The sequence below is a fragment of the Streptomyces sp. NPDC111744 genome, from assembly GCF_055634995.1.
This window is the reverse complement of record NZ_JBVKCG010000002.1, coordinates 628,038-679,642: the sequence shown is the minus strand read 5'-3', so window position 1 is coordinate 679,642 and position 51,605 is coordinate 628,038. Positions and strand designations below refer to the sequence as shown.

Sequence of the window (51,605 nt, the reverse complement as noted above, 5' to 3'; positions counted from 1 at the left end):
GACGCCCGGGGCGAGATCCTGGAACTGAAGAACACCATCAACACGATGGTCGACCAGCTCTCCGCCTTCGCCGACGAGGTCACCCGCGTCGCCCGCGAGGTCGGCACCGAAGGCCGGCTCGGCGGACAGGCGGACGTCAAGGGAGTCAAGGGCACCTGGCGCGACCTGACCGACTCCGTGAACTTCATGGGGGGCAACCTCACCGCGCAGGTCCGCAATGTCGCCCAGGTGGCCACCGCGGTGGCGCAGGGCGATCTCTCCCAGAAGATCACCGTGGACGCCCGGGGCGAGATCCTGGAACTGAAGAACACCATCAACACGATGGTCGACCAGCTCTCCGCCTTCGCCGACGAGGTCACCCGCGTCGCCCGTGAGGTCGGCACCGAGGGCAACCTCGGCGGCCAGGCGATCGTGCGGGGCGTGTCGGGGACCTGGAAGGACCTCACGGACAACGTCAACGTGATGGCGTCCAATCTGACCGGGCAGGTCCGGTCGATCGCCCAGGTCGCCACGGCTGTCGCGCGCGGTGATCTCTCGCAGAAGATCACCGTGGAGGCCAAGGGCGAGGTCGCCGCCCTGGCGGACGTCATCAACACCATGGTCGACACGCTGTCGGCGTTCGCCGACGAGGTCACCCGGGTGGCGCGCGAGGTGGGCACCGAGGGCCGTCTGGGCGGCCAGGCCCATGTGCCGAACGTGGCGGGGACCTGGAAGGACCTGACGGACAACGTCAACTCCATGGCAAACAACCTCACCGGGCAGGTGCGCAACATCGCCCTGGTGACGACCGCGGTGGCCAACGGCGACCTCTCGAAGAAGATCGACGTCGACGCCCGGGGCGAGATCCTGGAGCTGAAGACCACCATCAACACGATGGTCGACCAGCTGTCCTCGTTCGCCGCCGAGGTCACCCGCGTCGCCCGCGAGGTAGGCAGCGAGGGACGGCTCGGCGGTCAGGCAGAGGTTGAGGGTGTCGAGGGCACCTGGAAGCGGCTGACGGAGAACGTCAACGAGCTGGCCGGAAACCTCACCCGGCAGGTGCGGGCGATCGCCGAGGTCACAAGCGCCGTCGCCGAGGGCGATCTCACCCGCTCCATCACCGTGGTGGCGTCGGGCGAGGTCGCCGAACTCAAGGACAACATCAACTCCATGGTGGAGTCCCTGCGCGAGACCACCCGGGCCAACCAGGAACAGGACTGGCTCAAGACCAACCTCGCCCGCATCTCCAGCCTGATGCAGGGCCACCGCGACCTGCCCGTGGTCGCCGAGCTGATCATGGACGAGCTCACTCCACTGGTGTCGGCCCAGTACAGCGCCTTCTACCTGGCGGAGGACACCGAGCGCGGCCATGAACTGCGCCTGGTCGGCTCGTACGGCTATCCGGACGACGCGGAGCGGCCCACCCGTATTCCGGTCGGGCGTTCCCTGGTCGGGCAGGCCGCACGCAACCGGCGTGTCATCACCGTCGAGGAACTGCCGGAAGGCTACGTCAGCATCTCCTCCGGACTCGGGCAGGCCGTGCCCCGCGCCCTGGTCGTGCTGCCCATCGTGGTCGAGGAGCAGGTCCTCGGCGTCATCGAACTGGCCTCGCTGACCCGCTTCACCCAGATCCACCAGGACTTCCTCGCACAGCTGATGCCGACCATCGGCGTCAACCTCAACACCATCGTGGCCAACGCCCGCACCGACGAGCTGCTGGAGGAGTCCCAGCGGCTGACCTCCGAACTGCAGGCCAGGTCGGAGGAGTTGCAGGTACAGCAGGACGAGCTGCAGCGCTCCAACGCCGAACTGGAGGAGAAGGCTTCCCTGCTGGCCTCGCAGAACCGCGACATCGAGGCGAAGAACCTGCAGATCGAGCAGGCGCGTCAGGAGCTGGAGACCCGGGCGCAGCAGCTGGCACTGGCATCCAAGTACAAGTCGGAGTTCCTGGCCAACATGAGCCACGAGCTGCGCACCCCCCTCAACAGCCTGCTGATCCTGGCCCAGCTGCTGGCGCAGAACCCGTCGCGCAACCTCACCCCCAAGCAGGTCGAGTACGCGGGCATCATCCACTCGGCGGGCTCGGACCTGCTGCAGCTGATCAACGACATCCTCGACCTGTCCAAGGTGGAGGCCGGCAAGATGGACGTGGCTCCCGAGCGGGTCCCGCTGCGCAAGCTCCTGGAGTACGTCGAGGCGACCTTCCGGCCGATGACGACCCAGAAGAGTCTCGAGTTCACGGTGGCCACCGCGCCCGGCACGCCCGCCGACCTGCTCACCGACGACTCCCGGCTGCGGCAGATCCTGCGCAACCTGTTGTCCAACGCGGTGAAGTTCACCGAGCAGGGCGGCGTACAGCTGCGGATCGAACCGGCCGCCGACCGGGAGGTGCCGCCGGGCGTCCTCCGCGGTGGTGCCGTGGTGGCCTTCCGGGTCGTCGACACCGGCATCGGTATCCCGCACCAGCAGTTGGAGACGATCTTCGGCGCGTTCCAGCAGGCCGACGGGACCACCAGCCGCAAGTACGGCGGCACCGGTCTCGGCCTGTCCATCACCCGGGAGATCGCCCATCTGCTGGGCGGCGCCGTCACCGTCGACAGCACCCCCGGCCAGGGCAGTACGTTCACGCTGTATCTGCCCGTCGCGCGCGCCGACTTCGAGGAACTGCTGGAAACCGGCGGCCGGCCGGTGGAGCAGCCCAGCGACCTCGCCACCTCGGAGGCGGCACCGGCGCCCCGTCTGCTCTCCGGTTCCGTGCCCGTCCCCGAGCACCGCAGGCGCCGTCTCCTGGTGATCGAGGAGCGCCCGCGCGGTCTGCTCAGCCTGGTCGCCGAGCGGGCCGTGGCGGACATCGCGCACGACCCCGACGATCCGCACGGGGCGATCGACCTCATCACCGCCGTCGGGGCGCAGGAGGCGGCGAGTACGCTCGCGGCCGAACCGTGCCACTGCGTCGTCCTGGAACTGGGCATGCCCGGCAAGGAGGGCGCGGACTTCCTGGAGGCCATGCGGGGCGACTCCGCGCTGGCCAGCGTGCCCGTCCTGGTGCACACCGGGCATCGGGTGGATCTGGCGCAGGAGCAGGCGCTGCGTGCCCTCGCGGGCGGCCGGCCGCTGGACTTCCTGTCCAGTCTGGACGAGCTGCGCGAGCGCATCACCCTGCACCTGTCCGCCGAACAGCCCGGTGACGTGCTGTCGCTGGTGCGCGCCGAGGAGCCGCACCGCCCGGCCGCGCAGGTGGTGGACGACTCCTTCCTCGGCCGGACGGTCCTGGTGGTCGACGACGACGCACGCAACCTCTTCGCCCTCAGCGGAGTGCTGGAACTGCACGGCTTCCAGGTCCTGCACGCCGACAACGGCCGCAAGGGCATCGAGATGCTGCTCGCCCACCCTGACATCTGCCTGGTGCTGATGGACGTGATGATGCCGGAGATGGACGGCTACTCCGCCACCGCGGAGATCCGCGCCATGCCCCAGTACGCGGAGCTGCCCATCATCGCCGTCACCGCGAAGGCCATGCCGGGCGATCAGGAGAAGAGCCTCGCCTCGGGAGCCAACGACTACATCACCAAGCCCGTCGACACGAACGACCTCATCGCCCGCGTCCGTCGCTGGCTGGCCGTGTGACAACGCGCCACAGCCGCGGCGTCCACCCGCCGGCCGCATAACGCCCCGGGGCGTCCCAGCCGAGAAACAGGCCCACCGTGAGTGATCTCCGTCCATCGCCCGAACCTCCCGAACCGCCCGATGCCGTCGACAGCACACGGGAAGCCGCCATCGGTGAACCGGACGAGCCCGTCCGGTCGTCCCCCCTCGGCAGGCTGGCGGCGACCGTGGAGCGGCTGCGCCGCGAAGTGCGGGCGGCGCATGCCGAGGCCGACGGGCGTGCCCTGATCGAGCTGGCCAAGGGCATCCTGGTCGAACGGCTGGGCTGCGGCCCGGCGCAGGCGGCCCGGCAGCTGGCCGAGCTGGCCGAGCAGGCGGGGGTGACACCGCTCGAGTTCGCGGTCGACGTCATCAACCAGGCCGCACGGGACCGGCTGTCGGAGGTGACCGCCGCCTTCTTCGCGGCCACCGCGGCCCATACGGAGGCCGCCGACTCGGCGGACAGCCACTCCTCCGCCGTACGGCTGCGGGCCGCCGAGAGCGGTGCGCTGGCCGCCCCTGACACCCAGGCCGTGGCCGAATCCCTGCTGGAGCACGCGCTGGCCCCCCTGGGTGCGGAGGCGGTCGCCATCTGGGCACTGGGCGCCGACGGCTCGCTCACCCTGGCAGGCCACGCCGGATTCTCCTCCGCCGAGGCCGGGCGCTGGCGGCATGTGCCGCCCAGGGTGGCGACGGTGGCCCGCCGCGGCCTCGCCGAGCGCTCGGGGCACTGGATCCGCAGCCTGGCCGAGAGCGGGCTGCCCTCCATCGGTCAGCACCACCATCCCGAGGGCGGCCGGGTCGCCGCGGCGGCCGGCACCGGCGGGCGCATCCACGGCGTACTGGAGATCGTCTGGCCCGCGCCGCTGGACACGCCTCCCGCGCCGATCGTCCGGCAGGTCGAGGCTCTGGCCGAGCTGTGCGCGTACACCCTGGACACCGGAGCCCTGGACCGGGGTGACGGCGACACCGGCCGGCCCGTCATGCCCGGTGTCACCGAGCTGATGGACCTGGCCGACGGACTCCACGACCCCGCCCTGGTGCTCATGCCGCACCTGAACGCCGACGGCGATCTCGTCGACTTCCGCATCCACCACGTCAACGGCCGCTTCCTGGACCCCGGCGGCAGGCCTCGGGCCGTCATCAACGGCGCCCTGCTGCTGGAGACCTACCCGATGGCCGCCGGCCACAGCGAGCTCTTCGAGCGGATCGAGCGCGTCTACGCCACCGGCGAGCCCTACCGCGCCCACCGGATGCGGCTCACCGCCCTGGTCGACGACGTCCCCCTGGCGGCGGTCGCCGACATCAACATCAGCCGGCACGGCGGCTGCGTCCTGCTGATCTGGCGCATCGAGGACGAGACGGCCCGCCTGGCCAGCCTGCTCCAGCACGCGCAGCGCCTGGGCCGTATCGGCGGCTTCGAGGAGAACCTCCTCACCGGCGAGATCACCTGGAACGGCCAGCTGTACGACCTCTACGGCAAGCCCGTCTCCGGCGCCCCGGTGCCGCTGGAGGACCTGCCCGCCCATGCCCATTCCGACGACGCCGTCACCATCGGCCGCTTCCTGCGCACCCTGCTGCACCACCGCCGGCCCGCGTCCACGGCCTTCCGCCTCCAGCGCCCCGACGGGGTCACCCGCCATATCCGGGTGGTGGCCGAACCGGTCCTCGACTCCGGCGGGCAGCTGTACGTCGTTCGCGGCGCCTACCAGGACATCTCCGCACACCACTGGACCGAGGTCGCTCTCGCCGCGACCCGCGACCAGCTCGCCCACACCGAGCAGCAGGCCAGCGAACGCAACCGTCTCACCCTCCAGCTCCAGCACGCCATCATGCCGCCCACGCGGGCCCCGCTGGAGGTCCCCGGCCTTGACCTGGCCGTGCGCTACCGGCCCGCGGAGACCCAGCATCTGGTCGGCGGCGACTGGTACGACGCGGTCGTGCTGCCGTCCCGGCTGGTGCTGGTGTGCGTGGGCGATGTCGCCGGACACGGCATCGAGGCGGCCACCAGCATGGTCGTCCTGCGCAACGCGCTGCGCGGACTCGCCGTGACCGGCGCCGGACCGGGTCAGTTGCTGTCCTGGCTGAACATGGTGACCCACCATCTGACCGGTGCCGTCACCGCCACCGCGGTGTGCGGTCTCTACGACCCCGACCGCCACACCCTGCGCTGGGCGCGGGCCGGTCATCTGCCGCCCGTGCTGGTCCGGGGCGGTGAGGCGGAGCCGCTGCCCCTGGTCAAGGGGCTGCTGCTGGGCGCCGTGCCGGAGGCCGTGTACCAGGAGCACGAGGTGCAACTCGCCGTCGACGACACACTGCTGATGTACACGGACGGCCTGATCGAACGCCGTGACCGGTCCGTGGAAGAGTCCCTGGCGCAGATGCTGACGACCGCCCGTACGGTTCCGTCGACCCTGGAGCAGCAGCTGGACCGCCTGCTGACCCACAGCAGATCCGACACCGACGACGACACCTGCCTCGTGGGCATCCGCGTGGCGCCGTGCTGACGCCCTGCGCCCGTCCGGTGGTGGCCCGAAGGCGCGCTCGCACGGATGGTCTGTTTCATCGCCGCCACGCGGCCCGGTCGGTCGGCGGCGTCAACCGTGCGATCAGGGGTACCCGTTCCTACGGAGGTATCTGATGTTCGAAGCAGGTGACATCCGAGAGTGGCGCGGTCACGATGTGGTCGACGCCTCCGGGCACAAGGTCGGCGTCCTGGAGTCGGTCTACGTCGACACCGCGACCGACCAGCCCTTCTACGCCACCGTGACGGTCGGCCTGCCCACCCGTCGGCGCCTGGTGTTCGTTCCGCTCGCGAAGGCGACCGTCGGCCCGGGCTACTTGAAGGTCGCCTACGACAAGGACACGGTCAAGAAGGCCCCCGCGATCGACACGGACGGCGAGCTGCCGGCCGCGGAGGAGCCTGCGGTCTTCGCGCACTACGAAATCGACTACACCCCGGGCGCCGGTGGCGAGCGCCGCCTCGCCCGCCGCTGACGCCTCGAAGCCGACATCCGATAGGAGAGCCCATGACCCTGTTTCTGCTGCTGATCCTCGTGGCCCTCGTCCTGGGCATCATCGGATTCACCGCACACGGACTGTTGTACTTGCTGATCATCGGTGGGGTAGTGCTGCTCGCGGACCTCGTCTACGCCGGTTTCCGACTGCGACACGGGGGACGGCACCACCGCGTGGCCCGCTGACCGTCACCTGATGGTGAACAGTTCGATGGCGCCGGTGAGCGTCAGGAGTCGGCTGACGGCCGGACGCAGAGGGCCGATCAGCACCAGTTCGCGTCCGGTGGCCCGATGGCGGAGACGCGCCTCGATGAGGGCGTTGAGGAGCATGCTGTCGGCAAAGGTGACCTGCGTCAGGTCAACCGCTGTCACGGGCATCGCCGCACTGTCGGCCGCCTCCCAGGCCTGTTCGAAGCCCTGGACGTCGGCGTAGTCGACTTCGCCACGCACGGTGATCGCAAAGGTCTGCGCGCCGCGGTCGACATGCGCTCTCAGTTCGGGAGCCGCGGGCATTCGCGCCATCCTCGTGTCACGGGCTTCCGGCGGGTGAGGCAGCGAGAGCCCTTCGTTTCGAAGCCCCCGGATTCACGAGATATATCGCACAATTAGGGCGGATCACGTCAATACCGGGGTAGTCGGACGAGGCAGGAAACGGCCTCGAGAACTGTTGCCGTTTGACAATAATAGCCATGAGGCAACAGAGTAGCCGAGTCGGACGTACACGGGGAAGGACCTGGAATGTTCCGGTGGACAGGGCTCGCGCCTGGCACCGGTCATCACCGTCACGGAGCGGTGGTGGCACCGGTGCCGTGAAGGGTTGGTCAGGCGGTCCGGCTGTCGGAGTCAGGGACGTCTTCGGCTATCTGCGTCGCCGCCGCGGCGACGCAGAAAGCCTCAAGCCCCTCCAGTAGGGCAACACGCTTGGCGGCGGGCATGTCCGCCAACACCTTCTGCAGCTCACCCTCCCGGCGGGCACGCAGATCGGCCAGGAAGGAGCGGCCCCGGCCGCTGAGATGCAGGCGTACCTCGCGTCGATCCTCCGCGCCCACCACGCGCTCGATGAATCCCGCGGCCTGTAGCCGGTCGCACAGTCGGCTCGTGGACGGAGGAGTGGAGGCGAGGGATGCGGCGAGAGTGCGCAGATTGATGCCGTCGTGGTGCTCAAGGATGTGCAGCACCCGCAACTGGGAGGCAGAGGTAGGCGCGGTCGAGGCGCGGCCCCACACAACTTCCAGCAGCTCAGCGGCCTTGGTGGTCACATGTGCGACCTCATCGGGCTCTGGGCGGCGGCGGAAGGCAGTCACGATCACACTCTCGCAGGCACTGGGGCGTCTTTCAGCCTACTAGCAGCCTCCGCCCACGCGGACCCCCTCGGAACGACCGACGCGGCTCACAGCGGAACCCTGCCTTCTCAGCCGGGCCCGCACCTTGCCGGGAGAAAGAATGGTGCATTCCTCATCGTGAACAGACTCCAGTCGGCGCAGCGTGCTCTGCGCACAGCCGCTCCCCACGAGTTGCTCGACGCCGTCCGCGTCGTGCTGACCGAGTTGTACGGCGCGGAGGCCGTCGAGCTCTTCATGGCGGACTACGGCCTGACAGCACTGCAGCCGGTGTCGGTGAAGCCACACAACATGGAGCCGGTGCCGGTGCATGGCAGCCCGGCCGGCCGGGCCTTCGGTTCGCAGGAGCCCTACTGCGAAGCGGGCCAGGACCGGCGGATGCGCGTCCACCTGCCGGTCAGCGTGCGCGGCGACCGGCTGGGCGTGCTGTCCGTGACGCTGCCCGGCGGCGACGCGGCACGCGGGTGTGTGTCCGAACTGGCCGAGATCGCCGCTGTGCTGGCGCACGAGGTGCTCGTGGCCGACCGCGACACGGACCTGTATCTCCAGGCCCGGCGCAAGGACCGGCTCACCCTGGCGGCCGAGATTCAGTGGCAGTTGCTGCCCGGTCGCTCCTGCACCCGGCCCGAGTTCGACCTGGGTGGCCAGCTGGAGCCCGCCTACGCCGTCTTCGGTGACAACTTCGACTGGTCCGCCACCGCCGACCGTCTGATGCTGTACGTCACCAACGGCATGGGCGAGGGCATAGAGGCGGCTCTGCTGACCAGCCTCGCCATCAACGCCCTGCGCAATGCCCGGCGCGCCGGAATCCCCATCGCCGACCAGGCCGCCCTGGCCGACCAGGCCGTCTACGCCCACTACCGAGGCCATCGCTATCTGTCCGTCCTCATGTTCGACTTCGACCTGGACACCGGGCGGGTGAGTGTCGTGGACGCGGGCTCCCCGCAGCTCCTGCGGCTGCGCGGCGGCACGGTCGAACGTGTCCCCTTCGAGGCGCAACTGCCCCTGGGCATGTTCGAGGAGACGGACTACGTGGCGCAGGAGTTCGAGGTCGAGCCCGGAGACCGGCTCGTCTTCGTCAGCGACGGCGTGCACGCGGTGCACTCCCCGAGGGGCGAGGCCTACGGGGATCGGGCGCTCGCCCGGGCCATCCACTCCAGCCGGCTGTTGCCCGCCGCCGAGGTACCCCGCGCCATCCTGCGCGAACTGGCAGGCCACCGGGGTGAAGCCGTCATGCCCGAGGACGACGCCCTGGCCGTCTGTCTGGACTGGCGCGGGCGCCCCCTACCCTCGTGACCCGGTACGCGGGTTTCCGTCCGTTTCCCTGCCGGGCGTACGCCACGTGGGACAAGCCGGCGGCGGAGGGCGTGGTGGTGCGAGCGGGGCCGCCCGGCCCTCGGCCGGGCGGCCGGGCCCTCGGTCCGCCCGGTCGCGGTAGCGCCAGGACAACGTCAGCGCAGACCTCATGGACCACTGTCACGCCGCCCGGGCTCTCCGCGGTCCTGGGCGGCCAGAAACCCCTGGAGCCCTTGCCCGAGAGCCTCCCGGTCAGTCGGCTCCATGGCCCCGAGCACGACGGCCAGCGCGCGCGCTCTACGCTCGGCCACCTCGTCCACTGTCCGGTGGCCTTGCCTGGTCAGGAGCAGACGCACCTCACGCCGTCTGCTCGGATGCAGCACGCGCTCCAGCAGACCGGCTGCTTCCAGCCGGTCGCACAGCCGGCTGGCGGTGGGCAGGCCGATCTCCATGCCCACCGCCAAGGCGGTGAGGTTGAGACCCGGCTCCTCCTCCAGTATTCGCAGCGCACGCAGTTGGTGCGGGGACAGGCGCAGGCTCGCACTCTGCGCGGCGTCCGACCACAGTTGGGTCAGACAGTCCACGGCGTCGGCCAGCGCCGAGGCGAGGGAGACGGGACCGTCACGCGGTCCGCCTGATCGGTCGTCCGGGAAGCCATCGAGACCAGTCACGGAGGCATCGCTTTCAGAAACCCGCTGTCATTGCACGTACCACTTATGCAAACGCCGTACCCGGAGAGTCGCCGGGCAAGCACCCTGAGCCGGGCCAGTCGGCTCTTCGCGCCCGCGCGGTGTGGGCACTGAGTTCCGCAGAACCTGATCGCGCGTCCTGGGCAGTCCACGGGCATGCCGGCTTGGCGCAACCTGGCATCGGCAGAAGACTTGCTGGCCGGCTGGCTACAGGCGCTGCTCCAGGTACCGATCGCACACGCGGCCCGAAGAGGGACGTGCGCAGCTCGGCTACGGTACCTAGGGTGGGGAGTGCAGGTCTGTGACCCAGTATGGAGTGAGTGACAAAGCAGCAGGACGCGCGACGCAATGGCCAGTCCGCGGTAGGCCCCGCCGCGACGAGCGGCGACCGGCGCGGACCGCGCGCACGCCGTCGAGCGTTGGGGATGGACCAAGGGCGGTTCTGAACCATGAGGGATGTACATCGGTTTGAGTCCATCTCGGCGAACCCGGGCGGCGGCACCGTGCTCGCGGCGTGGGAACGGTTCGTGCAGGGCGAGGATCACATCCCGGGTGTCCGACCCCTGGTGGCGATCTCCTGGCATCGCTGCCGGGAGCAGTACAGGGTCGATCCTCACCTCACAGAGGCTCCCGTAGCCGTCGCGGAGCCCGACCATACGCCCGAGCATGATGTCGTCTTCGCTGAGCTGGGTTTTCGTGCCGCCTCCGTGGCACATGAAGTGGGCAACCTCGGCGGCGTCGTTACCGTCACCGATGCCACCGGCCGGATCCTGGCCGAGTGGGGTGATCAAGCCACGCTCGCCAGAGCCGGCGACTCGAATCTGGCGCCTCGGTTCTGCTGGTCCGAGTGCGCGGTCGGCACGAACGGCATGGGCACGGCGCTCGAGGCGCACGGCCCGGTACCGATCAGGGGCGCGGAGCACTGGTGCCAGGCGTTCCACGACTGGGTCGGCGCGGGCATGGCGGTGCGTGACGTGGTGACCAGGGAACCGATCGCGGTCCTGAACATCTGCTGCTGGCGCAGCCAGCTTCCCGCATCCGCGGAAAGCTGGCTGGCGAACGCGGTCACCATGACCCAGCACCCGCTGAAGAGGCGCGCCCGGGACAGCGGCGCCGAGCTGGTCGCTGCCTACACCCAGGCCAGGGCACGCTCCAGGGCGGCGCTCGCCGCGGTGGACACCGCGGGCAAGGTGGTGATCGCCGACGACATGGCCGGCGTGCTCCTGGGCGTCCCAGCATGCACCCCGGCGGTCGATCCCACACTGCGATGGAACCCCGGGCTGCCGGAATTGATCGGAGCCGTCCGGTATGCCACCAGCCAGGCGGCTCACAATCCCGAGTGGGTCGGCTCGACGCAGATCTTTGCCCATCTCGCCGACGAGCCGACATCGATCACTGTCCGACCCGTCTTCTCGTCCGGACACCTGATCGGGGACCTGGTCTCGTTCGGTTCCTCCGACGGAGCGCAGTTGCTCCAGGCGGAGGGGCCCGCGCACCCCTGCGTGCAGCCACGCCGACTGGTCGCGACGCGCGGCAACCGGATGGTGCTGCTGCGGCTGCCGGAAGTCTCCTTCGCCGAGTCGCAGGGAAACGACGTGTGGCTCTCCACCGATCAGGGGCGATTGCGATCCGCCTCTCTGAGCCTGGACAAGCTCGACAGTGAGCTGGCGGATGTCGGCTTCCTGCGAGTGCACCGCCGGTATGTGGTCAACCTCAGCCGCATCCGGGAGATCGAGCGCGGGGTCAAGGGCGAGCTGATGCTGGTCATGGACGACCGGACGAACCAGATGGTGCCGGTCTCCCGGCGGAACGCGTCGGCCGTGCGTCGCGCGCTGGACATCTGATGAGCCCGGCACGCCCTCTGTTCCCGGAAGGAAGTTCCCGTGTCTGACAGTCCGGACGCCGTGGTCGGCGAGATGACCCCGGGGAGCGCGGGCGGCCTCGGCCTCTCCGTCTCGGCCGGGCATCCCAGTCACCCGGTCGGGGGTGCGAGCAACCGCGACTGGTGGCCGAAACAGCTCAACCTGACGATCCTCCGGAAACACCCCGCCATGTCCGATCCCATGGGCGAGGACTTCGACTACGCCGCGGAGTTCCGGACGCTCGACCTCGACGCCCTGGCGCGGGACGTGGACGAGGCGCTGACGACGTCGCAGGAGTGGTGGCCCGCCGACTTCGGCCACTACGGGCCGCTCGTGATCCGGATGGTGTGGCATTGCGCCGGGACATACCGCATCGGCGACGGCCGCGGCGGCGCGGGTGCCGGCATGCAGCGTTTCGCGCCGCTGAACAGCTGGCCGGACAATCGCAACCTCGACAAGGCACGCCGGCTGCTCTGGCCGGTAAAGAAGAAGTACGGCCGCAAGATTTCGTGGGCCGACCTGATGGTCTTCGCGGGCAACCGCGCCCTGGAGACCATGGGCCTCACGACCTTCGGCTTCGCCGGCGGCCGGGGGGAGGTCTGGGAGCCCGACGAGGACATCTACTGGGGCCCCGAGCGCGCCTGGCTCGGCGACGAACGCCACGGCGGCGTCCGGGAGCTGGAGAACCCTCTGGCCGCCGTCCAGATGGGCCTCATCTACGTCAACCCGGAGGGACCGAACACCGTCCCGGACCCGCTCACCGCGGCCCGGGACATCCGCGAGACGTTCCGGCGCATGGGGATGAACGACGAGGAGACCGTCGCGTTGATCGCGGGCGGTCACACGTTCGGCAAGTCCCACGGCGCGGCCGACCCGGACGCCTACCTCGGCCCCGAACCCGAGGGCGCCCCCCTTGAGGAGCAGGGCCTGGGCTGGAAGAGCAGCTACGGCACCGGAAAGGGCGCGGACACCATCTCCAGCGGGCTCGCGGGCACATGGACACCCACCCCGACGAGATGGGACAACAGCTTCTTCGAGACCCTGTTCGGCTACGAGTGGGACCTGGAGCTGAGCCCCGCCGGCCTGTGGCAGTGGATCCCGAGAGACGGCGGCGGGGCCGGCACCGTGCCGGACGCCCACGACCCATCGACGACGCACGCCCCGACGATGCTGACGACGGACCTCGCGCTGCGGATGGACCGGGTCTACGAGCCGATCTCCCGGCGCTTCCTGGAGAACCCGGACCAGCTCGCGGACGCGTTCGCCCGGGCCTGGTTCAAGCTGACACACCTCGACATGGGCCCGATCCAGCGCTATCTCGGACCGCTGGTCCCCAGGGAGACGCTGCGCTGGCAGGACCCGGTCCCCGCTGTGGACCACGAGCTCGTCGGGGCGGCGGACATCGCCAGGCTCAAGATCCAGATCCTCGCCTCCGGGCTGCCGGTCTCCCAGCTCGTCTCGACCGCGTGGGCGTCGGCCTCGACGTTCCGCGTCAGCGACAGACGTGGCGGGGCGAACGGTGCGCGCATTCGCCTCGAGCCGCAGCGGGACTGGGAGGTCAACGACCCCGAGACGCTGGCACGAGTGCTGCGCACCCTGGAGGGGATCCAGGCGTCCTTCAACGGCTCCCAGACCGGGGACAAGAAGATCTCGCTGGCCGACCTCATCGTGCTCGGCGGAGCCGCCGCTGTCGAGCAGGCCGCCGAGACCGCCGGCTACGACGTCCAGGTCCCCTTCACTCCGGGACGCACAGACGCCACACAGGAGTGGACCGATGCGGAGTCCTTCGCCCCGCTCCAGCCGAACGCGGACGGGTTCCGCAACTACCACGGCAAGGGCAACCGGCTGCCGTCGGAGCACCTGCTGGTCGACCGCGCGAATCTGCTGAACCTGAGCGCGCCCGAGATGACCGTCCTCGTGGGTGGCCTGCGTGTGCTGGGCGCCAACCACCGGCAGTCGCCGCTGGGCGTCTTCACCTCTGCGCCCGGGGCGCTGACCAACGACTTCTTCGTGAATCTGCTCGACACGGGCACGGAATGGACGCCGACATCCGCGACCGCGGAAACCTTCGAGGGTCGTGACCGCGCCACCGGCGAGGTCAAGTGGACCGGTAGCCGCGTCGACCTCGTCTTCGGCTCGAACTCCGAACTGCGTGCCGTCGCGGAGGTCTACGCGAGCGACGACGCACGCGAGAAGTTCGTGCGGGACTTCGTCGCCGCGTGGAACAAGGTCATGAACCTCGATCGGTACGACCTCCCTTGATCGACGCGTCGCAGTGCGGGCCGGCCGCTCTTAACGGTGGCACATCGGGTACGAACGGCAGATGGTCGCGGACGAACGGCATGTGCCGGCCCGAACCAGGACCCACCTTGTCGGTGTGATTCGTCCGGCGTAGCGTGTTTCTCGACTACTGATTTCGCATCCTTTCCGGTGCTATTCATTCGGCGTGGCGCGCTCCTTGAGTTCCGATAACAGCCGGGCATCGGGTGACGCCAAAAGGGAAATCTCGAGGTGTGTGCAACCGGCTGCGTCGTGCCGCTGTCAGTGCGGCCGATGCGAAGTGGACACAGGGATTCGAATGAGGGGAGAGAAGTCCCGATGACGACCGCGCACGAGCGAGCCGACCTGCTGGACAGCATCGGGTTGGCCGCACAGAACAAGGCAGCGCTGGGCCAGGTGCTGGGAACCGGAAGCATTGGGCAGGCCACCGAGAAACCCGATGGCCACATGGAGGCCACTATTCGCATCCACCCGGATGAGCTGACCTGGGATCCCTCCATTCTGGTCATGCCCCATGGAGGCGATATCGAGCTGGAGCTCGTCAATGACGACCAGAACACGCACTGCGCGCTTCTGCCGAGCAACGGCGACCGGAAGTTCATCTGGTTGGTGAACCATTCGCACGGACACGCGCACCTCAACCTCGACGGGCCGGGCTACTACTGGTACGCCTCGCCCACGGGCAACGACGAGGGACGGGGGCTGACCGGGGCCATCGTCGTCCTGGGTGACGCTCCGCCAGAGGCTCGCCTCGACCGTCCCGAACAGCCGCGGCCGTAGGAAGAAGTGGGAGGTGGAGGAAATGACTGTCGACTACGCCGACTACGTCGACGCGGGTGAGGCTGTCGATCAGGGAGCCCTGAGCGGCAAGGTCGCGGGCGGGGAGGTCGCGCCGCCGGTAGTGGCCGGCGTCAACTACGAGCGCCTGCTCAATGCCCGCGAGGAACCCCAGAACTGGCTCACCTACTACGGCGCCTACAACGGGCAGCGGTACAGCTCGCTGGATCAGATCAACACGGAGAACGTCAAGCGCATCGGCCCCGCGTGGGTCTTCCAGGCCGGCACGACCGGCCTGATCGCGGGCGCGTCGACCTACTCCTTCGAGGCCGCCCCGATCGTCGTCGACGGGGTCATGTTCCTCTCCGGCTGGGACGGCTGGGTCTGGGCCCTTGACGCGAAGACGGGTGTGGAGATCTGGCGGTACAAGCATGCGGTCCCCTTCGACGTGTCCTTGTGCTGCGGGAACGTGAACCGTGGGGTCGCCGTGGCTCAGGGGAAGGTCTTCTTCGTCACGGCGAACGCCCGTGTGCTCGCACTCGACGCCACCACCGGCAAGCGGGTCTGGGACAAGACCTACGGAGACGTCCGGGCCGGGGAGAGCGCCACGCTCGCCCCGCTGATAGTGAAGAACATGGTCATCGTCGGGAGTTCCGGCGGCGAGTTCGGCGTACGCGGCCACCTCGACGCGTTCGACCTCGAGACCGGCGAGCACCAATGGCGCTGCTACACGGTGCCCAAGCCCGGCGAGCCCGGCTCGGAGACCTGGCCCGCCGACGGTGAGGCCTGGGCCCGGGGTGGGGCGAACTGCTGGGTCACCGGCACCTTCGACCCGGAGACGAACCTGCTGTACGTCGGCACCGGCAACCCGGCGCCCGACTTCGACGGAGGTGTCCGCGAGGGCGACAACCTCTTCACCGACAGCATCATCGCCGTCGACGTGGACAGCGGCCAGATCCGCTGGCACTACCAGTGCACGCCGCACGACCTGTGGGACTACGACAGTATCGCCGAGTGCATCCTGTTCGAGCAGGACGGGCGCAGACTGCTCGGGCACTTCGACAAGAACGGCTACTTCTTCATCCTCGATCGCACGAACGGCGAGAGGGTCCAGATCACCCCCTTCGTGGATCGGATCACGTGGGGAGCGATCACGAGGGACGGCCAGGTGACGGCCAAGGTGTACCCGGACAAGGAGGGAGAACCGGTCCACTTCTACCCGGGTCCGGCCGGCGCCAAGGAATGGACCCATGCGGCCTACAGCCCGAAGACCGGGTTCTTCTACGTCCCGGTTCAGGACACCGGTGCCACAGCCACCCGGCGGCGCCGGGAGTTCAAGGAGAGCATTCCGTACTGGGGCGCGGGCGTTCAGGTGGACATCGAGGACATGGCGGGCTCCATCAGCGCGTTCGACGCCACCGGCGAGGAGAAGTGGCGCTGGCGCAACGAACTCCCGATGTGCGCCTCGGTGCTGGCCACCGGCGGTGACCTGGTGTTCGCCGGTGAAGCCTCCGGGGAGTTCAACGCGTTCGACGCCCGCACCGGGGAGCTGCTGTGGCAGTTCCAGTGCGGAAGCGGCCACCACAGCAGCCCGACCACCTACATGGTCGACGGCAGGCAGTACATCGCCGTGCCGGTCGGTTGGGGCGGCTGGGCCGAGGGGTTCCTCCCCGGCATGCTCGGCGCGGGGCACGGAAGCGCGCTGCTCGTCTTCGCCCTCCCGGAATCGTCGTAGCGCGTGATCGGAGCCTGCCGCAATCCGGGCAGAGAGGAGGTGAATCCATGGAATCTCAGCTCGCCGTGTGGGAGACACCCGAGACGGAATCCCAGCTCGCTGTGTGGGAGACGCCCGAGTTCGACGAGATCGCGGTCGCGGCCGAGGTGACCATGTACCTCGATCGGTTGGAGGAGTAGCGGATCTGGGGCGGCGCCGGACCTGGTCCGGCGCCGCCCGACGGCTCGGAACGGCCACAGAGGGCCGCGCCTCCCCGGCGCCGGGCCCTCGCGGACCGGCCGGGCGTTCGGCGTTCCTGCCAGGGGTGCGGTCGCTGACGCCGGTGCTGCGCGTGGAGATCGAGGAGTGCGAATGCCTGTTGATCGACGGGACCTGCTGGATCGACGACGCCCCGGACGGCGGCTTGGCGCAGCTACCGTCGCTGGGCGTGCGGCGGACGATCTTCGTGCACATGAACAACACCACCCCGTTCCTCCTGGAGGACGCGTCCGAGCGGCGTGCCTTGGAGGAGAGCGGCATGGAAGTGGCCATGGACGGCCTCGAGGTCCAGGTGTAGAGCCGTGACGACGACAACCACGAGAACCGGCGCCGACGGCTTCGTCGAGACGTTGCGGGCTCACTCGCGGCGGTACCACGACCAGCACCCGTTCCACGTCCGGATGAACGCCGGCCGACTGAGCCGTCGGCAGATCCGAGGGTGGGTGGCCAACCGGTTCTACTACCAGGAGAACATCCCCCGCAAGGACGCCGCGATCCTCTCCAACTGCCCCGAGCTCGACGTCCGCCGGCGCTGGATCCGACGGATCGTCGACCACGACGGCACCGCCGTCGGCGAGGGCGGCATCGAGGCGTGGCTGCGCCTCGGCGAGGCCGTCGGCCTGACCCGCGAGGAGGTCCGGGACCACCGGCACCTGGTACCCGGGGTGCGGTTCGCCGTCGACGCCTACGTCAACTTCGCCGTGACCCGCCCGTGGGTGGAGGCGGTGGCGTCCTCGCTCACCGAGCTGTTCGCGCCCGACCTGATGGCGGCGCGGCTGGCCGCGTTCGAGCGGTGGTACCCGTGGATCGACCCCGAGGGCCTTGCCTACTTCCGTGCCCGCCTGGAGCAGGCCCCCCGCGACTGCGAGCACGCCCTCGAGGTGGTCACCGCGCACTGCCTCTCCGCCGAGTCCCAGGCGCGCGCCGTCGACGCGCTGTCGTTCAAGTGCGATGTCCTGTGGAGCCTGATGGACGCCATCGACCAGGCCTACCCGGAGTGACCACCATGGACCCGACCTGTACCGGAACGATCCGGACCAGTACCAGGACCCCACCCGGCATCGGGGTGGCCGGCTCGGACCGGCCCCGGTTGGCACGCCATGTCCGGCTGACCTTCTGCCGGACCAGGCAGCGTCAGATTCTGCTGCACCCCGAGACGGTGGTGGTTCTGAACGGCAGCGGCGCGGCCATCCTCGAGTTGTGCGACGGGCGGCACACCGTGGCGGAGATCGTGACCGAGCTGGGCGCTCGCTACCGAACCGTCCCCGAGGACGAGGTGCGACAGTTCTTGACCCGGCTCCTCTCCCGGCGCTGGATGGAGCTCACCGATGGATAGCCCGTTCGGGTTGCTCGCCGAGCTCACCTACCGCTGCCCGCTTGCCTGCCCGTACTGCTCCAACCCGCTGAACATGGCCGGCTACCAGGACGAGCTCACCACCGACGAGTGGCGGCGGGTGCTGGTCGAGGCCGGCGACCTGGGGGTTCTGCAGTGCCACCTGTCGGGCGGGGAACCGCTGTTGCGGCGCGACCTGGTGGAGATCGTGGCGGACGCCCACGACCTGGGTCTTTACACCAACCTGGTGACCAGCGCCCTCGGGCTCTCGCGTCCGAGGGCCGAGGAGTTGCGGGCCGCCGGCCTGGACCACGTGCAGATCAGCATCCAGGCCGACGAGCCGACGGTTTCCGACCGGATCGCCGGGACGCCGTCCTTCCAACGCAAGATCGAGGCGATGGCCTTGGTCAAGGAACTGGGATGGCCGCTCACCATGAACGTGGTGCTGCACCGGCACAACATCGACCGCGTCGCCGACGTGCTCGGGCTGGCCGAGGAGGTGGGCGCCGACCGGGTGGAGCTGGCCAACACCCAGTACTACGGCTGGGCCTGGCGCAACCGTGACGCTCTGCTGCCGAGCCGGGCCCAGCTCGAGGCGGCCGAGGTCGTGGTGCGGGCCGCCCGCGAGCGGTTGCGGGACCGCATGGACGTCATCTACGTCATCCCCGACTACTACAGCCGCTACCCGAAGCCCTGCATGGGCGGCTGGGCCTCCCGGCAGCTGACCGTGACGCCGAACGGCGACGTCCTGCCCTGCCCCGCCGCCCAGTCCCTGCCGTTGCCGCGGGCCAGCGTACGGGAGGACCCGCTGGAGCGGATCTGGGCGGAGGCCCCTGTGATGACCGCGTTCCGCGGGACCGACTGGATGCCGGAACCCTGCCGGAGCTGCCCCCGGCGAGAGGTGGACTTCGGCGGGTGCCGCTGTCAGGCGTTCCTGCTCACCGGCGACGCCGCCCGCACCGACCCGGTCTGCTACCTGTCGCCCGACCATGGCCTGATCGCCCGGGCGGTCGAGGCCGCCAACGCCGATTCACGGGCCGACGATCATCCGCTGATCCCCCGCCCGCACCGGCCCGGTCTGCCGCCTGTCGCCCGACCTGGTCGCCCGGGGGGTCGAGGCCGCCAACGCTGACTCGCACGACGCTTTTCCGCTGCTCCCCTGCCTGCCGGTGGAGCGGGTCACTGGCCCAACCACAACGGCAGCGCAGCAGCGGCGATGATCAAGGTGACCCCGCTCAGCAGGTCCGAGCGGATCCGGATGAGGCGCGCCGCGGCGCGCCCGAGCTGCAACCCGACCAGCGACAACACCGCCGTCATGATGCCAAAGGTGGCGGCCGAGAACCACGGCGAGACCCCAAGAACCCCCAGGCTCGCCCCGGCGAACAAGTTGTCCAGGCTCAGCGTCAACGGGATGCCGAACAACGCCCACGGGTGGTCCAACTCGTCCGGCTCGGGGTTCCGGAGGGACGAGATGACGAGGTAGAGACCGTACCCGCCGAGCGCGGCCGCGCCGACCACATCGGCGAAGGCTCCGACGGACTCCCCGATCTGGTGACCGATCAGCAGCCCGACCAGGGGCATAACCGCGTCCCACAGCCCGAAGGTCAGCGCGACCTGCACCGCGCGCTTCAAGCCGAATGGGACCGTGCCGAGCGCGATCGATACTCGGAAATTATCGAGACTGAGTACGAAACCCAGGGCCAGTATTTCCCAGATCATGGCGACGCCACTGCCCGATGACGACCGGCGTCGGCGGAAACGACTCTGCCTCGGCTAGCACCCATCATAATTCTACAGAGTATCTCAGATGGTTCGCCTAATAAACCCGGCAAGGCGATATCCGGAGAATTTTCGACACTACTCGCCCGACAGTGGCCAGTGCTTAAAAAGGCTCATTGATTGAACCTGCGCGCTTCACTTGGCCGGCGCTCGCAGGCTCATTGTGGAGTGGTCGGCTCGTGGAGTGGTCGGCGCGATGACGGAGTGGCCGTCCTGGCCGCGGTCTTCGCCGCCGCCGGGGGCTACGCGTCCTTGTCCACCGGATTCACCCGGGCCTTCGCCGCGAGCGGCGTACTGTCGCTGCTCGGCGCGGCGGCGGGACTCTGCATTGGCGTACGGCACAGCGTGGAGCCCAGCGCCCTGACCGTCGGCCCGGAACCGGTCGAGGAACTTCGATGAACCTGGAGGACGAGTTCGCACAAGTCCGCGGTGAGCTGATCGCGCACTGCTACCGGATGCTCGGCTCGCTGCACGACGCGGAGGACGTGGTACAGGACGCGTATGTGCGCGCCTGGAAGGGCTTCGCGGAGTTCGAACAGCGCTCCTCGGTCAGAACGTGGCTGTACCGGATCGCCACGCGGCTCTGCCTGAACGCCCTGAAACACAGCAGTCGCCGTCTGGTGCCCTCGGCGCTGGGTGCGCCCGGAACCGATCCGGACGACCTGGACGCGCCGATGCTGGAGGCGAGCTGGCTCGAGCCGCTCCCCGATCACCTGATGAGCGCCGACCCGGCAGTCGTCGTGGGGACTCGGCAGAGCCTGAGGCTGGCGATGGTCGCGGCGCTGCAGCACCTACCGCCGCGGCAACGCGCGGTTCTGATTCTCCGAGACGTCCTGGTCTGGCCGGCGTCCGAGGTCGCCGCCGTGTTCGGCACCACGACCGCGGCCGTCAACAGCTCGCTGCAGCGCGCACGGGCCGAACTCGCCAGGGTCGCCCCGGCCGAGGACCAGTTCAGCGAACCGGACGAGCCCTGGCGCCGGGCCCTGCTCGATCAGTACGCCAGAGCCTTCGAGCGGGCGGACCTGGTCACTCTCGAAGGGCTCCTGACGCAGGACGTCCGGTGGGAAATGCCCCCGGTCCCGACCTGGTTCAGCGGCCGAGAGCATGTACTGCGTCTACTCGCGGCCAAGCTGGTTCCTGGCGACGGACGGCGCGTCATGGTGGAGACGTCAGCCAACGGCCAGCCCGCGTTCGCCCTGTACAGCCGCGGTCGTGACGACCTCTTCCACGCGCGCTACCTGCAGGTGCTGACACCGTCCGAAGCAGGAGTGTCGGCGGTGCTCGCATTCCACCGGCCCGACTTGTTCCCATCCTTCGGCCTGCCGCTCGAACGTCTTGCCTGACTCCCGTAGGACGGGCAGCCCTCAAGATCGGAAAGACAACCGCGACTCACTGTGCTTGGGATCTGGATCAAGCGGGGCGAGGAGTAGCTCCGGCCGGGGTGGGCCGACACCTGCTGGCGAGCGGCCCACCCCGGCTTTCGGCCGGGCCTACTTTCTCTTGAGGGTGAAGTTCTTGGTGACAGTGGACTTCTTCTTGATCGTCACCGTCGCGACGGTCGGCTGGAAGCCGTCCTTGGCGACGATGACGGAGAGCGGGTTGTTACGGACGTCGAGCCACAGGGCGTACCCGCCGGTGGCGTCCGTCGTCAGCGTGTAGCTCGTCGCCCAGGTGTCGATCTGGACGGTCGCCCCGGCGATCGGCGCGGTACCGCCGGCGGCGGTGACCCCCAGCACCGTGCCGGTGATCTTGCCCCAGGTGCTGGGCGGGGCGACGCGCATCTCCACGGGGAGCCTCGACAGGGAGTACGGGGTGTCGGAGCTGAAGGACAGCTGGGCGGTGAAGTCTCCCGGCTGGGTCACCTCCGCCACGGAGGCGTCCAGGGTGATCGTCACCTTCGAACTCTTGCCAGGCTGGACCGTGAGCTGCTGCGTACTTTCGCTCAGCCAGCCGACGTCACCCGTCTCTCCCTGGTCGTAGCCCGGCAGCACCTCCACTGTCGTCGCGGGAGTCGCGAGCGCGACGCCGCCACCGACCTTGAAGAAGCCGAGCGCGCCTCCGCCGCGGTAGGTGGCGGTGTCGGCGTTGGGAAGGGTGGCCCAGGTCCCGGCCTGGGGGTCGAGGGCGAAGGCCTGGTTGGTGATGCTGTTGTTGGTGACGCCACCGGCGGCCACCAGCAGGCCGTTGGCGGAGGTGTAGGCGGAGCCCCAGAGGGTGATCGGCAGGTCGGCGACCTGTGACCAGGAGTCAGCGGCGGGGTCGTAGACGTAGGAGTGCTTGACCTCGCTGCTGCCGCTCACACCGCCGGCGCAGTAGAGCTTGCCGCTGATGCCGGCGCAGGAACTCCAGGAGATCTGCTCCGGGTAGTCGGCCACCGTGGACCAGCTGTCGGCGGCCGGGTCGTAGGCGGTGACATCCGTGCTGCCACAGGACTGTGCCCCGCAGCCGCCGACCACGTAGAGCTTGCCGTCGAGCACGGCGCTGCCGGAGCCGGCGTAGGGCTTGGGCGAGGCGGCGCCAGTGGTCCAGGTGTCGCTTTCCGGGTCGTAGATCTCCAGTTTGGCGTCGGGAGCGCCGCTGGGTCCCCAGCCGCCGACGGCGTAGAACTTGCCGTCGATGAAGGCGTGGGCGGGGTCCTCCCGGGTGTCCGCCGCGGCGGCCAGTTTGGACCAGGTGCCGGCTACGGGATCGAGGGCGTACATGTCCTTGGTGTCGGCGCTGCCGTTGAAGCCGAAGGCGGAGTAGACCTTCCCATCGTTGGTGGCGACAGCGTTGTCCATCAGTTTCACCGGCAGGTCGGCGGCCGCCTCCCAGGCGTCGCCGGCGGCTCCCGGGGTCACCTTGGCAGTCTTGTCCGCGGCAGTCGCGGCGGCCTTGCTGGACAGCGGGGAGTACGAGCCCTTGACCAGCTTGCGCGGGGCGCCGTTGGCGGAGGCCATGCTGAACCCGCCGGGCTGTTCGCCCAGTTTGACGGTGGCAGCCGCCGTGCCGGTGTTCTTGACCGTCAGGGTCTTGGTGGTCTGCCCGCCCCAGCCGACCGACGCGGTGACCGAGGTCTTGTCCAGTGTCAACTGCCCGGCCCCGAGGGCGAAGTCCGCGCCGACCGCGCTGTCGGCCCGCACCTTCACCGTCTTGTCGACTCCGGTGTAGTGCGGTTTCACCGCGGTGAAGCCGTGGCTGCCGAAGGAGGAGAACAGGGCGTAGACGCCGTCGCCCAGGGCGGGGTCGTCGGGGGTGGCCAGGGTCACGGTGCTCTGCTTGTTGTCGTCCTTGCTCGTCACGGTGGCGCCAACCAGACCCGCTGTCGTGTTGGCATCCGTCACGGCGCCGGTGAGCAGGCCGCCCGGGAGGGTCGTGACGTGGCGCTGGCCGATGAAAACGTTGTCAACCTTCCACCACCAACCGAACGAGCCGGTGAAGTGGAAGCGCAGTTGCACTGATGACTTGCCGGCGTAGTCCGCCAGCGGGAGTTCGACCTTCTGCGCGCCGAAGGTGGTGCCGGTGGCGGACCACAGCGTGGTCCAGGTGGCGCCGCCGTCGGTGGTCGCGTCGACGTCCGCGCTCTGGCCGCCGATGGCCCAGTAGTCGTTGGCGAAGGCGATCTCGGGTGCGAGGTTGTCGGTGAAGTCGTAGACGGGACTGAGCAGTTGCGTGTCCTGGTGCGCTCCGCCGCCGTAGTGGTCGCTGTCGACGATCGCGAACCCGCCGTCACCGCCGGTGGTGTTGCCGCGCGAGCCCGGGTCGTCGAAGGTCCAGCCGCCGGTCGTCCCGTCGGCGTTGACCACACTCCAACCCTTGGGGGCGGAGTCGGTCGCGTCGAACGGCTCGGTGGTGCCTTCGTCCCGCACCGAGTATCCGGCGGGAGGGGTGGCCGCCCAGGGGTCGGCCGGCACCGGGACGTTCAGGCTCTGGTCGGAGTCCGCGACGGTGATCTTCCTGGTGGGCGATGTGTAGCCGGGATAGACGCTGTCCACGTGCAGGGTGTAGTCGTGGCCCTGGGGCAGCTTCAGGTCGAAGGCGCCGGTCAGGGGGTCCGTCCACACCGGACCGCCGGGCACGCCGTCCGCGGTGATCTTGGCGTAGAGCGGCCAGCCGTGGCCGGAGCCGTCAGTGACCTTGCCGGAGACCGTCCGGCTGGGGACCGGTTTCAGGGCGAAGTTCTTGGTGAGGGTGTCGCCGTCGGCGAGGGACACGCCGGAGGCGGTGCTGCTGGCGTAGCCGTAGGCTTCGACGGTGATGTCGTAGCTGCCGACCGGCAGGACGAGCGAGTAGGCCCCGTCGGCACCAGTGTGCGCGGTGCCGCCGCCCTGGGTGGTGACGGTGGCTCCGGCGACCGGCTTGCCGGTGCTGTCGTCGGTGACGGTGCCGGAGAGCTTGCCGTGCGGGCCGCTGCGGAAAGCGGACAGGCCGTCGGGCGTGCCCAGGCCGGTCGGACCGTCGTAGCCGGCCCCGGCGGTGCACAGGTACGCAGGGGTGCAGCTGCCGTTGTCGCCGTCGGTCACGTCATGGAGACCGGTTCGTGCGGCGTACGGGTAGGAGTTGGGGTACGTGCCTGCGACGGGTGTCCCGGCGGCCGCGTACACCGCGGCGATGATCGGTGAGGAGGCGCTGGTGCCGCCGTACACCTGCCAGCCGCCACCGCCGTAGGTCTGGTAGACGGCCACGCCGGTGGCCGGGTCGGCGACGGCGGAGACGTCTGCGACGGTGCGCTTGTCGCATCCGGTGTCCGTCTGGAAGGCGGGCTTGGACTCGTAGAGGGAGCAGCCGGAGCCCGGGCCGAGGCCGTTGCGGTTCCAGACCGACTCGGACCAGCCGCGTGCGGTGCCGGAGTCCCGGACCAGTGAGGTGCCGCCGACGGACGTCACGTAGGGGGAGACGGCCGGGTAGGCGACCCCGTAGTCACTGTCGCCCGAGGAGGCGACCACGGCGACACCGGGGTGGTTGTAGTGGGCGTCGTACGTCGTCTCGTCGGGGCTCTCGCCGCTGCCCGGGGTGCTGCTGTAGTTGGTGCCGTAGGAGTTCGAGACGTACTTGGCGCCGAGCGCGACCGCCTGGTCGACGGCCGCCCCCAGGTCCTCGAAGCTCGGCTGGTCCGCCTCGACGAGCAGGATGTGTGCGTTCGGCGCGGCCGCGGAGACCATGTCCAGGTCGAGGGAGATCTCGCCGGCCCAGCCGGCGTCGGGCGCGGGGTAGTCGGTACCGCCACGCTGGTCGACCTTGGTGAAGCAGCCGTTGGCGGCGGTGCAGGCGGACAGCCCGTACTGCTCGCGGTAGACGGCCAGGTCGGCCTCGGCGCTGGGATCGTCATAGGCGTCGACGATGGCGATGGTCTGGCCCGCACCGCCGTCGGCGGGAAGGCTGTACGCGCTCTGCAGGTCGGCGGCGCCGTACCCGCTGGGGGTGACGGAGGCGGCCAGCAGGCCCTTGACGGCCTTGGTGTCGGTGCGGCGCAGGGCGAAGCAGGCGGCCTCGCCCTTCTTGGGGGTGGCGCAGGACGGTTCGAGGGCGACCTTCTTCTTCGCCGCCGAGGCCGCCGAGGCGGACGCGACGGACGGCGCCGCCGCGTGTGCCGGGATCTGCATGCCCAGGACCGTCATTGCCGCGGCGCTCAGGAGCGTCAGGCAGGCGGCGGCTCTTCGGCGTAAAGCTGAACGTGTCCTTGGTGAAGTGCGCAAAACGTTGCCCCTCAGTTCGCCTTGCAAGGGTCGACCCGTACGTGGTTCCCGGCCGACGGTGAATGCGGGTAGTCGCATTCATCGCAATCAATTGGCCTACCTCAGGGGGCAATTGACAATAGGCTGTGCGTTACATGTGCATGTCCTGAGCAGATTCCATGCGAATTGGGGCCCGGTCCAGGATCGGGAACAAATCTCCATGCAAATGGGGCCCGTCGCTCAAGAACCGCGCGGGCCATTTCCGGAGGGAAATGATTCTCTGTCGTGACATCAAAACGGCGATCACCGCGCCGGTGACCTGTGATCATCCTCACCTCGGCGGCCGCGCCTGACAAGATCCGCCGGCTGCGGGCCCGCGCAGTTGCGCACTTGCGTAGCATCGGTATCAACTCGTGCGATCTTCCAAGGAGTTGCTGATGGACGCGTCCTCCTTGGATGCACTGTGGGCGGGCACCGGCCTGGGCTCTCTTGCCCGGCAGGCACTGGAATACCTGGTCAGTCATCCGGACGCGGACGAGGACGCGGTCGCGGAGGGGATCGGCGTGTCAGCCGCGGCGGCCCGGACCGCCCTGAGGTCCTTGGAGACCGAACTCCTGGCGGTACGCGTCGGGGAACGGCCCACGCGTTGGAGCGCCGGCCCGCCTCGCTCTTCCCTGGGCGCTCTTCTGGCCCGTAAACGACAGGAGTTGGCGAAGGCGGAGCTGTACGCGGAACAGCTCCACGAGGTCTACAGCACGGCCCCGGGCCGACGGATCGCCTCGGACCTCTTCGAGGTCGTCGAGAGCGACGAACAGGTCGGCGCCCGCTATGTGCACCTTCTGAGAAGCAGTCGGTACGAGGTGCTGCATTTCGCGAAGCCGCCGTATGTGACCTCGCGGGTCACTCCTGCAGATGCCTCGACCGCTGCGGGCGCCACGGTCCGTGCCGGCGTACGGCTCCGGTCCGTTTACGACAGCGACGGAATCGCGGACGACGGATGCCTGGAGACGGCCCTCGGGGGCAACGCCGCGGAAGGGGAGTTGCGGCTCCTGCCCGGACTGCCCATGAAACTGGTCATCTTCGACGGCGCCGCGGCGATCATGCCACTGCGTAGGGACGATCCCGCCGCGGGCTCACTCGTCGTGCACTCCTCAACGCTGCTGGACGTACTGATAGCCCTTTTCGAAAGCGTATGGGAGCGTGCGGTGCCCCTCTCGCTGGAAAGCCGGCCCGCTTCACCCACCGAGAGCGCCGCACGACACGATGGCGACCTGCACAGCCGGACGCGGGACATCCTTCGCCTGATGGCCGCCGGAATGAAGGACGATGCCATTGCGCGCGCTCTCCGGCTCAGCCGCAGGACCGTTCAGACGCATATCAGCGATCTGGGCAGACAACTGGGCGCACGGACCCGCTTCCAGATAGCCCTGCTGGCCCAGGCACGCGGCTGGTTGGGGGATCCGGAGGAGTAAGCGACGCTCCTGGCCGGGGCGGCGTCCTTGGAGCCGAGACGACGGCCTGGTCCCAGGGGCGGCGGAGGTCTTCGGCAGCCGGGGAGTGCAGTGACTGGTACTGAAGTCGGAGACCGACTCCGCCTGAGCGGGCGGGTGAGGACTATCGTCCTGACTTGGGCGACCTGGCATGGGTCAGTGTGAGCCCTGAGACACCCGGGTCCGGCTGACTGACCATGCGAATCGTTATACGCTCCGAAGACCGCCCTTGACCTGCGCAGGCAGGCAGGGAGCAGACGTATTGGGAGCCTCTTCATGCTGCGCACCATGTTCAAGTCCAAGATCCACCGAGCCACCGTCACCCAGGCCGACCTGCACTACGTGGGATCGGTGACCATCGACGCCGATCTCCTCGACGCCGCGGACCTGCTCCCCGGCGAGCTGGTCCACATCGTCGACATCACCAACGGCGCCCGGCTGGAGACGTACGTCATCGAGGGCGAGCGGGGCTCGGGGGTCGTCGGGATCAACGGGGCGGCCGCCCATCTCGTCCACCCCGGCGATCTGGTGATCATCATCAGCTACGCTCAGGTCACCGACGCCGAGGCGCGTACGCTTCGGCCGCGGGTCGTGCACGTAGACCACGACAACCGTGTCGTGGCGCTCGGCGCCGACCCGTCCGAGCCGGCACCGGGCTCGGACCAGAAGCGAAGCCCGCAGGCCGTCCCGGCCTGACCGGCGGACCAGGAGGGCGACATGGGCGACATGAGCGACGTCGAGATCCGCGACGACCGGGCGGCGGGCCGTCTGGAGGCGGTCGCCGACGGCGAAGTCGTCGGCCACGTCGAGTATTTCGTGCTGGAGTCGCCCTCCCGGGCCCTGGTGCCGGTCCACACCATCGTGGAACGGGAACACGAGGGGAAGGGCATCGCGGGCTCCCTCGCCCGTGAGCTGTACGCGATCGCCGAGCGCGAGGACACCCCGGTGGCCCCGCTATGCCCGTACGTCGTCAGGTGGGCCGAACGCCACCCCGACGTCGCGCCGACCCCGGACCCCGAGCTGCTGCGCGCGGCGAAGGAGTGGCTGGTCGCCCACCCCGACCGCTTCTGAGGAACCGCACATGCTCGCCCTCCTCCACACCTCCCCTCTCCACATCCCCGTCTTCGACGCCCTGCGCGACGAGGACCACCCGGGCCTGGAGCTACGACACCTCGTGGCACCGGAACTCCTGGCCCGGGCCCGCCGGGAGGGCCCCGAGGCGGTGGCACCGGATGTCACGGCGGCCCTGGAACGGGCGGCGGCGGACGGCGTACGGGCCGTGCTCTGCACCTGCTCGACGATCGGCGAGGTAGCGGAGCAGGCCGCCGAAACGGTCCGTGTCCCGATAGTCCGAGGCGACCGCCCGATGGCGACGGCGGCAGTGACAGCGGGCCCCCGCATCGCCGTACTGGCGACGGTCGAGAGCACCATGGCTCCCACCCTGGCCCTGCTGCGGGACGAGGCCCGCCGCGCGGGCCGCCCGATCCGTGCCCGTGCCCAGGTCGTGCCGGACGCCTGGACCCACTTCGAGGCCGGCGACATCGAGGGATGCGCCCGCCTGGTGGCAGCCGCCGCGGACGCCGTGACCGACGCCGACGTGATCGTCCTCGCGCAGGCCTCGATGACCTCGGCCCAGCAGCTGACGACCACGACCGTACCGATCCTCTCCAGCCCACGCCCGGGCCTGGCGGCGGCAGCCCAGACGGCACGCAACAACGGCTGACGCCCGCCCGGGCGAGTGCACGGCCCCCGGTCGGGTACGCGGGAACCAAACCGCAGAGGTGAAGTCAAGCCACTGGCTGGAGGACACCATGACGAACCCGCCCCCCACCCCCGCACCCCCCAACCCCCAGCCTCCGGACCCCTACCCCAGCCCGGTCCCGACCCCCGAACCACCCCCAGGCCCCACCCCCACCCCGCCACCCCCAGGCCCCACCCCCACACCACCATCGCCGGGCCCCACCCCGTCCCCGATCCCCCCGGACCCAGAACCCACCCCCACCCCGGAACCGGGCCCACCCCTCACCCGATAGCAGCCCCCGCCCGAACGCGCCCCCAAGGGGCGCGGGGAACCGCGCAAAACCCACGACGGCGCCGCACCCGACCGGCAAGCTCGGCCCCCACCCGGAGGGGCGCGGGGAACTGCGCAAACCCGCAGCTCACCCGCCGCCCATCTGCAACGACCAGGCGTAGCTACGCGGTGACCTCGCTACGGTCCCCGCCCCACAGCGTGTGGAACGACCCCTCCCGGTCCACCCTCCGGTACGTGTGCGCCCCGAAGAAGTCCCGCTGCCCCTGCGTGAGCGCCGCAGGCAACCGCTCCGCCCGCAGCGCGTCGTAGTACGCCAGCGCGGCCGAGAACCCGGGCACCGCGACCCCCTCCCGGGTTGCCGCGATGATCACCTCACGCCAGTCGTCCTGCGCGTCGGCGATCTCCCGGGCGAACGTCTCGTCGGACAGCAGGCTCGGCAGATCCGCCCGCGCGTCGTACGCCGACCGGATCCGGTCCAGGAACGCCGCCCGGATGATGCAGCCGCCCCGCCAGATCGACGACACCGCACCGAGGTCGATGTCCCAGTCGTACTCCTCGCTGCCCGCGGCGATCTCGTGGAAGCCCTGCGTGTACGACACGATCTTCGACGCGTACAGCGCCTGCTCCACCCGGTCGGCGAACGCCGCCGCCTCCGACTCGGAGAGCGCCGTCGGCTTCGGCCCCGCCAGCCCGCGCGAGGCCGCCCGCAGATCCGCGTGGCCCGACAGCGAGCGGGCGAAGACCGCCTCGGCGATCCCCGACACCGGCACGCCCAGGTCGAGCGCGATCTGGACGGTCCAGCGGCCGGTGCCCTTCTGCTCGGCCTGGTCGACGACGACGTCCACGAACGGCTTGCCGGTCGCCGCGTCCACGTGGGACAGCACCTCGGCGGTGATCTCGATCAGATACGAGTCCAGCCGGCCGTGGTTCCACGTACGGAAGATGTCCGCGATCTGCGCGGGGGAGTACCCGGCGACATCGCGCAGCAGCTGGTACGCCTCGCCGATCAGCTGCATGTCGGCGTACTCGATGCCGTTGTGCACCATCTTCACGAAGTGCCCGGCCCCGTCGGGGCCGATGTGCGTCACGCAGGGCGCGCCGTCCTTCGCCTTCGCCGAGATCTTCTCCAGCATCGGGCCCAGCGAGTCGTACGACTCCTTCGGGCCGCCCGGCATGATGCTCGGCCCGTGCAGCGCGCCCTCCTCGCCGCCGGAGACGCCCATACCGACGAAGTGGATGCCCTGCTCGCGCAGCGCCTTCTCCCGGCGGCGGGTGTCCGCGAAGTGCGCGTTGCCGCCGTCGATGATCATGTCGCCGGGCTCCAGGAGCGGTGCGAACTCCTCGATCACCGCGTCCGTCGGATCACCGGCCTTGACCATGATGACCAGTCGGCGGGGCCGCTCCAGGGCCTCCACGAACTCCTTGGCGGTCTCGGCCGCGATGAAGTCGCCCTCGTCCCCGAAGTTCTCCACCAGCTCGCGTGTCTTCGACACCGTGCGGTTGTGCAACGCCACCGTGTAGCCGTTGCGCGCGAAGTTCCGGGCGAGGTTGCGGCCCATGACCGCGAGACCCGTGACGCCGATCTGCGCCGAAGTGCTCATACCGCCTGCTCCTCAAAGATCAAGTCGATCCCGTAGAACGTGCAAGGAATGCTGCCGCCCCTCATGGCCGCCAGTATTGCCCAAAGGCCATCCTGACTCGCCGTCCGACCGGCCGCACTTGCAGATACGGACCACAGGGGCTGACGCCTCAGTAGTCTCACGAGACACTCCGTACGACCGCCGCGCGGCCCACTGGGATGACGGCAGGTCAAATCCGTTGCGGCCCCTGCTGCTTCACGGCGTGACGGCCGTGCCCCCGGGTGTGAGAGGCGGCTGATTGCTGTCTTGTCATGGCCTGTTCGGGGCGCTTACTTTTGGCCTTCCTGACGCGCGTGGCGAGGGGGCTCTCAGACATGGCCGAACGCGGCCGGCACCGCCGGTACCAGCCGAACAGGATCAATCGCGCCTCGCTCACCGTCACGGCGGGCGGCGCCGGGCTGGCGATTCCGCTGGCCGCCGCCGGGAGCGCCGAAGCGGCCTCCGTGTCCACCTGGGACAAGGTCGCCGCCTGCGAGTCCAGCGGCGACTGGGGCGTCAACACCGGCAACGGCTATTACGGCGGGCTCCAGTTCACCCAGTCCACCTGGGAGGCTTACGGCGGCACCCGCTACGCGCCGCGCGCCGACCTCGCCACCAAGGACCAGCAGATAGCCGTGGCGGAGAAGGTCATGGACGGGCAGGGGCCGGGTGCCTGGCCCGTCTGCTCGGTCCAGGCGGGGCTCACCCGCGGTGGCGGCACACCCGACGTGCACACCGAGAGCACCACCACCCGCCCCGCCAAGAGTTCGGTACGGGACGTACAGCCGCAGACCACTCCGCAGTCCCGGGCCGGCAAGGCCGAGCTGTACACCGTGGTGCGCGGCGACACGCTCTCCGGGATCGCCGACGAGCACGACGTCACCGGCGGCTGGCACCGGCTGTACGCGGCCAACCGCGCCACGGTCGGCTCCGACCCCGACCTGATCCTGCCCGGGCAGCGGCTGAGTCTTACGGGCCAGGCCGCCGCGGCTGCCAAGACCCCGTCGTCGGCGAAGAAGGCGGATGCCACCAAGGCGGCCAAGGCAGCCAAGCCGGCCAGGACGAAGGCCAAGGCCAAGCCGGCGGCCGGGACCAGGAAGGCCCCCTCCCACAGCGGTCACTCCCTCGTCGCCCCGGTCGACGCACCGATCGGAACGCCGTATCACGCGTCCGGCTCGTACTGGTCGAAGGGTTACCACACCGGCGTCGACTTCCTCGCGCCCACCGGCACCTCCGTGAAGGCGGTCGAGGCAGGGCAGGTCGTCACCGCCGGCTGGGGCGGTTCGTACGGCTACCAGGTGGTGATCCGGCACGCCGACGGCCGCTACACCCAGTACGCCCACCTGTCGGCCATCTCCGTGCGGGACGGCCAGAGCGTGTCCACGGGCCTGCGGATCGGCCGCTCGGGCTCCACCGGAAACGTCACGGGCCCGCATCTGCACTTCGAGGTGCGGACGGGGCCCGGTTTCGGCACGGACATCGACCCGGTCGCCTATCTCCGGGCCGGTGGCGTCAGGATTTGACCCGCGTCCGGCGCCGGTCCAGCACCTGGCCCGGCAGATAGCCGACGGTGGGGAGCAGGACGCCGGCCATGTCCGCCATCGAAGACGCGGTGCGCTGCTGCGGCATCGCGACCGGCGCCGGTCGGACCTCGCCGTCCACCGACCCGACGAGGGCTCCGTCTCCCACCGCCGCCCGCACTCCCGCCAGGCCCGTCTCGACCAGACCGGCGTTCGCCGGACCCGCTTCCGTCAGGCCGGCGCTCGCCAGGTCCGCCTCGGCCAGGCCGGCGTTTGCCGGGTCCGAGTCCGTCAGGCCGGCGTTCGCCAGGTCCGCCTCGGCCAGGTCGGCCTCCGCCAGATCCGCGTTTGTCAGACCGGCCTGCGTCAGGTCCATCTCCGTCGGACCGGCCTCCGCCAGACCTGCTCTGGCCAGGTTGGCGTTCGCCACGCCGACCTCGGTCAGACCAGCCTTCGCCAGACCCGCTTCCGTCAGACCGGCTTTGGCCATGCCTGCCTCGGCCAGACCGGCTTTGGCCACACCCGCCTCCGTCAGGCCGGCGTTCGCATGACCGGCCCTCGCCAGGCCCGCTTCCGCCAGTTCCACGAGTGCCTCGACCAGTGGCTCGGGCGATGCCTCGGGCTGCGGCGCCGACTCCGTCGGGTGCGGTGTGCTCTCGATACGTTCGGTCGTCAGCAGGATCAGGCCGCCCGTCGCCACCACACCGCAGGCCAGCGCCAGCACCGTGCCCGTAGTGCCGTAGCGGAACGCCTCGTCGAACATCGTGATGCCGACCGCGGCGGCCAGCACCGGGTTGACCACCGTCAGCGTGGCCAGCGGCGAGGCGAGGCCGCCGCCGCGGTACGCGGACTGGGAGATGAGGACGCCGGCGACGGCGTAAACGCCGATCACGCCCAGCCAGAGCAGGTCGGACAGGACGATCCCGCCGTCCCAGTCGATCGCCACGACCTTGGTGAACACCGAGGACATGCCGAAGGCTATGCCGGACGCGACGGCGAGCAGCACGCTGCGTACCGCCGGGTGCCGGTGCGCGGCCCGCCCCGCGATCATCAGCGCGACGACCGCCCCGCCGGTGACCAGCGCGACCCCGACCCGGCCGGCGGAGTCCAGGGCGTGCGAGTCGGAGGAGCCCACCAGAGAGAGCAGGCCGGCCAGACCCACGGTGGCCATGACCGCCCCCCGCCAGGCGGTCGATCCGGCCTTGCGGCCGACGAACAGGGCCGCCATGGGCAGCGCGAACACGATGGTGAGCGCGCCCAGCGGTTGGACCAGGCTGAGCGGGCCGTAGGCCAGCGCCACGACGTGCAGCAGGCCACCGAGGCCGTTCAGCGCCATCGCCCCCCACCAGCTCGGGCGACGCAGCGGCGCGTACTGCTCGTCGGGGGAGGTGACCGCGACCTGCTCCTGCACGATCGCTCCGCCGGCGTAGGCGACGGCGGAGACGAAGGACAGCAACACGGACAACGCGAGGGCACTCATGCGGAGCTCCTCTGCGTCAGTCGGAGCCGCAGGGCGGTCCCGCACGGTGAACGGTCGGCTTCCATGAGCAACACTTTCCCCGCCCGAACGCTTCCCGTCGTCGTACCTGAGCACCCAATGCCTCGTACTACCGATGGAGTAGGGGAGGTCTCTGATCATCCCCAGGGTGGGTGACGCCGGGTGGAGGTCCGGGGCGCCTGGCTCCTGACAAGCCTGGTACTACTGCTGTTCGTGGACCTGGACCCCGATCTCGCCGCGCTCCGGCCGCTCGGCGGATTCTTCGTGCTGCGGACACTCCGATCGGCGGCCGCAGAGCCGGCGGCGGCGTGGGTCGCCGAGCTACCGAGCCTCGCAAAGGCTTATAAAAAAGTCACATCGGATGTTTACGGAGATATCCTAACTTTCCGTGTTGGGCTGGTGGCGGACCGTCTCCGCACCCCCGAGCTTCGGGTCGCCGCCTCCATCGCCCACCAGGCGCTGGCCGCCCGGCTCTGGTCCGTCGCCCTCGGCTGCGCTGCCCGCTACGACGGCCTCCCCGACCTGGACCCCCGACTGCTCCGCTGGGACGCCGGTGCCACCGCCCCCGACGACTTGTGGCTCACCGAGGTGCGCCCGCTGCCCGCGGGCGCCGGACCGGCCACGCTCGCGGACGTCGTCGTACACGGCCATCTCGAACCCCTGGCGGAGGCTCTGCGGGGCCGGTACGGCGTTGCCACCGGGCTGCTGTGGGGCAACGCGGGCTCCGCGCTGGCCGGCGCCGCCCGCGAGCTGGACAGCTGGGCACGAGCCGACGGCCGGACCGAGGTGGCCGACCGGACCCGCACCCTCGTCGACGCTCTCTTCGCGCACCCCCTGCTCAGTCCCGGCGGCATCCGCACCGGCCCGGCCTTCCGGCGGCGCAGCTGCTGTCTGTACTACCGGGTACCGGGCGGCGGGGTGTGCGGTGACTGTTGTTTCACACAACCACCGGGCTCTTCCCCGCGCGCCGCATCTGGGTGACCATGGAACAACCGGCCGTGGAGATCAGGGGGTTGCGGGTGCGAGTGGGACTGCTGACCCGGGAGTACCCTCCGGATGTCTACGGCGGTGCGGGTGTTCATGTGGAGTTCCTCGCCAGGGAGTTGCGCCCCCTGGTCGATCTGGAGGTGCACTGCTGGGGCGAGGGCCGCGGGATCGGCGTCGTCCGGCACCGCCCCTGGTCCGCGCTGGACACCGCCAACGACGCGCTGCGCACCTTCTCCGTGGACCTCGCCATGGCCGCCGGCCTCGAAGGCCGCGAACTCGTGCACTCCCACACCTGGTACGCCAACCTCGCCGGCCATGTGGCCAAGCTGCTGTACGGCGTCCCGCACGTGGTGACCGCGCACTCCCTGGAGCCGCTGCGCCCCTGGAAGGCCGAGCAACTCGGCGGCGGATACGCCCTGTCGAGCTGGGCCGAGCGTAGCGCGATCGAGGCCGCCGACGCCGTGGTCGCGGTCTCCGGGGCCATGCGTGCGGACATCCTCGGCTGCTACCCCGCCCTGGACCCGGCGAAGGTCCATGTCGTGCACAACGGCATCGACACCGCCCTCTACCGGCCGGACCGCTCCACCGACGTCCTCGGCCGGATCGGCATTGACCCGGGCCGTCCCTACGTGCTGTTCGTCGGCCGCATCACCCGCCAGAAGGGTGTGCCGCATCTGCTGCGGGCCGTACGGGACATCGACCCAGGGGTGCAGGTGGTGCTGTGCGCCGGGGCACCCGACACCCCTGAGATCGACCGGGAGTTCCGCGAGCTCTTCGAGGAGCTGCGCCGGGTCCGCGAGGGCGTGCACTGGATCCCGCAGATGCTGCCGCGCGCGGACGTCATCCAACTCCTCACCCATGCGGCCGTGTTCGTCTGCCCCTCGGTGTACGAACCGCTCGGTATCGTGAACCTGGAGGCGATGGCCTGCGGCACACCCGTGGTGGCGTCCCGGGTCGGAGGTATCCCGGAGGTCGTCGAGGACGGCAAGACGGGGCTGCTGGTCGACCTCGGCGACGACTTCGAGGCGGGCCTGGCCCGGGCGCTGGACGCGGTCGTCGGCGACCGGGAGACGGCCCGCCGGATGGGTGAGGCCGGACGGGAGCGCGCCGTGGGGGAGTTCGGCTGGGACGCGGTGGCGCGGCGCACGGTCCGGCTCTACGAGGAGATCCTCAAACAGTCGTAACTGGCAGGCCGCTTGTTGGACGCGATCCGGGTACAGGCTTAGCGGGAGTGCTCCGAGGGCAAGCATGGAGCACCAGGGTGAGGGGAGCGGCCATGCGTCGTGGTGGGCCTTCGGTACTCGGGATCGTGCTCGCGGGCGGGGAAGGCAAGCGCCTGATGCCCCTGACCGCCGACCGCGCCAAACCAGCTGTCACTTTCGGCGGGACGTACCGTCTGGTCGACTTCGTCCTGTCCAACCTCGTCAACGCAGACGTGCTGCGCATCTGCGTGCTGACCCAGTACAAGTCGCACTCGCTGGACCGGCACATCACCACCACCTGGCGGATGTCCAGTCTGCTCGGCAACTACGTCACCCCGGTCCCGGCCCAGCAGCGGCTCGGCCCGCGCTGGTACCTGGGCAGTGCCGACGCGATCCTGCAGTCCCTCAACCTCGTCCATGACGAACAGCCCGACTACGTCGCAGTGTTCGGTGCCGACCACGTCTACCGCATGGACCCCCGGCAGATGCTCCAGCAGCACATCGAGGGCGGCGCCGGAGTCACGGTCGCGGGCATCCGCGTCCCGCGCGTGGAGTCCTCGGCGTTCGGTGTGATCACCCCGGGCTCGGACGGGCAGACGATAGAGACCTTCCTGGAGAAGCCCGCCGACCCGCCGGGGCTGCCGGACGCCCCCGACACCGTCTTCGCCTCTATGGGCAACTACATCTTCACCACCAAGGCCCTCGTCGAGTCCCTGCACCGGGACGCCGAGGACGACGACTCGGTGCATGACATGGGCGGCTCGATACTGCCCCAGCTCACCGCCCGAGGCGAGGCACAGCTCTACGACTTCGGCACCAACCACATCCCCGGCGAGACCAGCCGCGACCGCGGCTACTGGCGGGATGTCGGCACCCTCGACGCGTACCACGACGCCCATATGGACCTGATCGCCGAGCGGCCCGCCTTCAACCTCTTCAACCGCAGCTGGCCCATCTACACGCACTCCTACCAGCTCTCCCCGGCCCGCTTCAACGCCGGCGGCATGGCGAGCGAGTCCATCATCAGTGCGGGCTGCCTGATCCGGGGTCAGGTCACCCGGTCCGTGCTGTCACCGGGCGTGCGCGTCGACCCGGGTGCGGTGGTTCAGGGGTCGGTCCTGCACGACAACGTGATCGTGGGCCGGGGCGCGGTGGTGCGCGGCGCGGTCCTCGACAAGAACGTCGAGGTCCCGCCCGGCGCCACCATCGGCGTCAACCCGGACCGGGACGCGGAGCTGTACACCGTCTCCAAGGGCGGGGTGATCGCCCTCGGGAAGGGCCAGCTGGTCTCGTAGCCCCCTCTCCGCCCCCCGGGCCCGGCGCGGTTTCCGCGCCGGGCCCGACCCGTTGCCCGCCCGTCGCGCGTCCCGTCGCGCGACGCGCTGCGCGCGAAAAGCCCTATGTGCCGGGCTTTACGGCCTTTTCCCCTCACGATGCAGGCAACGATGTCGAACCTTCGGAGGTCATCCGACATGAGAGGGACCCGGCGCACACGGCTGTGCCTGGCCGGGGTGCTGACAGCGTCCGCGCTGCTCACCGCCCCCGCCGCAGGGGCCGCCGAACCGCCCGACGGCCACCTCACCGACCTGGTGAACCCCTTCATCGGGACCCAGAACGAGGGCAACACCTTCCCCGGCGCGGCCGTACCCTTCGGCATGGTGCAGCTCTCCCCGGACACCGGGCACAGCACCGGCTACGACTACGCGCAGAACCGGATCCGCGGCTTCTCCCTGGTCCATCTCTCGGGCGTCGGCTGCCGCATCGGCGGCGACCTGCCGGTCCTGCCCACCACCGGGGACGTCACACAGACGGACTACGCCCGGTACGCGGCCGGGTTCGACCACGCCGACGAGGAATCGAGCCCCGGCTACTACCGCGTCGGCCTCGACTCCGGCGTCCGCGCCGAGCTGACCGCGACCGCCCGCACAGGCGTCCAGCGCTACACCTTCCCGGCCACCGACAAGGCCAACGTCCTGCTCAACGCGGCCCAGGCGCTGCACAAGCCGGTGAGCAGCGAGGTCGAGATCCTCGACGACCACACCGTCCGCACGAGGATCACCGGCCATGGTTTCTGCCGGGAGACCGCGCCCTACACCGTCTACACGGTTACCCGCTTCAGCCGCCCCTTCACGGCCTACGGCACCTGGAACGGCACCACGATCACCCCGGGCGCCCGCACCGGAGCCGACGGTGCCTATGTCCGTTTCGACACCACCCGGGACCGTACCGTCGAGGCGACCACCGCTCTGTCGTACGTCGACGCGAGCGGCGCGGAGGTCAATCTGCGTGCCGAGGGCGGCCGTTCGTTCGACGCGGTACGAGGGCAGGCCCGGGACGCCTGGGAGCGGCGGCTCGGTGGGGTGCGCGTCCAGGGCGGCGGTGCGACCCTCCGCCGTACCTTCTACTCGTCCCTGTACCGCGCCTTCCTGGCGCCCAACGTCGGCGACGACGCGGACGGCCGGTACACCGGCTGGGACCGCCGGATCCACCGCGCCAAGGGGTTCACCTACTACCAGAACTGGTCGCTCTGGGACACCTACCGCACCCAGGCCCAGCTGCTCGCCCTGCTCGCGCCGCGTGAGGCACGGGACATGGCGTTGTCGGTGCTGAAGGTCGACGAGGAGGGCGGCTGGTTGCCCAAGTGGGGCTACGGCACGGTCGAGACGAACATCATGACCGGCGACCCGGTCACCCCGTTCCTGACCACCGCCTACCAGATGGGCCTGCTCAAGGGGCACGAGGAGCGGACGTACCGGGCGCTGCGCAGGAACGCCGACGGCGTGCCGCCGGCCGCCAACCCGGGCGTCGGCCGCGAGGCCAACGCCGAGTACCTCGCCGACGGTTTCGCGCCGTACGCCAAGGGCCGCCCGCACGCCAAGGTGGGCGACTCCGACTACGACCACGGCGCCTCCGTCACCCTGGAGTACGCGCTGTCCGACGCGATGCTCGCCCAGATGGCCCGGGACCTCGGCCATGGCGCGGACGCGGCCCGCTACGCCACCCGGGCGCAGAACTACCGCAACATCTTCGACCCCTCCACCGGCTTCTTCCGCGCCCGGGACGCCTCCGGCGCCTTCACCGGCGACCCGGACCCGGCTCGCGGCATCGGCTTCCACGAGGGGACCGCCTGGCAGTACCAGTGGCTGGTCCCGCAGGACCTGCCCGGCGTGATCTCCCTGATCGGCGGCGAGCGCGCCACCAACACGCGGCTCGACTCCTTCTTCGCCTACGACAGGCTGCTCGCCGACCCCGAGAAGACCGCGCGCGAGGTGTGGGTGCACGGCAACGCCTACGCCTACTACAACGCGGCCGTCTACAACCCGATGAACGAACCCGACCTCATCGCCCCGTACACCTATCTCTCCACCGGCCAGCCCTGGAAGACCACCGACGTGGTGCACGCGGCGCTCACCCTCTTCACCGACGGGCCGTCCGGGATGACCGGCAACGACGACCTCGGCACCATGTCCGCCTGGAACGTGCTCTCGTCCATCGGTCTCTTCCCCGTCCAGCCCGGATACGGCACCTGGGGCCTGTCCACGCCCGTCTTCGACCGGGTCGACGTCCGCGTCGACCGCCGCTACTGGCCGAGCGGCGGATTCACGGTCACCGCCCCCGGTACCTCGGCCCGCGACCGGTACGTCCAGACGGCCCGGGTCGACGGATCGGACTACGGCCGGACCTATCTGACGAACGGTTCGCTGCGCACCCTGCGGTCGCTGGCGTTCACGGTCGGCCCGCGCCCGTCAGAGTGGGGTACGTCACCCAAGGCGGCGCCACCGGCCCTGAGGTGACCTCAGGTGTCCCTTGAGTCCCGCCTCTTTCGGAGGAGGCGGGGCTTAATCTGCTGTTAACTGAGCGTAGCGTGATCGTACTTGACCGTAATCGGGTGACGGCGATTGACTGCTGATCCACCCTCCGTCCACGCGAGGCAACCCTTGACTGCTGATCTGCTCGCTCCTCTCGATCTGGCGTTCTGGAACATCGAGTCCGACCGGCACCCGATGCACCTCGGCGCACTGGGCGTCTTCTCGGCGCACTCGCCGACCGCCGGGGCCCACGCGGCCGACCTGCTCGCGGCCCGTGCCGCCGCCGTGCCCGGACTGCGCATGCGCATCAGAGACGTCTGGCAGCCGCTCTCGTTCGGCGGCGCGGCCCGTGAGACGGACCCGGACTTCGATCCCCTCGACCACGTCCGGCTGCACGCCCCGACCGCCGACTTCCAGGCCGTCGCCGGCCGGCTGATGCAACGCCCGCTGGTGCGCGGCCGGCCGCCGTGGGAGGCGCATGTGCTGCCCGGCGAGGACGGGGTGTCGTTCGCGGTGCTGTTCAAGTTCCACCACGCCCTCGCCGACGGGCTGCGCGCCCTCAAGCTGGCCGCCGGGGTCATGGACCCGCTCGACCTGCCCGAGCGCTCCCCCCGCCCGATCGAGGCGGCGCGCCCGATGCCGGTGCTGCCGGACATGCGCAGGGTGCCCGAGCTGGTGCGCGGCGCGCTCTCGGACGTGGGCCGGGCCCTGGACATCGGCGCCTCCGTCGCCCTGTCCGCCCTCGGGGTCAGCTCCTCGGCCGCGCTGAGGTCGGAGCCCACCGGCACCCGCCGTGTCGCCGGCGTCGACCTCGACATCGACGATGTGCACCGGGTCCGCAAGGCCGTCGGCGGCACCGTCAACGACGTCCTCATCGCCGTCGTCGCCGGCGCGCTGCGCCGCTGGCTGGAGGAGCGCGGTGACGGTACCGAGGGCGTCGCCCCGCGCGCCCTGATCCCCGTCTCCAAGCGCCGCCCGCGCACCGCAACCCCACAGGGCAACCGGCTCTCCGGCTATCTGATACGGCTTCCGGTCGACAACCCCGACCCGCTCGCCCGCCTCGACCGCGTCCGCACGGCGATGGTCCGCAACAAGGACGCCGGCCCCAACCGGGGCGCCGGTGCCGTAGCGCTGCTCGCCGACCATGTGCCCGCGCTGGGGCACCGGCTCGGCGGACCGCTCGTCGGCCAGGCCGCCCGGCTCTGGTTCGACATCCTGGTCACCAGCGTCCCGCTGCCCGGCCTCGGTCTGCGCCTGGGCGGTCAGCCGCTCACGGCCGTCTACCCGCTGGCCCCGCTCGCGCCCGGCCAGTCCCTCGCGGTCGCCATCTCCACCTACCGCAACCAGGTCCACTACGGCCTGGTCGCCGACGCCCGTGCCGTCCCGGACCTCGATGTCCTGGCCCGTGCGGTCACGGACGAGGTGGACTCGCTGATGGCGATCTGCCATCCATGATCCGGTCTGGTTTGGAGGTATTGCCCGGCGCTCCGTAAAATTCCCTGTTCGAAAGCAGGCGCAAGTCGGAGCGCCGCTCGTGGATCAGGGAAGCGGCAGCGCGATGACGGTGACACAGGACGGCCCGACGGCCGAAGACCAGGTGGTCTACGGCCCGGGCATCGACCCCGAGCGGCTCGCCGTCTGCCTCAGCGTGCTCGAGGAGCTGGACCGGCTGGAGGTCGACCACCCGGACGCCATCGCGGTGCGCCGGGCCACGGCCGGCGTCTACCGCACGGTCAAGCAGCGCCGCCGCCAGGAGCGCCGGGCCGCCAAGACCGCGCACGACAAGGCGGTCACCGAGGCCACCGCCACCGGCTCCGCCCAGCGCATCGACGACGAGACCGAGGGCCTGCTGCCCTCCTCACGGACGGAGGAGGGCAGGATCGCGGGGATACTCCAGCGCCCGCGATCCTGCTACACCTGCAAGAGCCGCTATGTCGAGGTCGACTACTTCTACCACCAGCTCTGTCCGGACTGCGCCGACCTGAACCGCGCCAAGCGGGACGCCCGCGCCGACCTCACCGGCAAGCGCGCCCTGCTTACCGGCGGCCGCGCCAAGATCGGCATGTACATCGCGCTCCGGTTGCTGCGCGACGGCGCGCACACCACGATCACCACCCGCTTCCCGAAGGACGCCATCCGCCGCTTCAAGGCGATGGAGGACTCGGCGGACTGGCTGCACCGCCTGGAGGTCGTCGGCATCGACCTGCGCGACCCAGCGCAGGCCGTCGCCCTGGCGGAGCAGGTCACCGAGGCGGGCCCGCTCGACATCCTGATCAACAACGCGACCCAGACCGTACGCCGGCTGCCCTCCGCCTACGCGGCCCTGGTCGACGGCGAGAGCGCCCCGCTGCCCGCCGGTGAACTCCCCGCCCACCACGTCATCGGGGCCTTCAACTCGGGCGCCGTGGACGGCCTCGCCGCGCTGCCCCCCGGCATCAGCGGCCTCGACGCCCAGCAGGTCGCCGACCTGGCGCTGGTCGCGGGCAACGCCAGCGTCGCCCGGCATCTCGACGGCACCGCCATCGACGCCGGCGGCCTCGTCCCGGACGTCGTCGACAGCAACACCTGGGTGCAGACCATCGACCAGATCTCCCCGGTGGAGCTCCTGGAGACCCAGCTCTGCAACTACACCTCGCCGTTCATCCTGATCAGCGCGCTCCGGCCGGCCATGGCCGCGGCGGCGAAGAAGGCGGCGCGCGGACGGTCGTACGTGGTCAACGTATCCGCGATGGAGGGCGTCTTCGGCCGCGGCTACAAGGGCGCCGGACACCCGAACACCAACGCGGCGAAGGCGGCCATGAACATGGTCACGCGAACCAGCGCGACCGAGATGTTCGAGACCGACGGCATCCTCATGACCTCCGTCGACACCGGCTGGATCACCGACGAGCGCCCGCACTACGACAAGCTGCGCCTCGCCGAGGCCGGCTTCCACGCGCCGCTCGACCTGATCGACGGCGCGGCCCGTGTCTACGACCCGGTCGTGCGCGGCGAGCAGGGCGAGGACATCTACGGGGTCTTCCTGAAGGACTACGAGCCGGGCAAGTGGTAGGCCCCACTTGATCGTTGGCGGCCACCGGCACCGGCGCCCTACTGTTCGGGCAGGTGCCGGTGTGCGGGTGCCTCCGGCGGTCCGGTCGAGGAGGGGTGCGGGTCGGGGGGCCGGTGCGGGTCGTGCGTGGTTGCTCGCGCAGTTCCCCGCGCCCCCTCAGGCAAGCCGGTGTGCCGCTCGTACCCGGGTACCGCCGTCCACCAGCAAGTCGGCTCCGGTCACCCACGCCGCGGCGTCCGAGCACAGCCACAGCACCGCCCCCGCCACGTCCTCGGGCTCCCCGATCCGCCCCATCGGGAGCCCAGCCGCGATCTCCGGCTCCCGCGGCTCCCACATGAACCGGGCCATCTCCGTGCGCACCAGCCCCGGCGACACCGAATTCACCCGTACCCGGGGTGCCAGTTCGCCTGCCAGCTGCTGCGTGAGATGCAGCAGCGCCGCCTTGGTGGTGCCGTACGCGCCCACGTCGGGGCCGACATGCGCCGCGCCCTCCGTGCAGATGTTGACCACCGAGCCGCCGTGCTCCCGCATCCAGCCCCGCCACGCGCACTGCGTGAGTCGCAGCGGTGCCTCGACGTTGAGCGTGAACGCCTCCCGCCACGTTTTGAGATCGGCGTCCATGAGCGGTCCGTACGGACGATTGGTGGCCGCGTTGTTGACGAGGATGTCGAGCCGTCCGAACTCGCCGAGCGCCAGCCGGGTCAGCTCCCGGGCGTGCTCCGGGTCGGCGACGCTGCCGGCCAGGCCGGTCCCGCCCAGCTCCGCGGCGGTACGCCGGACCTCCTCCGCGTCCCGTGCGCTCACGCACACCAGCGCCCCGGCCGCCGCGAGCGCCCCGGCGACCGCGCGTCCGATCCCGCGCGTGCCGCCGGTGACGACGGCCGCCCTGCCCCTGAGCCCGTACGACGACGTCATCGCCGTACCGTCTCATGACGGGCCGTCAGTCGACAGCCCCGAGGCGGGAGTTACGGGCCGCGACCAGTTCCAGGACGGTCCGCCAGTCCTCCAGGACGCCCGCGTCGAACCCCGCGGCGCGGCCCTCCTCGTCGGCCTGGCGCAGCCGCAGCACGTCGTCGTCGGCCGGGGCGCCGTCCCCGCGTACCAGGTGGTAGACCCGCTCCCCGAGCAGATGCTGTACCGCGTGCGCGGCGCCGTCGGCGGGTCCCAGCAGTTCCTCGATGCCGTGCACCAGGCCGGCGACCTGGAGCTCCTTGTCGGCGGGGCGGCTGCGGCGCAGCAGAGCCGCGGTGCGCAGTGCGCGCTGGTGCCGGCAGGCGTACAGCAGATCCATCAGCTCCTCGACGCTGCGCAGCTCCATGCGTCAGTCCTTCCGCGAGACAGCCGTTGTCCTGTGCCATCGGATCATGTCGAGTTTTCGACCCGGCCAACGCAACCTGAACTGCACAGCCTGTGCAGGGAGCGGAGGTCTGCCCGTTCGAAAGTGTGTTCGCCGGCTGGGTCGAGCGAGTGGAGCGTAAACCGGTCATCATGTTACGAAGGGGTGTATTTCCGGGCTGCGGAAGTACGCAGCGACTCGAGATAGTTACACCTTGTTTGCACTCCCTATCGAGCGGACCTGTGCTCATTTGGTTAACCTATGGGGGACGGACAGCAGTAAGGGGTCCCACCCACACCCACGGTCCGTCCCGGGACAAACCGGTTGACAAGCGGCCTGCTCTCTTGTGAGTGACCGGCGCCACCGCGTCCGAACTGGCCTTCCATCCAGACCCGAGCGGGCGTCGAGCACCGGGACGCAGACTGTCCGGCACGCCCCGAGGGTGACCGACACATAAGGAGTGCGCGGTGACACCGGAGAAGACGAATCGCGAGCAGCGCCCCAAGGAACGCGCGGAGCGCGCGGGCAGCCGGCCCGGACAGCTCGGCAGCCTCGACGTGTGGGCCCGGTCCGCCCCGATCCGCCTCGCGGGTTACGAGGAGGATCTCGCCGAGCCCCACATCCTGCCCAGCGTGGACTGACCGCCGGTCGAAAATCCGTGATCGCCGACGCATGGGCGTGCGAGACTCACGCCCATGCTGATCAGAGCAGCCACCGCGCCTGACTGGCCGCAGATCTGGCCCTTCTGGCACCGGATCGTCGCCGCCGCCGAGACGTACGGCTGGGACCCCGACACCTCGGAGGAGGCGGCCCGCGCCCTGTGGATGAGCCCGGCGAAACGCGTCTACGTCGCCGAGGATCCCACCGGAGCCGTCGTCGGCTCCGCCTATCTCACCCCCAACTACGGGGGCCCCGCCGCAGGCGTCGCCAACGCCGGCTTCATGGTCGACCCCGACCAGGTCGGCCGGGGCATCGGGCGGGCCCTCGCCGAACACGTCCTGGCCGAGGCCCGGGCGCACGGCTACCGGTCCATGGTCTTCAACGCCGTCGTCGAGACCAACCCCGCCGTCGCCCTGTGGACCTCCCTCGGCTTCACGGTCATCGGCACGGTCCCGGAGGCCTTCGACCACCCGAAGCACGGACTGGTCGGCCTCCACATCATGTACCGCCCACTCTGAGCACCGTCAATCCCACGAGGCCTCGGACACGGCCCACAGCCGGTCCGCGTTGTCCCGGTGCAGGGCGTAGGGCGCGACCCCGCCGACGGCATCGGCGGCCCGCCCGGTGACCGGCTCGGCCTCCGTGCAGTCCTCGAAGTAGCGACCGCTGACGCCCTCCACCGCCGGCGAGGCGGCCAGCAGCACCGAGGTCGCCGCGCCCTGCTCGAGCGTCTTCTGCGGCGGCAGCGTGAGTTCGCCCGAGGCGATGAAGTCGGCGACCTGCTGCATGTCCATGTGCCGGGCCAGGTTGGTGTCGGCGATGTTGCCCGGCATCAGGGCGTTGGCGGTGATGCCGTCGTCGGCCCAGCGCGCCCGGGGGTGCCCGCCCCGCGTCGCCCGCCGTGATGGGGGAGGCTGATTGCCCACGTCCCCTCCGCCTTACAGCCGCCGCACCACACCCCGCTCGGCTCGGCCCAAGAGTGCCGTTTCCCGCAGCCGAGCCGATCCGCCGGCCCCCTAGCCGACAGGTGCCGTTCGCTGCCACGGCCGTAGGGTCTCCAGGGTCTGGGCCACCTCCAGCAGGAGCGCCTCCGAGCCCGGCCGTCCCACCAGTTGTACGGCGCAGGGGGCGCCCGAGGGCAGGGTGCCGAACGGGACCGACATCGCCGGCCAGCCGGTGAGGTTCCAGGCCGGGGTCAGTGGCGAGTGGTTGGAGCCGGCCAGCGCGTTGCGCAGCCAGCCACGCTCGTGCCAGGGGGCCGCCACCGGAGCGCGGCGTGCCAGCGCCGGGGTGAGCAGCACGTCGTACTCGGCGAAGAACGGGGTGAGCCGGGCGCGCAGCCGCTCCCGGGAGTCGCTCACCCGGACCCCGCGCAGGAAACGGCGGCCGATCGCCGCGTGCACCCGGGTCCGCCGGGTCAGCAACGCCGGGTCGAGGTCGGCCGCGTCCACGGCCGTCCCCGCGGTCCAGTGCCGGAGCGCGGTGACACCGAGCGACATCGGATACGGCGGCTCGGCCCGCCGTACCTGGTGCCCGGTCCTCGTCAGCAGCCCGGCCGCCTGCGCCACCGCGTTCGTATACGGTCTGCTCACGGTCACCCCGACCAGCTGGCTGCGCCGCGAGACGGCGATCTTCAGCGGGCCTGGCCGCCCGCCGCTCTCGAACTCCTTGCCGGCGAGGACGGCCAGCATCAGCCGGGCGTCCTCGACACTGGTGGCCAGCGGCCCGTTCTCCGACATGCCGAACCAGTCGCCGTGGCCGATCCCGGCCGGGACCACCCCGAAGCCCGGCTTGATGGTGACCAGACCGCAGTTGGCCGCCGGGATGCGCAGCGAGCCCATGCCGTCGTTGCCGAGGGCGATCGGCGCCAGCCCGGCGGCGACCGCGGCCGCGCTGCCGCCCGAGGAGCCGCCCGCGCTGCGCAGCGTGTCCCACGGGTTGCGGGTGACGCCGTGGACCCCGTCGGTGGTGCCGAAGACGCACAGTTCGGGCACGTTCGTCAGCCCCACGACCACCGCGCCCGCCGCCCGCAGCCGGGCCACGGTGACATGGTCGGCGTCGGCAAGCATGTCCGGTGCAGCGGCCGAACCGTCCAGATGTGCCTCACCGCGCACCGCCAGATTGTCCTTCACTGCCAACGGCACACCAGCGAGGGGGAGTTCGGCGAGGTCGGCACGGGCGGCGACCTCGTCCGCCTCGGCGAGCGCCGCATCGGCCCGGACCTTCCGGAACGCGCCGATCCGCCCGTCCAGCCGCGCGATCCGCTCCAGGTGCTCGGCGACCACCTCCCGGGGAGTGACCCGCTTGTCTCGTACGGCAGCGGCGATCTCGGCGGCGGTCCGGCCGACCCAGCTGGTCACAGGCGCTCCTGGGGGTGCGGGAAAGATGCTTACTAGTCGGTATGGGATGGCACTCTGCCTCGCCGCGGGCTTCGCGTCGAGAGCAGTCGACCCCGGACGCGCGGGCGGGCGTACCGCGGGCCGGTCGTCGGTGTCGGCACTGGTCCCACTGGTCATCCGACCACTGTCTCAACTCCCGCATGTGCACGCCCCATTGACAGGCTTCTGGGCCCGCTCAATCATCAGACATCCGATGAATGGAGCCGCGCATGAGCATGTCTCCCTACCCAAGACGCCAGGTCCTGGGGGCCGCCGCGGGTGCCGCCGCGGCGGCCGCCCTGCCGCTCGCCACGACGCCCCAGGCCCACGCCGCCGAGCCCGCCGAGGCTCGCGCCGCCGGGTCGGCCGATGCGGGTGCCGCGGCGCCATGGGTTCCCGTCCCCGCTCCGGTCCCCGTACCGCTCGACTCCCTCTACGACAACGACGGCATCGACAGCGCCGACGCCCGTGGCGGTGACTTCGACGGCTCCGGCTACACGTTCCCGGGCGAGGAACTCCCGGCCGGCCGCATCGAGGTCGACGGCATCCCCTTCGACTTCCCCGCGGCGACGGCGGGCGCCAAGAACAACGTTGTCGCCCTGGGCCAGCGCGTCGACCTCCCCAAGGGCCACTACCTGTCCGCCGTCCTCCTCACCGCCGGCAGCTACGGCAACGCCTTCGGCCGGGCCACCGTCCACTACGCCGACGGTACGACCACCACCGCCGGCCTGAGCGGCGGCGACTGGTACTCGGCGGGCGGCCCGCTGACGGCGCCTTACCGCTACCAGCCGGACGGCGGCAAGGACCAGCACAGTGTCGGGATCGGCACCTCGGAGGTGTGGATCGACCCGCAGCGTGAGGCCGTCGCCCTCACCCTGCCGGTCACCAACGCGGCCGAGGCGGGCAAGACCGCCCTGCACGTCTTCGCGCTCTCCCTCCAGCCCGTCGGCCAGGGGCGGGCGCTGGCCCTGCGCGACGCCCGCTCTACCGCCTCCCTGCTGGACGCCACCGGCGCCCAGAGCGTCGAGGCCACCGTCGTCAACGCGGGCACCGCCGCGATCCTGGCCCACGACGCGGTGACCGTACACGTCGACGTCCCCGGCGCCCGCACCGTCGAGCCCGCCCGCATCCGCCGCCTCGACCCCGGCGAACAGGCACGCGTCCGCGTCGGCATCCGCAGCCGCACCGGCACCGCGCCCGGCACCGAGCGGGACGGCACGGTGAGCGTGCACGGAGGTGGCTCCCAAGTCGCCTCCGCACAGCGCACGTTGACGCTCGGCACCGCCGACTACCAGCCCACCGACACCTCGTTGGCCGGTCACCGGGCCCCGTACTGGTTCAACGAGGCCAAGTTCGGCATCTTCATCCACTGGGGCGTCTACTCCGTGCCCGCGTGGGCGCCGGTCGGGGTGCAGTACGCCGAGTGGTACTGGGACCAGATGCAGGACCCGAACAACCCCACCTACGCCTACCACCGGGACACCTACGGCGAGGACTTCGCCTACGACGACTTCATTCCGCGCTTCACCGCCGAGAAGTTCGACCCGCGGGCGTGGGTGGAGCTGTTCCGGGACGCCGGTGCCCAGTACCACGTACTGACCTCCAAGCACCACGAGGGCTTCGCCCTGTGGGACACCAAGGTCTCCGACCGCAACGCCGTGCGGCTGGGCCCGAAACGGGACCTGGTCAAGGAGCTCTTCGAGGCGTCTCGAAGGCACGCCCCCGAACTCCACCGCGGTCTCTACTTCTCGATGCCCGAGTGGTTCAACCCGGACAACCCCTGGATGGGCCACGCCCCGCGCAACCCCTACACGCTGGACCCGCTGCCGTACACCGGATACACCTCCGGCAAGGACTACGTGAGGGACTTCCAGGCCCCGCAGATGCTCGAACTGATCAACGGCTACGACCCGGAGATCATCTGGTGCGACATCGGCGGCGCGAACGACAGCGTCCACGTCCTCGCCGAGTACTTCAACCATGCCAAGAACCGGGCCCGTCCGGTCGACGTGACCGTCAACGACCGCTCGGGCATCGGCTTCCACGACTACACCACGCCCGAGTACACGACGTACGCCGACACGGTCGTCGCCAAGTGGGAGGCCAGCCGCGGCCTCGACCCGCGCAGCTACGGCTACAACCGGGCCACCCCGGACGACGCCTACATGACCGCCGAGGAGGTGGTGCACAGCCTGGTCGACATCGTCTCCAAGAACGGCAACTTCCTGCTCGACATCGGCCCCCGCGCCGACGGCACCATCCCGGCGATCATGCAGACCCGGCTGCGGGAGACCGGCGCCTGGCTCGCGGTCAACGGCGAGGCGATCTACGGCACCACCTACTGGTCGCGCATGGCCCAGCTCGGCGCGGACCTGCGGTTCACGGTCCGCCCGAACGAGGCCTTCTACATCCACTCCCTGGCCCGGCCCGGCGCCAAGCTCACCGTCGAGGCACCCGTACCGATCCGGGCCGGTGACAAGGTGACCATGCTCGGCCACCACCGGCCGCTGACCTGGACCGTCGCGGGCGGAGCACTGGTGATCGACGTGCCCGAGTCGGCCCGGCGGGCGGGACAGCACGTGTGGGTGTTCAAAGTGGAGTGGCAGGGGTGAGGTCGGACAGAGGCTGCTGCGGCTGCTCGGGGCCGCGTTGGTGGCCGCCCGGCCGAAGACCGACTGCCTCCAGTGGCGACCGGCCGAGTGCCATGTGTCGATCCGGGACGGCTGGTTCCACCACACGGACCAACAGCCGAAATCCGCGGACGAGTTGACGGAGAGCTACTTCGGCTCGGCCGCGAGGCCGTGCCGCTGCTGAACGTCCCACCGGACACCGACGGCCTGCCGCCTGCCGCGGCCGGAACGATCGGCGAGCCGCATCCTGCGGCTCGCGGAGCCGGTACGGGCGCGGCGGTGGCGGGTACGGATCACGGCGGACCTGGGCACGGTCCGGCCCGGGCCGGTTCGCGCCGTTCCGGCCGGCCGTCTAGGAGCGGACCGCGGCGGCCGCAACTGCTCACCCTGTTCGCCTGCCTCCAGCGGTACTTCTTCCGCGGGGTCGGCGAAGGCGCCGTCAAAGGCTGAACCCCCGTTCCCGCAAGGAGACCGCATGCCTCCGGCCGTGCGCTTCGGCGTCAACTACACCCCCAGCGAAGGGTGGTTCCACCACTGGCTCGACTTCGACCTGGACTCCGTACGCGCCGACCTCGACTCCATCGCCGCCCTGGGACTCGACCACATCCGGGTCTTCCCGCTGTGGCCCTACTTCCAGCCCGACCGCACCCTGATCCGGCCGCGCGCCGTAGAGCAGCTCGTCGCCCTCGCGGACGCGGCCGCCGAACGCGGGCTCGACGTCAACGTGGACGGTCTGCAGGGGCACCTGAGCAGCTTCGACTTCCTGCCGGCCTGGACCCGGACCTGGCACCGGCGCAACCTCTTCACCGACCCGGAGGTCGTGGCAGGGGAGGCCGCCTATCTCCGCACCCTGGCCGCGGCGCTCGCGGACCGGCCCAACTTCATCGGGATGACGGTCGGCAACGAGGTCAACCAGTTCGCCGCCGGCCCGCATCCGGATCCGGACCGGGCCACCGAGGAGGAGGCGGAGCGCTGGCTGGTACGGCTGCTGGCCGCCTGCGCCGAGGCCGCCCCCGGCAGGCTCCATCTGCACGCCTCCTACGACGCCGCCTGGTACCAGGACGACCAGCCCTTCACCCCCGCCCACTCGGCCCGGCTCGGCGACCTCACCGCCGTGCACTCCTGGGTGTTCAACGGCACCGCCCAACGCCACGGCCGCACCGCCCCGCAGACCGAACAGCACGCCGCGTATCTGGTGGAGCTCAGCAAGGCCTGGGCCGAGGACGCGCACCGGCCCGTATGGCTCCAGGAAGTGGGTGCGCCCGCGCCGCTGATCCCCGCCGAGCACGCGGCCGCGTTCACCGAGGCGACCCTCACCGCCGTACTGGACTGCCCCGATCTGTGGGGCGTCACCTGGTGGTGCTCGCACGACGTCAGCCGGAGCCTCGCCGACTTCCCCGAACTCGAATACGGGCTCGGTCTGTTCACCAACGACCGCAAGCCCAAGGACCTCGCGCATGCCCTCGCCGCTGCCGAGCCCAGGGCGGCGAAGGCGCGCAGTACAGCGCTCGTCGTGCCCTCCGACCCGGCCCGCCGCTCCCGCTGCGCGCCCGGGGGGCCCGTCTTCGACGCCTGGTTCCGGCTGGTCGCCGACGGCGCCCGCCCCACCACCGTCCTCGACACACGCGTGGACGACCGGGACCATCTCGCCGCGCGCGGCATCACCGAAGTCGTCACTCCCGATCAGGTACTCCCCACCCCACCAGGAGGCACCCGCTCGTGAACCCAAGCAGACGCACCGTTCTGAT

43 protein-coding genes (1 of these 43 only partly in view) are annotated in these 51,605 nt (G+C 70.4%); 32 read left to right on the top strand and 11 right to left on the bottom strand.

Annotation, left to right across the window (positions count from 1 at the left end):
• The 4 genes from ACZ7OO_RS07180 to ACZ7OO_RS07165 form a co-directional block, all read left to right on the top strand.
• Positions 1 to 3,606: HAMP domain-containing protein (locus tag ACZ7OO_RS07180; RefSeq protein WP_471502292.1), on the top strand; the 3,606-nt coding region annotated here is incomplete at its 5' end.
• 149 nt (positions 3,607 to 3,755) lie between these two features.
• Positions 3,756 to 6,131, top strand: coding sequence for a SpoIIE family protein phosphatase (locus ACZ7OO_RS07175; RefSeq protein ID WP_471502380.1), 2,376 nt, complete (start codon positions 3,756 to 3,758; stop codon positions 6,129 to 6,131).
• Between the two features lie 133 nt (positions 6,132 to 6,264).
• Positions 6,265 to 6,621 (top strand): PRC-barrel domain-containing protein, encoded by a 357-nt coding sequence (locus ACZ7OO_RS07170; protein ID WP_471502290.1) that lies wholly within the window; start codon positions 6,265 to 6,267, stop codon positions 6,619 to 6,621.
• A gap of 32 nt (positions 6,622 to 6,653) precedes the next feature.
• Positions 6,654 to 6,827 (top strand): hypothetical protein, encoded by a 174-nt coding sequence (locus tag ACZ7OO_RS07165; protein WP_471502288.1) that lies wholly within the window; start codon positions 6,654 to 6,656, stop codon positions 6,825 to 6,827.
• Between the two features lie 3 nt (positions 6,828 to 6,830).
• On the opposite strand, the gene ACZ7OO_RS07160 is transcribed toward ACZ7OO_RS07165, so the two are convergent.
• Positions 6,831 to 7,154 carry an STAS domain-containing protein gene (locus ACZ7OO_RS07160; protein WP_471502286.1) on the bottom strand — a complete coding sequence of 108 codons (324 nt, stop codon included), beginning with the start codon at positions 7,152 to 7,154 and terminating at the stop codon, positions 6,831 to 6,833.
• Positions 7,155 to 7,462: 308 nt separating this feature from the next.
• Positions 7,463 to 7,900: a MarR family transcriptional regulator gene (locus tag ACZ7OO_RS07155; protein WP_471502284.1), complete on the bottom strand. Its 438-nt coding sequence runs from the start codon at positions 7,898 to 7,900 to the stop codon at positions 7,463 to 7,465.
• 201 nt (positions 7,901 to 8,101) lie between these two features.
• Between ACZ7OO_RS07155 and ACZ7OO_RS07150 the strand changes: the two genes are divergently transcribed.
• Entirely contained in the window at positions 8,102 to 9,277 is a 1,176-nt protein-coding gene (locus tag ACZ7OO_RS07150) for a PP2C family protein-serine/threonine phosphatase (RefSeq protein WP_471502282.1), read from the top strand.
• 167 nt (positions 9,278 to 9,444) lie between these two features.
• Here ACZ7OO_RS07150 and ACZ7OO_RS07145 read toward each other — a convergent pair whose 3' ends face one another.
• A complete protein-coding gene (locus ACZ7OO_RS07145) occupies positions 9,445 to 9,948 on the bottom strand; it encodes a MarR family winged helix-turn-helix transcriptional regulator (RefSeq protein ID WP_471502280.1) in 504 nt (167 codons plus the stop codon).
• A gap of 467 nt (positions 9,949 to 10,415) precedes the next feature.
• On the opposite strand from ACZ7OO_RS07145, the gene ACZ7OO_RS07140 reads away from it, so the two are divergent.
• From ACZ7OO_RS07140 to pqqE, 9 genes are all read left to right on the top strand, one after another.
• Positions 10,416 to 11,810, top strand: coding sequence for a LytTR family transcriptional regulator DNA-binding domain-containing protein (locus ACZ7OO_RS07140; RefSeq protein WP_471502278.1), 1,395 nt, complete (start codon positions 10,416 to 10,418; stop codon positions 11,808 to 11,810).
• A gap of 72 nt (positions 11,811 to 11,882) precedes the next feature.
• Entirely contained in the window at positions 11,883 to 14,090 is a 2,208-nt protein-coding gene (gene katG, locus ACZ7OO_RS07135) for a catalase/peroxidase HPI (RefSeq protein ID WP_471502378.1), read from the top strand.
• A 336-nt stretch (positions 14,091 to 14,426) separates the two neighbouring features.
• The gene (locus ACZ7OO_RS07130; protein ID WP_471502276.1) at positions 14,427 to 14,888 is read left to right on the top strand and encodes an MSMEG_3727 family PQQ-associated protein; all 462 of its coding nucleotides are present in this window, start codon (positions 14,427 to 14,429) and stop codon (positions 14,886 to 14,888) included.
• Between the two features lie 22 nt (positions 14,889 to 14,910).
• Positions 14,911 to 16,620, top strand: a complete 1,710-nt coding sequence (locus ACZ7OO_RS07125; RefSeq protein WP_471502274.1) for a PQQ-dependent dehydrogenase, methanol/ethanol family — start codon at positions 14,911 to 14,913, stop codon at positions 16,618 to 16,620.
• 47 nt (positions 16,621 to 16,667) lie between these two features.
• Positions 16,668 to 16,799: a pyrroloquinoline quinone precursor peptide PqqA gene (pqqA, locus tag ACZ7OO_RS07120; protein ID WP_358922189.1), complete on the top strand. Its 132-nt coding sequence runs from the start codon at positions 16,668 to 16,670 to the stop codon at positions 16,797 to 16,799.
• A gap of 125 nt (positions 16,800 to 16,924) precedes the next feature.
• Positions 16,925 to 17,176 carry a hypothetical protein gene (locus tag ACZ7OO_RS07115; RefSeq protein ID WP_471502272.1) on the top strand — a complete coding sequence of 84 codons (252 nt, stop codon included), beginning with the start codon at positions 16,925 to 16,927 and terminating at the stop codon, positions 17,174 to 17,176.
• Between the two features lie 4 nt (positions 17,177 to 17,180).
• On the top strand, positions 17,181 to 17,879 hold the full coding sequence (gene pqqC / locus ACZ7OO_RS07110; protein WP_471502270.1) for a pyrroloquinoline-quinone synthase PqqC: 699 nt from the start codon (positions 17,181 to 17,183) through the stop codon (positions 17,877 to 17,879).
• A 5-nt stretch (positions 17,880 to 17,884) separates the two neighbouring features.
• Positions 17,885 to 18,214, top strand: a complete 330-nt coding sequence (pqqD, locus tag ACZ7OO_RS07105; RefSeq protein WP_471502268.1) for a pyrroloquinoline quinone biosynthesis peptide chaperone PqqD — start codon at positions 17,885 to 17,887, stop codon at positions 18,212 to 18,214.
• Positions 18,207 to 19,343 carry a pyrroloquinoline quinone biosynthesis protein PqqE gene (pqqE, locus tag ACZ7OO_RS07100; RefSeq protein ID WP_471502266.1) on the top strand — a complete coding sequence of 379 codons (1,137 nt, stop codon included), beginning with the start codon at positions 18,207 to 18,209 and terminating at the stop codon, positions 19,341 to 19,343. The genes pqqD and pqqE overlap by 8 nt, the downstream gene beginning before the upstream one ends.
• A gap of 47 nt (positions 19,344 to 19,390) precedes the next feature.
• Here pqqE and ACZ7OO_RS07095 read toward each other — a convergent pair whose 3' ends face one another.
• Positions 19,391 to 19,930: a manganese efflux pump MntP gene (locus ACZ7OO_RS07095; protein ID WP_471502264.1), complete on the bottom strand. Its 540-nt coding sequence runs from the start codon at positions 19,928 to 19,930 to the stop codon at positions 19,391 to 19,393.
• Positions 19,931 to 20,194: 264 nt separating this feature from the next.
• Here ACZ7OO_RS07095 and ACZ7OO_RS07090 point away from each other — a divergent pair, with 264 nt between their 5' ends.
• Positions 20,195 to 20,389, top strand: a complete 195-nt coding sequence (locus ACZ7OO_RS07090) for a hypothetical protein (RefSeq protein ID WP_471502262.1) — start codon at positions 20,195 to 20,197, stop codon at positions 20,387 to 20,389.
• Positions 20,386 to 21,333 (top strand): sigma-70 family RNA polymerase sigma factor, encoded by a 948-nt coding sequence (locus tag ACZ7OO_RS07085; protein ID WP_471502260.1) that lies wholly within the window; start codon positions 20,386 to 20,388, stop codon positions 21,331 to 21,333. The genes ACZ7OO_RS07090 and ACZ7OO_RS07085 overlap by 4 nt, the downstream gene beginning before the upstream one ends.
• A gap of 147 nt (positions 21,334 to 21,480) precedes the next feature.
• Here ACZ7OO_RS07085 and ACZ7OO_RS07080 read toward each other — a convergent pair whose 3' ends face one another.
• On the bottom strand, positions 21,481 to 25,587 hold the full coding sequence (locus tag ACZ7OO_RS07080; protein ID WP_471502258.1) for a carboxypeptidase regulatory-like domain-containing protein: 4,107 nt from the start codon (positions 25,585 to 25,587) through the stop codon (positions 21,481 to 21,483).
• A 494-nt stretch (positions 25,588 to 26,081) separates the two neighbouring features.
• On the opposite strand from ACZ7OO_RS07080, the gene ACZ7OO_RS07075 reads away from it, so the two are divergent.
• The 4 genes from ACZ7OO_RS07075 to ACZ7OO_RS07060 all read left to right on the top strand — a co-directional run bounded on the left by ACZ7OO_RS07075 (position 26,082) and on the right by ACZ7OO_RS07060 (position 28,857).
• Positions 26,082 to 27,116, top strand: coding sequence for a helix-turn-helix transcriptional regulator (locus ACZ7OO_RS07075; protein ID WP_471502256.1), 1,035 nt, complete (start codon positions 26,082 to 26,084; stop codon positions 27,114 to 27,116).
• Positions 27,117 to 27,410: 294 nt separating this feature from the next.
• Positions 27,411 to 27,830: an aspartate 1-decarboxylase gene (gene panD / locus ACZ7OO_RS07070; RefSeq protein WP_471502254.1), complete on the top strand. Its 420-nt coding sequence runs from the start codon at positions 27,411 to 27,413 to the stop codon at positions 27,828 to 27,830.
• Positions 27,831 to 27,860: 30 nt separating this feature from the next.
• Positions 27,861 to 28,205 carry a GNAT family N-acetyltransferase gene (locus ACZ7OO_RS07065; RefSeq protein WP_471502376.1) on the top strand — a complete coding sequence of 115 codons (345 nt, stop codon included), beginning with the start codon at positions 27,861 to 27,863 and terminating at the stop codon, positions 28,203 to 28,205.
• Positions 28,206 to 28,215: 10 nt separating this feature from the next.
• On the top strand, positions 28,216 to 28,857 hold the full coding sequence (locus tag ACZ7OO_RS07060; protein ID WP_471502252.1) for an aspartate/glutamate racemase family protein: 642 nt from the start codon (positions 28,216 to 28,218) through the stop codon (positions 28,855 to 28,857).
• Between the two features lie 470 nt (positions 28,858 to 29,327).
• Here the strand turns inward: ACZ7OO_RS07060 and gndA are convergent, their stop codons facing one another.
• A complete protein-coding gene (gndA, locus tag ACZ7OO_RS07055) occupies positions 29,328 to 30,767 on the bottom strand; it encodes an NADP-dependent phosphogluconate dehydrogenase (protein WP_471502250.1) in 1,440 nt (479 codons plus the stop codon).
• Between the two features lie 353 nt (positions 30,768 to 31,120).
• Here gndA and ACZ7OO_RS07050 point away from each other — a divergent pair, with 353 nt between their 5' ends.
• Entirely contained in the window at positions 31,121 to 32,308 is a 1,188-nt protein-coding gene (locus ACZ7OO_RS07050; RefSeq protein WP_471502248.1) for a transglycosylase family protein, read from the top strand.
• On the opposite strand, the gene ACZ7OO_RS07045 is transcribed toward ACZ7OO_RS07050, so the two are convergent.
• Complete coding sequence (locus ACZ7OO_RS07045; protein WP_471502246.1) at positions 32,298 to 33,785, bottom strand: DMT family transporter; 1,488 nt, start codon at positions 33,783 to 33,785, stop codon at positions 32,298 to 32,300. The two genes, ACZ7OO_RS07050 and ACZ7OO_RS07045, sit on opposite strands and share 11 nt — an antisense overlap.
• Positions 33,786 to 33,998: 213 nt before the next feature.
• On the opposite strand from ACZ7OO_RS07045, the gene ACZ7OO_RS07040 reads away from it, so the two are divergent.
• From ACZ7OO_RS07040 to ACZ7OO_RS07015, 6 genes are all read left to right on the top strand, one after another.
• Complete coding sequence (locus ACZ7OO_RS07040) at positions 33,999 to 34,784, top strand: (2Fe-2S)-binding protein (protein ID WP_471502374.1); 786 nt, start codon at positions 33,999 to 34,001, stop codon at positions 34,782 to 34,784.
• Positions 34,785 to 34,822: 38 nt separating this feature from the next.
• Positions 34,823 to 35,974: a glycogen synthase gene (gene glgA, locus ACZ7OO_RS07035; RefSeq protein WP_471502372.1), complete on the top strand. Its 1,152-nt coding sequence runs from the start codon at positions 34,823 to 34,825 to the stop codon at positions 35,972 to 35,974.
• 92 nt (positions 35,975 to 36,066) lie between these two features.
• Positions 36,067 to 37,287, top strand: coding sequence for a glucose-1-phosphate adenylyltransferase (glgC, locus tag ACZ7OO_RS07030; RefSeq protein ID WP_471502244.1), 1,221 nt, complete (start codon positions 36,067 to 36,069; stop codon positions 37,285 to 37,287).
• A gap of 177 nt (positions 37,288 to 37,464) precedes the next feature.
• Positions 37,465 to 39,786, top strand: coding sequence for a GH92 family glycosyl hydrolase (locus tag ACZ7OO_RS07025; RefSeq protein WP_471502242.1), 2,322 nt, complete (start codon positions 37,465 to 37,467; stop codon positions 39,784 to 39,786).
• A 144-nt stretch (positions 39,787 to 39,930) separates the two neighbouring features.
• Positions 39,931 to 41,256, top strand: a complete 1,326-nt coding sequence (locus ACZ7OO_RS07020; protein ID WP_471502240.1) for a wax ester/triacylglycerol synthase family O-acyltransferase — start codon at positions 39,931 to 39,933, stop codon at positions 41,254 to 41,256.
• A 103-nt stretch (positions 41,257 to 41,359) separates the two neighbouring features.
• The gene (locus tag ACZ7OO_RS07015) at positions 41,360 to 42,853 is read left to right on the top strand and encodes an SDR family NAD(P)-dependent oxidoreductase (protein WP_471502238.1); all 1,494 of its coding nucleotides are present in this window, start codon (positions 41,360 to 41,362) and stop codon (positions 42,851 to 42,853) included.
• A 156-nt stretch (positions 42,854 to 43,009) separates the two neighbouring features.
• Here the strand turns inward: ACZ7OO_RS07015 and ACZ7OO_RS07010 are convergent, their stop codons facing one another.
• Together ACZ7OO_RS07010 and ACZ7OO_RS07005 are read right to left on the bottom strand one after the other, a co-directional pair.
• Positions 43,010 to 43,768 carry an SDR family oxidoreductase gene (locus tag ACZ7OO_RS07010; RefSeq protein WP_471502236.1) on the bottom strand — a complete coding sequence of 253 codons (759 nt, stop codon included), beginning with the start codon at positions 43,766 to 43,768 and terminating at the stop codon, positions 43,010 to 43,012.
• A gap of 25 nt (positions 43,769 to 43,793) precedes the next feature.
• Positions 43,794 to 44,171 (bottom strand): hypothetical protein, encoded by a 378-nt coding sequence (locus ACZ7OO_RS07005; RefSeq protein WP_471502234.1) that lies wholly within the window; start codon positions 44,169 to 44,171, stop codon positions 43,794 to 43,796.
• Positions 44,172 to 44,656: 485 nt separating this feature from the next.
• Between ACZ7OO_RS07005 and ACZ7OO_RS07000 the strand changes: the two genes are divergently transcribed.
• Together ACZ7OO_RS07000 and ACZ7OO_RS06995 are read left to right on the top strand one after the other, a co-directional pair.
• Positions 44,657 to 44,830: a hypothetical protein gene (locus ACZ7OO_RS07000; RefSeq protein WP_352221263.1), complete on the top strand. Its 174-nt coding sequence runs from the start codon at positions 44,657 to 44,659 to the stop codon at positions 44,828 to 44,830.
• 54 nt (positions 44,831 to 44,884) lie between these two features.
• Positions 44,885 to 45,367 carry a GNAT family N-acetyltransferase gene (locus tag ACZ7OO_RS06995; RefSeq protein ID WP_471502232.1) on the top strand — a complete coding sequence of 161 codons (483 nt, stop codon included), beginning with the start codon at positions 44,885 to 44,887 and terminating at the stop codon, positions 45,365 to 45,367.
• Positions 45,368 to 45,373: 6 nt separating this feature from the next.
• On the opposite strand, the gene ACZ7OO_RS06990 is transcribed toward ACZ7OO_RS06995, so the two are convergent.
• Together ACZ7OO_RS06990 and ACZ7OO_RS06985 are read right to left on the bottom strand one after the other, a co-directional pair.
• Positions 45,374 to 45,775, bottom strand: coding sequence for a hypothetical protein (locus ACZ7OO_RS06990; RefSeq protein WP_471502230.1), 402 nt, complete (start codon positions 45,773 to 45,775; stop codon positions 45,374 to 45,376).
• Between the two features lie 90 nt (positions 45,776 to 45,865).
• A complete protein-coding gene (locus tag ACZ7OO_RS06985; protein WP_471502228.1) occupies positions 45,866 to 47,209 on the bottom strand; it encodes an amidase in 1,344 nt (447 codons plus the stop codon).
• Between the two features lie 254 nt (positions 47,210 to 47,463).
• Between ACZ7OO_RS06985 and ACZ7OO_RS06980 the strand changes: the two genes are divergently transcribed.
• The 3 genes from ACZ7OO_RS06980 to ACZ7OO_RS06970 form a co-directional block, all read left to right on the top strand.
• Positions 47,464 to 49,839, top strand: coding sequence for an alpha-L-fucosidase (locus tag ACZ7OO_RS06980; RefSeq protein WP_471502370.1), 2,376 nt, complete (start codon positions 47,464 to 47,466; stop codon positions 49,837 to 49,839).
• Between the two features lie 493 nt (positions 49,840 to 50,332).
• Positions 50,333 to 51,580 carry a glycoside hydrolase 5 family protein gene (locus ACZ7OO_RS06975; protein ID WP_471502226.1) on the top strand — a complete coding sequence of 416 codons (1,248 nt, stop codon included), beginning with the start codon at positions 50,333 to 50,335 and terminating at the stop codon, positions 51,578 to 51,580.
• Positions 51,577 to 51,605 carry the 5' portion of an endo-beta-N-acetylglucosaminidase gene (locus ACZ7OO_RS06970; protein ID WP_471502224.1) on the top strand. 1,972 nt of this gene lie beyond the right edge of the window, so the window shows 29 of its 2,001 coding nt (coding positions 1-29); its start codon is at positions 51,577 to 51,579; the stop codon falls past the right edge of the window. Before ACZ7OO_RS06975 ends, ACZ7OO_RS06970 begins: the two co-directional genes overlap by 4 nt.

Bases quoted from the DNA above. Each gene is read 5' to 3' on its own strand.
- ACZ7OO_RS07170 (WP_471502290.1), top strand. From the start codon at position 6,265: ATGTTCGAAGCAGGTGACATCCGAGAGTGGCGCGGTCACGATGTGGTC.
- ACZ7OO_RS07125 (WP_471502274.1), top strand. From the start codon at position 14,911: ATGACTGTCGACTACGCCGACTACGTCGACGCGGGTGAGGCTGTCGAT.
- katG (WP_471502378.1), top strand. From the start codon at position 11,883: ATGACCCCGGGGAGCGCGGGCGGCCTCGGCCTCTCCGTCTCGGCCGGG.
- ACZ7OO_RS07075 (WP_471502256.1), top strand. From the start codon at position 26,082: ATGGACGCGTCCTCCTTGGATGCACTGTGGGCGGGCACCGGCCTGGGC.
- ACZ7OO_RS07080 (WP_471502258.1), bottom strand. From the start codon at position 25,587: ATGACGGTCCTGGGCATGCAGATCCCGGCACACGCGGCGGCGCCGTCC.
- ACZ7OO_RS07010 (WP_471502236.1), bottom strand. From the start codon at position 43,768: ATGACGTCGTCGTACGGGCTCAGGGGCAGGGCGGCCGTCGTCACCGGC.
- ACZ7OO_RS07160 (WP_471502286.1), bottom strand. From the start codon at position 7,154: ATGCCCGCGGCTCCCGAACTGAGAGCGCATGTCGACCGCGGCGCGCAG.
- ACZ7OO_RS07005 (WP_471502234.1), bottom strand. From the start codon at position 44,171: ATGGAGCTGCGCAGCGTCGAGGAGCTGATGGATCTGCTGTACGCCTGC.
- pqqA (WP_358922189.1), top strand. From the start codon at position 16,668: ATGGAATCTCAGCTCGCCGTGTGGGAGACACCCGAGACGGAATCCCAG.
- ACZ7OO_RS07085 (WP_471502260.1), top strand. From the start codon at position 20,386: ATGAACCTGGAGGACGAGTTCGCACAAGTCCGCGGTGAGCTGATCGCG.
- ACZ7OO_RS06975 (WP_471502226.1), top strand. From the start codon at position 50,333: ATGCCTCCGGCCGTGCGCTTCGGCGTCAACTACACCCCCAGCGAAGGG.
- ACZ7OO_RS07060 (WP_471502252.1), top strand. From the start codon at position 28,216: ATGCTCGCCCTCCTCCACACCTCCCCTCTCCACATCCCCGTCTTCGAC.
- panD (WP_471502254.1), top strand. From the start codon at position 27,411: ATGCTGCGCACCATGTTCAAGTCCAAGATCCACCGAGCCACCGTCACC.
- ACZ7OO_RS06980 (WP_471502370.1), top strand. From the start codon at position 47,464: ATGTCTCCCTACCCAAGACGCCAGGTCCTGGGGGCCGCCGCGGGTGCC.
- glgC (WP_471502244.1), top strand. From the start codon at position 36,067: ATGCGTCGTGGTGGGCCTTCGGTACTCGGGATCGTGCTCGCGGGCGGG.
- ACZ7OO_RS07015 (WP_471502238.1), top strand. From the start codon at position 41,360: ATGACGGTGACACAGGACGGCCCGACGGCCGAAGACCAGGTGGTCTAC.
- ACZ7OO_RS07095 (WP_471502264.1), bottom strand. From the start codon at position 19,930: ATGATCTGGGAAATACTGGCCCTGGGTTTCGTACTCAGTCTCGATAAT.
- ACZ7OO_RS06995 (WP_471502232.1), top strand. From the start codon at position 44,885: ATGCTGATCAGAGCAGCCACCGCGCCTGACTGGCCGCAGATCTGGCCC.
- gndA (WP_471502250.1), bottom strand. From the start codon at position 30,767: ATGAGCACTTCGGCGCAGATCGGCGTCACGGGTCTCGCGGTCATGGGC.
- ACZ7OO_RS07065 (WP_471502376.1), top strand. From the start codon at position 27,861: ATGAGCGACGTCGAGATCCGCGACGACCGGGCGGCGGGCCGTCTGGAG.
- pqqD (WP_471502268.1), top strand. From the start codon at position 17,885: ATGGACCCGACCTGTACCGGAACGATCCGGACCAGTACCAGGACCCCA.
- ACZ7OO_RS07050 (WP_471502248.1), top strand. From the start codon at position 31,121: ATGGCCGAACGCGGCCGGCACCGCCGGTACCAGCCGAACAGGATCAAT.
- ACZ7OO_RS07045 (WP_471502246.1), bottom strand. From the start codon at position 33,785: ATGAGTGCCCTCGCGTTGTCCGTGTTGCTGTCCTTCGTCTCCGCCGTC.
- ACZ7OO_RS07165 (WP_471502288.1), top strand. From the start codon at position 6,654: ATGACCCTGTTTCTGCTGCTGATCCTCGTGGCCCTCGTCCTGGGCATC.
- pqqE (WP_471502266.1), top strand. From the start codon at position 18,207: ATGGATAGCCCGTTCGGGTTGCTCGCCGAGCTCACCTACCGCTGCCCG.
- ACZ7OO_RS07025 (WP_471502242.1), top strand. From the start codon at position 37,465: ATGAGAGGGACCCGGCGCACACGGCTGTGCCTGGCCGGGGTGCTGACA.
- ACZ7OO_RS07140 (WP_471502278.1), top strand. From the start codon at position 10,416: ATGAGGGATGTACATCGGTTTGAGTCCATCTCGGCGAACCCGGGCGGC.
- ACZ7OO_RS07130 (WP_471502276.1), top strand. From the start codon at position 14,427: ATGACGACCGCGCACGAGCGAGCCGACCTGCTGGACAGCATCGGGTTG.